Here is a 56,844-nt window from a genome sequence, read left to right as displayed (position 1 = left end):
CCTTTCAATCTTTCCGGTCACCCGGCATTAACCATCCCCTTCGAAGGGGAATCCGGTTTGCCGGTAGGCCTACAACTCATCGCCGCCAAGGGCGCTGACGAACTGCTTCTGGCGGTCGCTGGTGAACTGTTGCGTCGCCTCGATTCCAACCTTCTCTGATCGTGGAGCCTGTCATGACTTCGCTCAACCTGGCCGGCAATACGCTGCCTGCCGCCATCACCGACAATCAGGCCTTCGCGGCACTGCTGGTCGATATCAAAAAACGCGCCCGTACTGGCGAGTTCGACCGCCTTGGCTATATCGCTGAGGACGTGATTAACGCCTTTAAGGCTCTCGGTGTTTACCGTGCCCTGGTACCTCGCCGCTTCGGTGGTGACGAGCGCTCGCCAGGCGAGTTCTGCGCCATGGTCGAAGAAATTTCCAGGGCAGACGGTTCTGCCGGCTGGGTTGCCAGCTTCGGTATGAGCCCGGTTTACCTGGCCTCGCTGCCGCTGGAAACCATCAAAAAGGTCTACGCCAACGGCCCCGATGTGGTCTTCGCCGGAGGTATCTTCCCGCCGCAACCAGCCGAAGCTGTGCCGGGTGGCTTCAAGGTCAACGGCCGCTGGAAGTACTCCAGCGGCTGCATGGGGGCCTCACTGGTAGGTGTCGGTATCGCGCCGAAAACCGGTGACAAACTTGATCTGCCGCGCCTGGCTGTGATGCCGCAAAGCAAGGCGCGCATTGAACAGACCTGGGACACCGTTGGCCTGCTCGGTACTGGCAGCCACGACCTGGTGGTTGAGGATGTGGTGGTACCTGAGGAGTGGACGTTTGTGCGCGGTGGTGCGGCCAATCTTGATGAGCCGTTCTTCCGTTACCCCTCGTTGTCCTTTGCCACTCAGGTACTGTCCGTGGTCGGTCTTGGGGTTGCTCGTGCTGCCTTGGACGAGCTGCGTGATATGGCTGCTGGACGCATCTCGGTAACCGGTGCGCCGGCGCTGGCCGACCGGCCACTGGCCCAGGTAGAGATCGCCAAGGCCGAAGCTGCGTTGCGTGCGGCCAGAGCTTTCTTCTTCGACTCTATCGAGGACGCCTGGCAAGTAGTGCTGGCGGGTGATCCGCTGCCGGCTGAGACAACCAATTTGCTGCGCCTGTCGTCGACCCACGCCACCCGTGTCGCCGCTGAGGTAGCACGCACCGTGCAGATGCTCTCAGGCATGACCGGCGTCTACAACAGCAGCCCGCTGGCGCGGTGTGTGAACGACGCCCAGGTGGTCACCCAGCATGCCTTCATGGGTGACATCACCTACCAGAATGCCGGCGCAATTTTCTTCGGCAAACAGCCCTTGCCGGGCTATCTCTGACCCTTATCTGGAGCCAATCATGAGCGAGAAAAAACCACTGCGCGTGCTGTTTTGCATGGGCATCAACCAGAATTTTTTTGACGCCCCGCGTGAAGAGCAGCTGGAAGTTTGGGCGGCGTTCAGTGCCATGTGGAACGGTATTCACGATCTGCCAGGGGTGACGGTATTCGGTAACATGGACGACGACCAGAGCATGGTTGGACCAAGCAGCGGCTTCCCCTGGACCACCTACCTGCTGGCCGACGTGCCGGACATCGAGACGGTACACGCCGCCTGCAACCTGTTCCGCACCACGGCGGTGGGCACTGGCCCGTACAAGCTGTGGCGCTACGTCAAGGTCGAGGCCCGTACCGGCCGTGAACTGATCATCCAGCGCGCGTGATCGTCATGTCGAACGAAGCCCTAATCGCCAATCTCGAAGCGCGCCTCCAGCGCTTCGAGGCCGAGCATGCGATCCGCACCTGCATGAACCGCTACATGGTGCTGTGCGATGCCCTTGATGCCAGCACGCCGCTGGCCGAGCTGGCCGGTCTGTTCACCAGCGATGCGGTGTGGGAAGGCAAGGGCGCGAAGTACGCCAACAGCTTTGGTGGCTACCGCGGTCGCGAGGCGATCGGGGCGATGTTCGCCACTTACATGAAGACCCCCGCGCACTTCGCCATCAACGTGCACTTCCTGACCAGTGAGCTGATCGAGGTCGATACCGACGGCGCATTGGGTAGTTGGGTGATGTTGCAAACCTCGACCTTCGCCAGCGGAGCCTCGCACCTCAATGCCGCGCGGTTGACCGTGCGTTTCGCCGAGGAAGACGGGCAATGGCGCATGGCGCATTTCCAGACCGAGAACCTATTCAGTCGCCCGGTGGATGCCTGGAACAGCGAGGCGGCTTTGCCCGTACCAGGCAGACCCACCGCTGAATGACTCAAGAATTTTTGCAGTCGGCCAAATAAGCCGACGAGGAGCCAACCGTGAATAACATGATCGATGTCGTGAACCTCGAATGCGATCCCGCCGAACTGGTGCAGGCCGACCGCGTACACACCTCGCTGTACACCGACGCCAAGCTGTTCGACGCCGAGATGGAAAAAATCTTCTACAGCACCTGGGTTTGGGTCGCGCACGAGAGCGAGATTCCGGACGCCGGCAGCTACAAGAGCACCTTTATCGGCAAGCAGCCGGTGATCGCCGTGCGTGACCGCAAGAAGCAGGTTAACGTGCTGCTCAACCGCTGCCGTCACCGCGGCGCCACCGTGTGCGAACACAAGAAGGGCAAGACCAACAGCTTTGTCTGCCCCTATCACGGCTGGGGCTACGCCCTAGACGGTTCGCTGCGCGGCATCCCGCACCCGGACAGCTACGGCGATTGCCTGGACAAGAGCGAACTGCCATTGGTCAGCCTGCGTACAGAGAGCTACGCCGGGATGATCTTCGCCACCTTCAAGGACGACATCGAACCGCTGGTGGACTTCCTCGGCCCCGCCAAGAAGTGGATGGACCTGTTCATGAAACAGGGTGCCGGCTACGGCATCAAAGTGCCGGGCGAACACCGTTTCCGCTTCCCGGGCAACTGGAAGATCCAGCTGGAAAACACCACTGACGCCTACCACTTCCCACTGGTGCACAAATCGTTCCTGCACTCGGTGGATCAGCAGACCATGGATATGCTCGATTTCGTTGACGGCTCCGGCTACGTCGAAGACCTGGGCAACGGACACAGCGTGATGGTGATGATCCCGGACCTGATCGACCTGGAAGCCAACCTCGACCTGCCGATTCCGACCCGCTTCGAGAGCCTGGCGCAGGAGCTGCGTGACGACGGCATCGAGGAGCAGCAGGTGCGTCGCATCGTGCGTGCGGTGGGTGGCTCGGGCTTCAACCTCAATCTGTTCCCCAACATTGCCTGCTCCATGGCGTTCTTCCGGGTGCTACAGCCGATCTCGGTCAACGAAACGGAAATCCATCACGCGGTGATCACCATGGATGGTGGTCCGGCTGCCGCCAACCGTTATCGCCTGCGTCTGCATGAGCACTTCCAGGGCCCAATGGGCTTTGGTACGCCGGATGACTCCGAGGCTTGGGAGCGGGTGCAGAAGGGTGCCAGTGCCGGCGAGGACTTGTGGATCATGCTTAACCGCGGCCTGCCTGGCGAGAAGCCGAGCGAGGACGGGCTGGTCAGCGATGTCTCAGCCGAGACCGGTATGCGTGCGGCCTACCAGCAGTGGAAAAAAATGATGTCGGCCTGACCGACCAGACCGACGGAGAACACGAAAATGAATCTGCAATTACTTCAGGAAGTCACCGCCTTCATCTGGCAGGAAGGCGACATGCTTGATCACAGCGAATACGACGCCTGGTTAGCGCTGTGGGCGGAGAAGGGTACTTACATCATCCCGATTGACCCCACAGAAGAGGATTTCGAGAACACCCTCAACTATGCCTACGACGACGCCCACATGCGTCAGTTGCGGGTACAGCGGCTGATCGGTGGCGAGTCGATATCCACCAGCCCGCAGCCGCGTACGGTACGAACCGCCGCCAACTTCCGCATCCTCGCCGCAGAGGGCGACTGGATACAGGTGCGTTGTTCGCAGCACCTGCGCGACTTCCGCAAGGACGTGCTCAAGCACTACAGCGCCGACCTGACCTACGACCTGGTGCGCAGCGGCGACAGCTTCCAGATCCAGCGCAAGCTGATCCGCCTGATCAACTCCGACGATACCCTCGCGGGTATTGGTTACATCCTCTGAGGGCTTGGCCATGAAGCAGATCGCATTGGTCACGGGTGCTGCCCAAGGGCTGGGTTACGCCATTGCCGCCCGGCTGTTTGCCGCTGGCTACGCAGTGGTTATCAGCGACCTCTCTTTGGAGGGGGCCCAAGCTGCGGCCAAGGCGTTGGACGCCAGCGGTGAGCGGGTGCTGGCGCTCAAGTTGGACGTTACCAGCAAGGCCGATTTTGAGGCGGCACTGGCCGCTACCCTGGCGCGCTTCGGCGGCCTACAGGTGCTGGTCAACAACGCGGCGATGACCATGACCACGCCGGTGATGCAGATCAGCCCGGAAGAGTTCGACCGCGTCATGAGTCTCAACACCCGCAGCATCTTTGTCGGCTGCCAGGTCTTTGGCACGCACATGGCGGCGGCCGGCTACGGGCGCATCGTCAACATGGCCTCGCTGGCCGGGCAGAACGGTGGCACGGCTACCGGCGCACATTACGCCGCGTCGAAGGGGGCCATCGTCACCCTGACCAAAATCTTCGCCAAGGAACTGGCTGCAAACGGCGTGACGGTCAATGCCATCGCACCGGGGCCAATCGACTCACCCATGGTGCACGCTGCTGTGCCGCCTGAGCGTATGGCTGAAATGCTCGCCAACATTCCGGTGGGACGCCTGGGTAATGCAGATTTTCTGGGTGACCTGATTGTCCAGCTGGCGCGGCCGGAGGCCTATTTCACCACTGGGGCTACCTGGGACGTGAATGGCGGCTTGTTCATGCGCTGAGCTTCAACGAACACATGATGCGACGGCCGAACCAACGGCCGCGTTCTTACCTTGACGTGCAATGCGGGTGAGCCCGAGATGATTGAACAACTCTTGACGGTGCAGGTGCGCAAGCGCCAGCTGCAGGGCGACGGTGTCGTCGTCCTTGACCTTATTCCGGTGGGTGGCACCACGCTGCCGGCTTTTGAAGCTGGCGCCCATGTGGATATCCACATCGCCCCTGGCCTAGTGCGCCAGTACTCGCTGTGCAGCGACCCGGCGGACAACGCGGTATACCGCCTTGGTGTGCTCAGGGATCCTGCCTCACGTGGCGGTTCTATGGGCGTGCATGACACCCTGCTGGAAGGTGCCGAGGTGCAGATCAGTGCGCCGCGCAACCTGTTTCCTCTGGCCAGCGAGGCGCGGCGCTCAATCCTTATTGGTGGTGGCATCGGCATCACGCCGATGATCGCCATGGCCTATGCGCTGAATGCCAAAGGTGAGGATTTCGAGCTGCATTACTGTGGCCGCTCGCGCAGCCGCAGTGCGTTTCTTGATGAGTTGCAGAGTGCCGATTTCGCCCAGCGTGTGCATACCCATTTCGACGATGAAGCGCCTGAGCAGAAGCTCGATATGGACCGCGTACTCGGCCAGGCCGAGGCCGGCGTCCACGTCTATACCTGCGGGCCTTCCGGATTTATGGACTGGGTTATTGGTGAGTCGCTGAAGCATGGCTATGCCGATGACCATATCCACCGCGAGTATTTCCAGGTGGAAGTGGACAACAGCGGCGCGAGCTTCGAAGTGGTCGCCGCGCGCAGTGGCAAGACCGTACAGGTCGCCGAAGGGCAGAGCATCCTCGAAGCGCTGGCAGAGGTCGGCATCAAGATCGAGATCTCCTGCGAGCAGGGTATCTGCGGTACTTGTCTGTGCGATGTGCTTGAGGGCGAGCCGGATCACCGCGACGTGTACCTGACCGATGACGAGAAGCAGGCCAACGATCAGATCCTGGTCTGCTGCTCGCGTGCCAAATCGCAAAAACTTGTTCTGGATCTCTGAGGAGGCAAAACGATGGTCGATGTAAGCGGATTCCGCAACGCCATGTCCCGACTCGGTGGCGCCGTGTCGGTGATCACTACCGACGGCCCTGCAGGACGGTTTGGCTTCACTGCCTCGGCGGTGTGCAGTGTTACCGATTCGCCACCCACTTTGTTGGTATGTATGAATCGTTCATCATTCTCCAATACACACTTCAAAACCAATAGTGTGCTGTGTGTGAATGTATTAGCGGGCACCCATCAGGATGTTTCAGGTACGTTCGCGAATAGAGATTTAACTATGGAAGAACGCTTTTCCACTACACCGTGGAGCACCCTTGAAAGTGGCTCGCCGGTAATGGAAGAAGCCTTAGTTAACTTTGATTGTCGTATTGCACAAGTTCATGAGGTCGGCTCTCACAGTATCTTTTATTGTGAGGTGCTGACGATCAAGCAAGGCTCAAGTGATGAGGGCCTTGTTTACTTCAATCGCTCGTATCACAAGCTCTGCGAGGCTTCAAAGGCCGTTTTTTAAAGCAGTAAACGACTGTAAATAATAATTAAATGGTTGATCTTCCTAGTTGGAGGATATAGCCAAGTTTCGACTTTTGTTTATGAAAAGTGGTTGATAACAAAAACAACCCAGATTAACTGCCGATACTAAAGTTTTGCGCCATTAATCTGCTCCCACGGCACTTCGGTGCATTAAAACAAAGGAAACATCTCTATGTTCCGCGATAAGTTTATTGTGCGTGCGTTGCAAGTTCCCTGTGTGCTCGGATTGCTCTCACCGTTATTGGCGCAGGCCGATCTGGTGGAAGACAGTCACTTGAAACTGGACATGCGTAACTTCTACCTGAACCGCAACTTCACCCACAGCGATGCACCGGTTTCTGAGGTACACAGCTGGTCGCAGGGCTTCGACCTGCAGTTCACCTCGGGTTATACCGATACCCCGCTGGCCTTTGGTGTGGATGCCAACGCGCAATATGCCCTGCGCCTGGACGGTTCAGGCAATGACGGCTCGCTGCCCTACAGTGCGGCTGAGCGGAAACAGGCGGATGACTACAGCCGTGCTGGTGCGACTTTCAAGATGCGCTACTCGAAGACCGAGCTGAAAGTTGGCGACCATCGGCCGCAACTGCCAATCGCCTACAACGATGCCAGCCGCCAGCTGGATACCATCTATCAGGGCGCGGTGGTTGAATCCAAAGAGATCGATGGCTTGACGCTTACCGGCGGGCGCTTCTGGTCTGCAGTCACGCGTGAGTCGAGCAACCACGAGAAGCTCTACAAGTGGGGCTCGACCGACAACCTGGACAGCGATGGGCTGGATTTCGGGGGAGCTACCTACAACGTCACCAAGAACCTGCAGGCCAGCTACTTCTATGGCGTGCTGCACGATATCTATCAGCAGCACTACTTTGGCTTGATGCACATGGCTGATCTGGGTGGTGGCTACAAGCTGAAGACCGATCTGCGCTACTTCAACAATAACGAAGATGGCGACGCCTTGGCTGGTGAAGTGGACAACCGCTCTTACGGTGCGCTGTTCACCTTGCTCAAAGGCAATCACATGTTCGGCGCCAGCTACCAGCGCATGCTTGGTGACAGCGTGTTCCCGACCATGAACGGCTACATCCCCAACCCGTATTTGGTGAACTGGTCGTCCCTGGCTTTTGTGCGTCCGGGCGAGCGTTCCTGGTCGGTGCGTTATGGCTATGACTTTGCCGGCTGGGGCGTTCCTGGACTCAAGCTGTATACCCGTTATACCAAGGGCACCAACTGGGATCGTGGGGCGGGCCTTGCCAACAACGAGGAAAGCGAACGCAACATCTACCTCAATTACGTGCTGCAGGACGGCCCGCTTAAGGGGCTCGGTTTTGATCTGCGCAACATCAACACCAAGCAGAAGTACGGCAGCGACTACGACGAGTATCGCTTCGCCACCACTTACACCTGGAACTTCTGGTAAGTCCACTGGCGGGCGCCTAGGGCGCTCGCCATGGATGTTGGGCGGACGCTCAGGCACCGTCCTTGGATTATCCATCGCGCGAGTGGTCGAGTAGGCCTCCGCGCTGAGGAGTGCAGTATGACCCGTCACGCTACCGCTACTCCGGGTGGCACGCCCATGCGGCGTATTGTCTTCGCTTCGGTGCTCGGCAATGCTCTGGAATGGTACGACTTCTTTCTGTATGGCACGGCTGCCGCGCTGGTATTCGGGCCGCTGTTCTTTCCTGCTGGCACTGACCCGGTACTCGGCACTATGGCGGCATTCGCCGGCTTTGCCGTGGGTTTCGTGGCTAGGCCGCTAGGTGGGTTGATCTTCGGCCATCTGGGTGACCTCCATGGGCGCAAGAATGCTTTGGTGATCACGTTGTCGATGATGGGTGTGGCGACCTTCCTGATGGGCTTGCTGCCGACCTTCGAGCAGGTCGGCTATCTGGCACCGATCAGCCTGGTGATCCTGCGCGTCGTCCAGGGCATCGCCTCGGGCGGCGAGTGGGGTGGTGGTGTGCTGATGCTTAGCGAGAACGCCCCAGCCAAACGAGTAGGCTTTTACGCGGCCTGGAGCCAGCTGGGGGTTTCCGGCGGTTTCGTGCTCTCCGCAGCAGCGTTCTATCTGGTGCAGATGCTGCCCGAGGCGCAATTCATGAGCTGGGGCTGGCGCCTTCCGTTCCTGCTCAGCATCCTGATCTTTGGTGTCGGTATCTACATTCGCCGACGCTTGCCGGAAAGTCGCGAGTTCGCTGAAAACGTCGCGAAGAGCGACGTTAAGGCGCACCCGCCTGCGCTACAGGTTCTGCGTGAGCATCCCAAAGCGGTATTGCAGGCGATGGGCCTGCGGGTTGCGGAGAATGGCGGTGCCTACATTTTCCTGTCCTTCTCCATGGCCTATGCCAAGTTCACCGGATTGTCGACCCAGGTGGTGCTGATCGGGGTGATGTTGGCGATGACCGTTGAGGCCTTCAGCATTCTTTTTTGGGGCTGGCTGTCCGACCGTATCGGCCGGCGTGCGGTGTATGCCATCGGCTCGGTGAGCCTGGCGCTATTTGCGTTTCCGTTCTTCTGGCTGATGGACACTCACCAGCCGCTGTTGGTCTACCTGGCCCTCTTGCTCGGCCTGCCGTTCAGTCACGCGGCGATGATTGGTACCCAGCCAGCTCTGATGGGCGAACTGTTCCCCACTCATGTGCGCTACACCGGCCTGGCCATGGGGCATGAAATTGCCTCGATCTTTGCCGGCGGCCTAGCACCTCTAGCGGCTACGGCGTTGTTCGCCATGTACCGCGATGCCTGGCCGGTATCGCTGATGCTGGTTTTCTTCAGCCTAGTCACCACCCTGACGCTGTTCAGTATCAGCCGTAATCGCCCTTATGCCGCGCAGGAAGCGAGCACCTAGTCCTCTTTTATGGAGTTTCAGCTCCTTTGCCCGGGGCGCTCTCCCGGGCCTTTTTACAGTTGAGCGATACCGCAGGTATCGCTGAGGATCGAAATATGCGTCGTTATTACCATGGCAGTGACCTGCAACGAGTTCATAGCATTGCTGAGCTGGCAGCACTGGCTCGTCAACGGTTGCCCTATTTTGCCTGGGAGTATTTGGCCGGCGGTGCCGAGGATGAACTGACCCTGCAGCGCAATCGTCAGACCTATGCCGAGGTCGGCCTGCAGCAGCGTGCGTTGGTGCCTTGCCATGCAGCGAGCACCACCCGTGCCCTTTTCGGCAAGCAGGCCGCATTGCCGCTGCTGATCGGCCCTACCGGCTACAACGGCATGCTGCACCGCGATGCAGATATTCATCTGGCGCGCGCCGCGACCGCGCGTGGCGTACCGTTCTGCCTGAGCACCGTGGCCAATGCCTCACTCGAGGAGATCGTCCACCAAGTGCCAGGTGTTGACCTGTGGTTTCAGCTCTACGCCATGCGCGATGCCGCCATCCAGGCCGACCTGCTGGCCCGCGCCAAGGCGGCCGGTGTTAGTACTCTGTTGTTGACCAGCGATGCGATGGTGCTGGGCAACCGCGAGTGGGACAGGCGCAACTTCGTGCGGCCACGTCAGCTCAGCCTGCGCAACAAACTGCAGGTGCTGCGTCATCCGCGCTGGTTGCGCCAGGTGATGTGGCCCCACGGCTTGCCGTCGATGGGTAACCTCGATCCTTACCTGCCAGAGGGTGAGCGCACCGCCCTGGGCTCAATGCAGTTCATCGGTGAGCAGATGGACACGTTGCTCGACTGGGATGCCTTGGCCAGCTTGCGTGACCAGTGGGCCGGGCAGTTGCTGCTCAAGGGCGTGCTTCACCCGGCCGATGCCGAGCGCGCCATCGCTCTCGGCCTGGATGGCGTGGTGATCAGCAACCACGGCGGACGCCAGTTGGACGGCGCGGTGAGTGGGCTCGATGCCTTGCGCCTGATCGCGCCCTTGGTTCGTGGCCGACTGACGCTGCTGCTCGATGGCGGCATCCGCCGTGGCAGCGACATCGCCAAGGCCCTGGCTTTGGGCGCCGATGCCGTGCTGCTTGGGCGGGCCAGCCTGTATGGCGTGGCCGTGGCGGGGGAGGACGGCGCAGGACGTGCGCTCGACCTGCTTGGCGAAGAGCTGCGCCGCACACTCAACCTGATGGGCTGCCCCGATATAGATCATCTCTCGGCCGAGTGGCTGACCTTCAACATGCGGCCCGCCAGCGTGCGGCTCGACTGACCGACCGGAGTACCCATGCTTTTGTATGAACTGATCACCTTCACCCTGCGCGTGCGCACCCCGGCCGCCGCTCTGCCGCGCCTCCAGGCGGCCCTGGCGCAGAGCCTGGATGGTGTCGAACTGATGGGCTGTTGGCTCTCAGAAATCGGCCCGCAGAATCGCATCGCCCTGCTGCGAGGCTTCCCCAGCGAAGCGCTGCGTCAGGCCGAGCGAGAGCGCTATCTGCTGGCCGCCGATGCCTTCGGTATCAGCGAGTTTTTGCTCGACATGCAGGCCCACGACTACAGCCTGTTTCCCTTCCTCGAACCCCTTGCCCCCGGTGCTCACGGTCCCTTCTATGAGCTGCGCGAGTACGACCTGATTCCTTCCGGCCTGCAACCGACTCTCGACGGTTGGGAAAAAGCCGTGGGGCCGCGCACCGCCCCCTGCTATTCAGCGGTCTATGCGGCCTTTTACGCCACCTCGGGCGCGCTACCTCGCTACCTGCATATCTGGCCCTACGCCAGCTTGGAGCAACGTCTCGACGTGCGTACGCGGGCAGTGGCAGCCGGCGTCTGGCCACCGGAAAACTCAGGGCCGCAGCTGCGTACCATGAACTCCATCGCCTATCTGCCCGCGAGTTTTTCGCCGTTGCAGTGAGCCTTACAGAGCCTGTTCAGTTGTTCAGGCGTCTTACGACCTGAACAGGTGACGATGCTCGGCGTTGTACAGCGCCGAGTCGGCAAATTGTTCGGCGTGTAGCACGCGGCCGACGAGGATCAGTGCGGTACGGCGAAAGCCCTTGGCGCGTACTTGTTCTTCGATGGTGGCGAGGGTGCCGCTGACCCAATCTTGATCCGGCCAACTGGCGCGATGGACCACGGCAATCGGACAATCCGCGCCGTAATGCGGCAGCAACTCGGCGACGATCTTGCTCAGATGTACCACGCCCAGGTGGATGGCCATGGTCGCGCCGTGGCGGGCCAGGTCGTGCAGCTGCTCTCCCGCCGGCATTTCTGACTTGCTCGCATAGCGGGTGAGAATCAGGGTTTGCGATACCTCGGGCAGGGTCAGTTCGCTTTCCAGCAGGGCGGCGCAAGCCGCTGTGGCAGTGACGCCGGGAATGATCTGGAAGGGAATGTTCAGCCGGCGCAGGTGGCGGATCTGCTCACCAATCGCGCCGTACAGCGACGGGTCGCCGGAATGCACGCGGGCCACGTCCTGGCCTTTGCTATGCGCCTGGGCAATCAGCGCGATGATTTCATCCAGGTGCAGCTCGGCGGTGTTGATCACCTGCTCGGCGTTATGACCTTCCAGTACGGCCTCGGGCACCAGCGAGCCGGCGTAGAGAATCACCGGGCAGCAGCGTAGCAGGCGCTGGCCTTTGACGGTGATCAGCTCGGGGTCGCCGGGGCCGGCACCGATAAAATAAACAGTCATGGCAGGTCCTTGGGGGCAATCAGGGCCAGGGCGCAGGTAGCGCTGGCGTTGCGGGTTTTACCGCCGAGCAGACGGGCAGGGCTTTCGTCGCTCAAGCGTTCGGCCAGCGCGAGGGCGCAGGGCTCAGCCACTGCCGGGCTGCCGGTAATGGCCAGTGTACGTGGCGAGCCTTCAACGCGCGGCTGATAGGGCAGCAGTTCTGCTGGGCTGAAACAGGTCAGGCGCAGGCCGAGGTGTTCGGCCAATGCCTGCAGGCCCGGCTCGTCATTTTTGTGCGCGATGCTGGCCAACCCCGCCAAGTTATCCAGCGTCAGGCTATGTGCCTGCAGGCTGTCGATCAGCACTGTGGATAAGTCCTCGACGCTGCAACCGCTGCGACAGCCCAGCCCTGCGACCACCTGAATGGCGGCGGCGGGGCGGCTAGGGGTTGGGCTAGGCATCATCAAGCGGGCTCATGGTGTGCGGCGGCGTAGCTCAACATGGCGGCCGGCAACGGTCAACCGCGATAGACCTGTTGCCATGGTCTTACCGCGTTGGTCGAGTGGCAGCTGCTTGTGTATCGGCTGAATGGTTTGTCGTAAGCCTTTGCAGCTAGAGCATTTGCAGCACGCTAACGGTTGAAATAAGAACGATTCGCGATTAATGTTCGTGCGGTTGCCATGCTTGTCCGTGGCGTTTCACCCTGCTGGCTTGGGCCGCGTCATGTCGTTACCTGAAACCGATTCGATCATCCCCCTCGACGTGCTCTACGGCACGCATCGGAGCTGGCTGCATGGCTGGCTACGCCGTTCCGTCGGTTGTTCGCAGCAGGCGGCGGATCTGGTTCAGGACACCTTTCTGCGTCTGCTGGTGCGCGGTCAGCCGATTAATAACAGTGCGCCTCGTGCCTTGCTGACGCGTATTGCTCGCGCTCTGGTGATTGATCACTGGCGGCGTGATGCGCTGGAGCGCGCCTACCTGGAAGCGCTGGCGCAGATGCCCGAATCGAGTCATCCCTCGCCGGAAGTTCGCCACGAGGCGCTACAGTCTTTGGAGCGCATCGCGCAATTGCTCGATGACCTTAACCCGGCTGTACGCAAAGCCTTTCTGCTGTATCAGCTCGGCGATCTGAGCCATGCGCAGGTGGCGCAGCAGTTGGGGGTTTCCAGCCGTACCGTCGAGCGCTATGTGGCCAGTGCTTTGTTGCACTGCTATCGCCTGTGTTTCGAGACGGAGCAGTGAGCGCGGCCGAGCGTCTGCCGGAGTCCATCGTCTGCACGGCTATCGAGTGGCAGATGCGTTTGCGCGGCAATGCCGGCAGTGCCGAGCTACAACGACAGTTGCAGGCTTGGCTGGCGCAAGACGAGCTTCACCAAATGGCCTGGCAACGCTTGCAGCAGATGGCTGGCCTATTCCAGGTCAAGCAGTTGCCCGCTGCCGGGCATGCCATTCCGCTGTTGCAGCGGGCGGAAGCCGATCTGACTCGGCGACGCATGCTGAAGCTGCTCGGTATTGGTCTGACGGCGGGCAGCGCGACGCTGTTGGCCACCGCAGCGCCGCAGGCCTGGCGTGCCGATTTTGCTACGGCCACCGGGGAGAGCCGCCGGGTAAGTCTGGATGATGGCAGCCAGGTGCTGCTCAATACCGGCAGCGCCCTGGATATGCAGGGACAGGCTTTGCTGCTGCGTGCCGGTGAAGTGTTGGTCGAGGGCGCGCAGTGGCAGGTGCACTGCCGTTTCGCCGAGTGCAGGGGGCAGCAGGCGCGGGTCGTGCTGCGTGAACGCGACGGCTACAGCGAGATTCGCGTCGAGCGCGGTGATGTGCTGGTTTCCACCCCGGCTGGGCAGCGCTGGCTGCAGGCGGGCGATGGCTTGGGGGTGTCGGCAACGGCCATGACAGTGCTCGGCAAAGGCCCGCTCGATCCTTTTGCCTGGGCGCGTGGTTTGTTGCTGGTCAATGACATTCGCTTGGCTGACTTTCTCGCCGAGGCCGGACGCTACCGCCAGGGTTGGCTGGGTTGCGATAAGGCGGTGGCTGATTTGCGCCTTTCCGGGGTCTTTCGCCTGGATCAACCTGAGCTGATGCTGCGCAACATTAGCCATCTGCTGCCGGTGGCAGTCGTCGAGCACACCCGCTGGTGGGTACGCGTCGTGCCGGTTGCATAAATAACCTGTCGGACTTCTTCGACTCATCCGGTTAGGGGATATCACTTCTTCAATGGATCCCTGTATGCGTTCTGTCAGACCCCTGCCGTTTTATTTTCAGCCGCGTATTTTGTCTGTTGCTGTCTGCCTGTCCCTGGCGCTACTCGGCGGGACGCTGAGCGTGTCGGTCCAGGCTGCTCAACCGGCCGCCACAGATGTTGCGCCGAGCGTTCCGGGCGGACCGCTGGAGCAGGCACTTAGTCTGTTTGCTGAGCGTGCGGGGATCATCCTGTCGTATTCCCCGGACATGGTTCGCGGCTTGAGCAGCCGTGGTTTGGCAGGGGGCGGCTCGCTGGAAGACGGGCTGGCGATGCTGTTAGGGGGCACGGGCTTGGTCGCCGAAAAGACCGCGTCCGGTTACGTGATCCGCCTGATCAAGGCTGATGACAGCTATCAGCTACAACCCATGACCATCAACGCGGCGATGACGCCGAGTGCATTCGCACCGGTGCCGGGTTATTTCGCCAGCAACGCCAGCAGCGCGACGAAAAGTGACAAGCCGATCCTTGAGACCGCCCAGAGCATCAGCGTGGTCACCGCCGAGCAGCTCGCCGACCGCAAAGTAGACCGGGTGGAAGATGCCGTTGCCTACAGCGCTGGTGTACGTGTGGGCAGTTCGGGGCTGGACCCACGCTTCGACAACATCAGCGTTCGCGGCTTTGACACCACCATGACCGCCGACTTCCTCGACGGCCTGCGCCAGCCGTACAACAGCTGGCTGTCGATCTACGGGACCGAGGCCTACACCCTGGAGCGCATCGAAGTGCTCAAGGGGCCTGCTTCGGTGCTCTACGGGCAGATCAGCCCCGGCGGCATGGTCAACCGGGTGACCAAACGGCCGAGCCTGCTGGCGAAGAACCAAGTCGAGATAGAAGCAGGTAACTACAACCATCAGCAGGGCAAGTTCGACATTGGCGGCAAGCTGGATGAAGACGGTGACGTGCTGTTCCGTACCGTAGGCGTATACCGCGACGCGGAGAACTACATCGAGCAGTTGAATAACGATGTACGCCTGCTTGCGCCTTCGCTGAGCTGGCAGATCGATCCTGACACCCACCTGACTCTGCTGGCGCAGTACCAGGAACGCGAAACGGCGGCTTCGCCGATGCTCTATCAGGACGGCGACCACCTCACCGACTTCTGGCAGGGCGACGAGTACTTCGACAAACTCAAACAGCGTCAGTGGACCTTCGGCTACGAGTTTGAGCACGCCTTCAACGAGACCTTCAGCCTGCAGCAGAACCTGCGTTACGGCCAACTGAACACCACCAACCAGTACTTGCAGCCCAATGGCACGATTACCGGCGGCGTCATGGAGCGCTATGCGGTGGGCGTGTACGAGGACATGGATTCACTGACCAGCGATACCCGTCTGGTCAGCCGTTTCGCCACCGGCAGGCTGCAACACACCTTGCTCAGCGGGGTCGACTATTCCTGGTTCGACAGCTCAGTGCTGTACGCCTGGGGGCCGGCACCCTCGATCGACATGAGCGCGCCGGACTACCACCAGCCCGTAACCAAGCCAAGCGATCCCCTGGCCGATCAGAACAGCCTCACCCACCGCGCCGGTGCATACCTGCAGGATCAGATCGAAATCGACCGCTGGCGTTTATCCGCCGGCCTGCGCCGCGACTGGGTGCATGTGCGCAGCGACGACAACCTTAGTGGGGTTAACAGTAAAACCAGCGACGCCGCCACCAGCGTGCAGTTCGGTGCGCTGTACCTGTTCGACAACGGCGTAGCGCCATACGCCAGCTATGCCGAATCATTCCTGCCGCAAAGCGGTCTCGATGCCAGTGGCAGCCCCTTCAAGCCGACTGAGGGCAAGCAGTACGAAATCGGCCTCAAGTATCAGCCGCCCGGCACCAGCGCTCTGCTGACCGCCTCGCTGTATCACCTGACGCAACAGAACGTAGTGACCCGCGATCCGGTTGACCCGCTTGCCAGCGTACAGACCGGCGAGCAGGTCTCGCGAGGACTGGAATTGGAGGCGGTGGCCGACCTCAGCGAGCGCCTGCACCTAAACGCCAGCTATAGCTACAACGACTCTGAGGTGAGTAAAAGCAACGACGGCAACGAAGGCAAGGACCCGCGAGACGTACCGCGCCACCTGGCCTCGGTGTGGCTGGACTATAAGCTGCCGTTTGGCCTCGGTTTCGGCGCGGGTGCCCGCTACACCGGCAGCGTTTACGGCGACACGATGAATACCGTGAAGAATGAGGACTACACCTTGGTCGATGCCGCCGTGCACTACGACTTCGCTGCCAGCCTGGATGGCGTGCGCATTGCCCTGAATGCACGCAACCTGTTCGACAAGCAGTACATCAACTGCCAGGAAGGCTACTGCTACCGTGGCGAGGCGCGCAGCCTGATCACCAGCCTGAGCTACAACTGGTGAGCGGCCTGAGCTGGCTGCGCAGCGCAGCACTCACGGTGGGCACTTTGCTGCTGGGCGGCCTCAGCGCCGCCCAGGCCGAGCCAGTGAGCCTGGACGGCACCGAGCTATGGGCGATGAAGAGTGCCGAGGGCCGCGACTATCGCATCATGATCAGCCTGCCGGAGGGTGATGTGCCCTATACCGGTGGTTATCCGGTGATCTACCTGCTTGATGGCAACGCCTATTTCCCGGCCTTCCACGCCGCCAAACGGGCGCAGAAGCGTTGGCGTGGTGTGGTTTTGGTGGCCATCGGTTACCCGAGCGATACCCCGCTGGACTTCGCCCGCCGCGCGTTCGACCTGTCGCCACCGCAGCCCCCCGAGCGCAATGAGCCGGCGCAAGGCGGCCAGGACCTGTTCCTCGACTTTATCGAGCAACGCTTGATGCCTCGGGTCAATCAGCGCTTCAAGGTCGATCAGGACCAACGCAGCCTGGTCGGGCATTCCTTTGGCGGCATGTTCGGCGTCTATGCGCTGTTCACTCGCCCAGCGTTGTTCCAGCATGTTGTGGCGATCAGCCCGAGCCTGTGGTGGCGCGACCGCTATCTGCTGGAGCACGAGCGCGCGTTTACCCAGCAGGCCCACGCCGGGCAGCTGGACCTGACTCACCGCAGCTTGACGATGTGGGTTGGCGACCGGGAAATGCCCCAGGAAATCCAGGACATGCGCGCCCTGCAGCGCCGCCTGGAAAACCTCTCGCAGTACGGGCTACGCAGCGACGTGCAGATCGAAGCGGGCGAGGATCACATGTCGATCCCATTCCGCGTCACCACGCGGGTGCTGGAAGAGTTGCTCACCACCAGACGTTTCTGAGCAGCGCAGCGCGTGGTGCGCTGCTAATCGATACGACGCTGTAGCCGCTATTGCTCAGCGTCGATCCCGCTTAGCTGGCAGCGGTCAGCCGCGATTGACCGGCAGCCATGGCCTGCGTAGCCTTGTCGCGTTCGAGGTTCTTTGCGGTGTTGCCGCGAAGCTAAGAGGGAACACGGCAAGCCGTGGCTGCCCCCGCAACTGTAAGCAGCGAGCGCATCGCCAATCGCCACTGGGCAACCGGGAAGGCCGGCCACGCGCCATGACCTGTGAGCCAGGAGACCTGCCTCGTTAACGCTTTCGACAACCGGGCGGGGTGATCCGGTGGTGTTGGCTGACGCCTTTGGCTGTCTGTCTGTGCCGCCTGCCTGCTCGTCTTTCTCTTCGATGCTATGCAGGGCCATCCATGAAAACGCTCGCCAAACTTCCCGTCACCATCGTCACCGGCTTTCTCGGTGCCGGTAAAACCACCTTGCTGCGCCACATGCTGGAAAACGCGGGCGGTCGGCGCATTGCGGTGATCGTCAACGAATTCGGCGAGCTGGGTATTGATGGCGAAATCCTCAAGCAGTGCTCCATCGGTTGCAGCGAAGAAGAAGCCAACGGCCGCGTCTTTGAGCTGGCCAACGGTTGCCTGTGCTGCACCGTGCAGGAAGAGTTCTTCCCGGTGATGCGCGAGCTGGTGGCGCGCCGTGGCGACCTCGACCATATCCTGATTGAAACCTCCGGCCTGGCCCTGCCCAAGCCGCTGGTGCAGGCCTTCAACTGGCCGGAAATCCGCAACGCCTGCACCGTTGATGCGGTGATCACCGTGGTCGACAGCCCGGCTGTGGCCGCTGGTACTTTCGCCGCGTTCCCTGATCAGGTCGATCAGCAGCGCAAACTCGACCCCAATCTGGACCACGAATCACCGCTGCATGAGCTGTTCGCCGACCAATTGGCCAGCGCTGACCTAGTCATCCTCAATAAAGCCGACCTGCTCGACGCCGATGCCCTGGCGGCGGTGCGCGCCGAAGTGGCGGAAGAGTTGCCGCCCGCAGTCAAAGTGATCGAAGCGCACAGCGGTTCGCTACCACTCAATGTGCTGCTGGGCCTGAACTGCGAAACCGAGCTGCACATCGAAGGCCGCAAGACCCACCATGACCTGGAAGGGCATGAAGAGCACGATCACGACGAGTTCGACTCGTTCCACGTGGAACTACCGGAGGCCGAGGAAGCACGCTTGCTGGGCGCATTGAAGGACGCAGTGGCCAAGCATGGCGTCCTGCGCATCAAGGGTTTCGCAGCGATTCCCGGCAAGCCGATGCGCTTGTTGCTGCAAGGTGTTGGTCAGCGTTTTGACAAGCACTTCGACCGCGCCTGGCAGGCCGACGAAGCGCGGGTCAGCCGTTTGATCGTGATTGGTCAGCAGCTTGATCAGGCCGCTATCACTGCTGAATTGCAGGCGGCATTGGCCTGAGCCGATTGTGGGAGGGGCTGGGCGGCACCCCGCTTTAGCCGCGCAAGGTCCTATCAAGCTCGCGGCTTAAGCGGTTCGCCGCGGCCCCTCTCACAGGTAAATTCCCCATGCATCTAATCCGCACCCAGCCCGGCAGCCAAGTACCGGTCGACAGCATCGCCGACCTCGGCCAGACCCCGGCCGAGCTGGTGATTCTCTGCACCGGCGATTCGCAGTTGTCGTTGTTGGCTGAGGTGGCGCGGCAGTTACCCGAGGATTACCCGAGTCTGCGTCTGGCCAGCCCGGCGCAGTTGAGCAATAACGCCTCGGTGGACCTTTACGTCGAGCAGGTGCTGCAACACGCCAAGGTCATCCTGATTGCCGTGCACGGCGGCGTCAGTTACTGGCGTTACGGCATCGAGCGTTTGGTTGCGTTGGCCGAGCGCGGTGCGTGGGTGATCATGGTGCCCGGCTGCGACAACCCCGACCCTGAGCTGATGGGCTTGAGCAATGTGCCCCAGGCTGACGCCGAGCGGCTCTGGCAGTTCCTCCGTCAGGGCGGCGCGCAGAATGCGCAGCAGCTATTCAATTGCATCGCCAGCAACTGGTTGCAGCGTGACTATGCCTGGATTGAACCGCAGCCGTTGCCGCGTGTGGGCCTCTATCACCCGCAGCAGGCCAGCGCGGTTTTGGCCGACTGGCAGGCCGATTGGCAAGCGGCTGCGCCAGTGGTGGCGCTGCTGTTTTATCGCACCCAAGTGCAGGCGGCGAACACCGGCTTTATCGATGTGTTCTGTAAGCGCTTGCAGGCTCAGGGCCTCAATCCGCTGCCGATTGCCGTGGCCAGCCTCAAGGAGGCCGCCTGCCTGGCCCAGGTCGAAACCTGGCTGGATGAGACAGGCGCTGCGCTGATCATCAACACCACCGCGTTCGCCTTGTCCAACCCGGAAGCACCGAGTGCGCGGCCTTTCCGCCGCGATATCCCGGTGCTGCAAGCCATTTGCTCGCTGGATAACCATGAGCAGTGGTACGCCAGCGCCCAGGGCCTTGGCTCGCGCGACCTGGCCATGCATGTCGTGCTGCCCGAGCTGGACGGCCGCCTGATCACCCAGCCGATCAGCTTCAAAGGCCTGGCCTGGCGCAGTGAGCGCAGCCAGAGCGATGTGGTGTGTTATCAGCCGCATTTAGCGGGGATGGATTTTGTCGCTGAGCTGGCGCGCAACTGGATCGCCCTGGCCGACAAGGCCAACGCCGACAAGCGCATCGCCCTGGTGCTGGCCAACTACCCGACACGCGACGGGCGCATCGGCAATGGCGTCGGCCTGGATACCCCGGCGGCGGCGCTGAATATCCTCCAGGCCATGCAGCAGCAGGGTTATCCGGTCGACGCGCTGCCAGCCACTGGCACCGCACTGATCCACCAGTTGCTTGGCGGCGTGACCAACGATCTCGACACCCTCGACCTGCGGCCCTGCGCGCAAAGCCTGGCGCTGGATGATTACCTAGCGTTCTTCCACAGCCTGCCGCAAGCCAACCAGCAGGCGGTGCGCGAGCGCTGGGGCGAGCCGCAAAGCGACCCGATGTTCCGCAGTGGCCGGTTGATGATTGCCGGCCTGCGCTTCGGCCTGAGCTTTGTCGGCATCCAGCCGGCGCGCGGTTATCAGCTGGATGCGGCGGCTGTGTATCACGACCCGGATCTGGTGCCAACCCACGGTTATCTGGCGTTTTATTGCTGGATTCGTAGGGTATTTGCGGCGAACGCCGTCATCCACGTCGGTAAACACGGCAATCTGGAATGGCTGCCGGGCAAGAGCGTGGGCCTGTCCGAGCAGTGCTGGCCGAGCGCGATTCTCGGCCCGCTGCCGAATATCTACCCGTTTATCGTCAACGATCCGGGCGAGGGCGCGCAGGCCAAGCGGCGTACTCAGGCGGTGATCATCGACCACCTGATGCCGCCGCTGACCCGCGCCGAAAGCTACGGCCCGTTGCGCGATTTGGAGCGTCTGGCCGACGAATATTACGAGGCCAGCCAGCTCGATCTGCGCCGCGCCGCCGAACTGCGTGGCGAGATTCTGTTCAAGGTCCGCGAGGCCAGCCTGGACCGCGAACTGGGCCTGCAACTTAACGAAGATCCCAATAGCTGGCTGCCGCAGCTTGATGCCTATTTATGCGATTTGAAGGAATCGCAGATCCGCGACGGCCTGCATGTATTCGGCGAGTCACCGGCTGGCACCCTGCGCCGCGACACCTTGCTGGCGCTGCTGCGCATTCCCCGTGGCGATGGCAAGGGCGGCAATGCCAGCCTGCTGCGCGCCTTGGCCAGCGATCTGCAATTGGCCTTCGACCCCCTTGACTGCGACATGGCTGCGCCCTGGCAAGGCCCGCGCCCGCCTGTGCTGGCAGAGCTGAGCGATGAGGCCTGGCGCAGTGCTGGAGATACCCGCGAGCGGTTGGAGCTGTTGGCCCTGCGCCTGATTGATACCGCCGATGGCGAAGCCGTGGGGGTGCAAAGTAGTCAGGTGCTGCAGCGTTTGCGTGAGCAGATTGCGCCACTGCTGGATGCCTGCGGCGCGGCCGAAATGCACGGCCTGTTATCGGCGCTGGATGGGCGCTTTGTCCCGGCCGGGCCGAGTGGCGCGCCGAGTCGCGGCCGGCTGGATGTACTGCCCACTGGGCGCAATTTCTACAGCGTGGATGTACGCAACTTGCCGACGCCGACCGCCTGGCGCATCGGCGTACAAGCGGCGGATCGGCTGCTTGAACGGCATTTGCAGGATCACGGCGACCACCTGCGCCAGCTCGGCCTGTCGATGTGGGGCACGGCGACCATGCGCACCGGCGGCGATGACATGGCCCAGGCTTTGGCGCTGATGGGCGTGCGCCCGGTGTGGCAGGCCGGCAGCCAACGGGTTGAACGCTTCGAGGTGCTGCCGTTGACGCAACTCGGTCGCCCGCGCGTGGACGTGACCTTGCGCGTGTCCGGCTTCTTCCGCGATGCCTTTAGTAACCTGATCCGCCTGTTCGATGATGCCGTGCAGGCGGTGGTTGATCTCGATGAGCCGGAGGACATGAACCCGCTGTCGGCGCGGGTCTGGCGTGAATCCCTGACCCTGCAGGACAGCGGCCTGGACGAAGCCGAGGCGCGCAAGCAAGCCGGCTGGCGAGTGTTCGGCTCCAAGCCGGGGGCCTATGGCGCGGGCGTGCAGAACGCCATCGAAGAACGTCTGTGGCAAACCCGCGAGGACCTCGCCGAGGTCTATCTGAACTGGGGCGGCTACGCCTACGGCAAACACAGCGAAGGCACCCCGGCGCGGGTGCAGTTCGCCGAGCGCCTGGAGCAGATGGAGGCGGTGCTGCACAACCAGGACAACCGCGAACACGACATCCTCGACTCCAACGACTACTACCAGTTTCAGGGCGGCATGCTCGCGGCGGTGGAAACCCTGCGCGGAGCCAAGGTGGCCAGCTATCACGGTGACAACAGCCAGCCCGATAACCCGCGCATCCGCACCCTCAAGGAAGAGCTCAACCGCGTGGTGCGCGCCCGCGCGGCCAACCCCAAGTGGATCGAAGGCATGAAGCGCCACGGCTACAAAGGCGCGTTCGAGCTGGCCGCAACCATCGACTACCTGTTCGCCTTCGACGCCACCAGCGAGCTGGTCGACGACCACCAATACGCGCTGCTCACCGATGCCTACTTACTCGACAAAAACACCCGCGACTTTATCCAGCAGCACAACCCCGGCGCCCTGCAAGACATCATCGAACGCCTGCTTGAAGCCCAGCAACGCGGCCTCTGGCAAGAGCCGGGCGAGTACCGCGAGACGCTGGAAAACCTGCTGATTGATAGCGAAGAGTCTTAAAAACCTCGCGGCTAAAGCCCCTCCCACAGGTAACACTTGTCGTCGTGGGAGGGGCTTTAGCCGCGAACCGGTTGGTTGGAAACAGTTGGTAGCCTGGGTTGAGCATCGCGATACCCGGGACATTTCCTTTCCCTCGGGTGTCGCTGCGCTCGACCCGGGCTACGGTGTCGGTTGATCGTGAGGCGAGGCTTACACCAAATGCCGCATGCGCACGGCGGCATCAATCAACATACGTTCGGTGCCGTCCCAGCCCAGGCAAGCATCGGTAATCGACACGCCGTAGCGCAGCTCGTCGCCGAGGCTTTGCGCGCCATCGAACAGGTGGCTTTCGATCATCACCGCGCGCAGGGCACCGTCACCGGCCAGGCGCTGATCGAGCACGCTGCGCAGCACCTCGGGCTGGCGCAATGGGTCTTTGCCGCTGTTGGCGTGGCTGCAGTCGACCATGATCCGTGGCGTGATGCCTTGGCGCTGCAGCTCGGCACGCGCCGTGGCGATGCTGGCGGCGTCGTAGTTCGGCGCACCATGGCCACCGCGTAGCACCAGGTGGGTGTCCGGGTTGCCCTGAGTCTGCACCAGCGCCGGATGGCCGTGACCATCGACGCCGAAGTGCTGGTGGGCATGCGCCGCCGAGCGCATGGCGTCGCAGGCGATACCAAGGCTGCCATCGGTGCCGTTCTTGAAGCCCACTGGCATCTCCAGGCCGCTGACCAGCTCGCGGTGCACCTGGGATTCGCTGGTGCGTGCGCCAATTGCTGCCCAGCCGAGCAGGTCGTCGAAGTAGCCAGCCACCAGCGGTTGCAGAATCTCACTGGCCAGCGGCAGACCCAGCTCCAGCAGGCGCAGCATCAGCTGCCGCGAGCGGCGCAGGCCTGCGGCCATATCGCCGCTGCCATCCAGCGCCGGGTCGTAGACCAAGCCCTTCCAGCCCACCGTGGTGCGCGGTTTTTCGACGTAGGCGCGCATCACCAGCAGCAGGCGATCGCCCACCCGTTGGTTAAGGGCGGCCAGGCGCTCGGCGTATTCGAGTACGGCGGCATCGTCGTGCAGGGAGCAGGGGCCGACCACCACCAGCAGGCGCGGGTCGTGACCATCGAGAATCGCGCGGATCGACTGGCGCTGTTGCTGCACCTGGCGCGCGAGGGCGGCAGAGAGGGGCAGCTCTTCGCGCAACTGGCTGGCGCTGGGCAGAGGCGAGGTGTGGCGACGGGCCGCTGTGGTGACCAGATGTAGGTCGACGGCTTTAGGGCTTGGGTTGGTGTTAATGGCTACGGACATGCTGATTTCCTCGGCCGGCGCGGACGTTACCGCGCGCGGCGTTCTAACTGGGGCGATGGGGTGTTCGTTTGAGTGGGTGGGCGGCACTGCCGCCGGTAAATCGCCAGTCGTAGCGGTAATAGGTTTGGTAGGTGATGCAGTTGATGTAGGCGGTCATGCTGAAATCCTCTGTGCAAATGTGTGTGTCGGAAAAAACAAAACCCCCGGTCGGGAGGCCGACCGGGGGTTTCGAGAAACTGTCTGGTGGCGACCCTGAGTTACTAGGCCGCCTGTGGGGTATCAGGCGCGCCTATGGCTAAACCAATACCCAAAATAATAAGAAGTCGCCGCCATCACGGATGCCTGGGCACGCGCGATGACGATGCAGGCTGCATCGAGGCGTGTGCTGTTCAGGATCAGGGATGTGGACATGGAAAACTCCGTTGAATGCGCTCGACGTTAATCCAGGGCGTGGGGCGATTGCAAGTCTTGCAGGCGCTTTATGATCTGCTAGGTGTCGCTGTAGACATTCACCTGACGATTCGCGTTGAACGACAAATTAGGCCTGCGGCCCCGGATTACGCCTATGGCTAATCCAGGCTACGTTCGGGCAGGCCCCGGGGACGCAGAGCATCCCTGGAGGCATTCCCACGCGGAGCGTGAGGAACGATGTACCTCTATCGCTTTGTTGCGTCTTATCGAGCATCGCTTGGCTCGTGCTCACTAGGTTTCAGGTTCCCTCTTTACCGATCCACTTACCCACCGTCGGCGCTTCATAGCTGTCGATAGCTGTCAGCAGGGCGTCGATGTCCTGTTCAACGATTAGCATCTGGCGATGCGGCGCCTTGACGAAGGCTTCGTCGACCATGTGATCGAGGAAGGCGCTGAGGCGGTCGTAGTAGCCGTTGATATTCAGTAGTGCGCAGGGTTTGCGGTGGTGGCCCAGTTGCGCCCAGGTCCACACCTCGAAGAGTTCTTCCAGCGTGCCGACGCCGCCGGGCAGGGCGATGAAGCCATCGGACAACTCGGCCATCAGCGCCTTGCGCTGGTGCATGGAATCGACGATGCGCAGGTCTTCAAGGCCAGTGTGGGCCACTTCCTTTTCCCACAGCGCGCGCGGGATCACGCCGATCACTTCGCCACCGGCCGCGAGCGCCGCATTGGCCACCGCGCCCATCAGGCCAACGGATGCGCCGCCATAGACCAGGCCGATGCCGGCGTTGGCGAGCGCTTGGCCGAGGCGGGTAGCGGCCTCGATATAGACAGGATTACTGCCCGCATTGGATCCGCAAAAAATACATAGCCGCACTAGAACTCTCCCTGGATGGCACGAAGCCGCCGACCATAGCAGAACAGCGCAGTGGGTTTCGACGGCCCGCTGTTACAATGCCGGCTTTGCCCAGCCGGATTGCGCCATGACCGATACCGTCCATTTCCCTCTCGCCGCCGTGGTCGGCGCGGACGACCTGAAACTGGCGCTGTGCCTGGCGGCGATTGATCCGGCGATTGGCGGCGTGCTGATCGAAGGGCCGCGCGGCATGGCCAAGTCGACCCTGGCCCGTGGCCTGGCCGACCTGCTGGCCAGCGGCACCTTTGTCACCCTGCCATTGGGCGCGAGTGAGGAGCGTATCGTCGGCACCTTGGATCTGGACGCCGCGCTGGGCGAGGGCCGCGCGCAGTTCAGCCCTGGTCTGTTGGCCAAGGCCAATGGCGGCGTGTTGTACGTCGATGAGGTCAACCTGCTGCCCGATCATCTGGTCGACTTGCTGCTGGATGCCGCCGCCAGCGGGGTCAACCATATTGAGCGCGACGGCATCTCCCATCGGCACGCCGCGCGCTTTGTGTTGATCGGCACCATGAACGCCGAGGAAGGCGAGCTGCGCCCGCAACTGCTCGACCGCTTCGGCCTGAATCTGGCTCTGGACGCCCAGCCGCAACCGGCGCAGCGTGCCGAAATCGTCCGCCGCCGACTGGCCTTTGATGCCGACTCGCAGGCTTTTCTGCAGCGCTGGCAGGTGCAACAAAACGAGCTGCGCGAGCGTTGTCAGAGCGCTCGCCAGCGCCTATCGGTTATTCCGCTAGATGACGCCGCGTTGGAGCAAATCAGCCAACGCTGCTTTGCTGCTGCGGTCGATGGTTTGCGTGCTGATCTGGTCTGGCTGCGCGCTGCTCGGGCGCATGCCGCCTGGCGTGGCGTCGAGCAGATTGCCGCCGAGGATATCGATGCAGTGGCAGACTTCGTTCTGCGCCACCGTCGTCGGCAGAATCCGCCGCCTGCCGCACAACCTCCGCAGCCTCAGCCCGAATCTCAGCCAAACAAAAGCGCCCCCAGCGAACAGCCACAAGCGCCGCAAGGCGAAGGCCAGTGGGGCGAATTACCCGCCCAAGTGCAAAACCTCGGCGTCCGGCGTGAACCGCCACGCTGGACAAAAAAGCCCTAGGCATCCGCCCGCGCACAGCCCCAGGCGCGGATGCCCGGGCCGCTCCCGGCAGACTCGGCGATGGTCGCAACGGTGCCAGTCGCAGTGGCACTGCGGGGCGTATCGACTGGCCATCAACGCTGCTCAAGGGGCGTCCACGAGCCCGGCAAGATTTGCTCCTGCGTCCACGCAGCAGCAAACCCGCTGAACTCTGGCTGGTGATCGTCGATGCCTCGGCTTCGACCCGCCGCCATGGCGCGCTGAGCAAGGCCAAGGGCTTGCTCAGTGAAGTGTTCGAGCAGGCCCGCCGCCAACGTGCGCGATTGGCGTTGCTGCATGCCACCGGCCGCCAGGCGCAGTGGCTGTGGCCGGGCCAGAAAGCCTCCCAGGCCTTGCAACAATGGCTTGCCGAGTTGGGTGCCGGCGGTGGCACGCCGTTGCTCACCGCCGTGCAGCAGGCCGCCGACTGGCAGGCGCGGCGTCAGCGGTTACACCCGGGCGAAACGCAGCGTTTGTTGATCATCACCGATGGCCGTTTGCGTGACTGGCCGGCGTTAGCGCCAAGTGCCTGCCCGGCGCTGCTGGTGGATATCGAAAGCGCACCGATCCGCCTCGGCCGTGCCCGCCAACTGGCCGCCGAACTGGGCGCAGACTACCGACATATCGATTCGCTGCCGACACTGGCCGGCAGCCTGGAGACAACCCCATGAAAACCCTTCTGATCATCGGCATCGGTGCCGGCGACCCGGACTACCTGACCGTGCAGGCGATCAACGCCCTCAACCGCACGGACGTGTTCTTCCTGATGGATAAAGGCAGCGCCAAGGACAGCCTGATCGGCCTGCGCAAAACCATCTGCGAACGCTTTATCCAGGGCCGCGACTACCGCTTTGCCAGCGCCGAGTGCCCGGAGCGGGTGCGTGATGTGCCGGACTATCGCGGCAGCGTGGTCGATCTCAATCAGGACAAGCAGCAGGTGTTCGAAGGCATGATCCGCGAGCAGATGGTCGACGGCGAAACCGGGGCTTTTCTGGTCTGGGGCGACCCGGCGCTGTACGACAGCACCCTGCGCATCATCGAGCGGATCGTGGCCAACAGCAGCGAGCAGATTGCCTACGAAGTCGTTCCCGGCATCACCAGCCTGCAAGCCCTGGCGGCCAAGCATAAGGTCTGCTTCAACAGCATCGGCCAAGCCTTCCAAATCACCCCGGCGCGCCGCCTGGCCGAAGGCGGCTTTCCCGAAGGCGTGGACAGCGTGCTGGTCATGCTCGACGCCCAGGACACCTACCAACGCTTTGTCGACCAGCCCATGCACATCTACTGGGGTGCCTATATCGGCACCCCGGACGAAGTGTTGATCGCCGGCCCGCTAAGCGAGGTTGCCGAGACTATCCGCACCCGTCGTGCGCAGCTGCGCGAGCAGCATGGGTGGATTATGGATAGCTACTTGCTGCGCAGAAACGACAAGGGGCTTACATCATAAAATCGTTCGAATCGGCCTGTGGCTTGAGGCTGTTTTCGGCACGGCGCATCAACAGTGGAATCTCGGCGATCAAGTAATCCCAGAACTTATCGTTACTCACCGTTTGCGCCACGAGTTGCGCCGGCAAAAAGCGCTGCATTTCATTGCGAAAATCCAGTTTCACCTGCGGGTCGTCAGTTAACGCGGCTGCGCGTTGCGCGGCCTTTTGCAGAAAGTCCTGCAGCGCTACCTTGTGATCCCTGAGCTTGTTGGGGATCAACTGCAACGCCGGCTCGATCTTCTGCTGTTTCAACCACAGTAAATCCCAGAGGTCGCGGCTTTTGATCCGCCCGCGTCTCAAGGCAAATGCCAAAATCTTGTCCACATAGATCTCCTCAAGCGCTTCTGCATTGAGGATCAGGCCCTGGGTGCCCATGTCCACGCCATAGGGGTTGAGTAGCGTTTTGGGCACGCTGATATAGCTCGGAATGGCGCAGACATCGATATGGATGCGCTGAGCAGGCAGGTGCTGCGCATCAGGTCGGGTCTGCACACGCAGCTTCCAGGTGTCGACGTTGCCCGACTCTTTGCTCGGCTCGCTAACGTCTACATGCAGGCCGTACTTCGCCTGTAACTTGCCAATCAGGGTCGATTTCAGCTGGGCCAAGTCATTTCGGTTAAAGTCAGCGCCGCCGGTGAAGTCGAGGTCTTCGCTCAGGCGGTTAGAGCCGTAGCACGCCCGCAGGCAGGTGCCGCCGATAAAGCACAGTTTTTCCAGCAGGCCGGCCTCGCTCAGCGCCAGCATGATGTCGTGGTGCAGCAGCTCCTTTTCCACCACCACGCGCAGGTTCGCCAACTCGGCGTTTTGACTGATGGCCTGGTCTACCAACTGGTCAAACAAGCTCATTGGCGATGCTCCAATCAATCAGGTCGAGGTTCCTTTTAGCGGTCTTCATATCGCGAATGGCCAGCGCCGGCTTGGCTCGCCACATCCGGCATTTGCTGTCGTAGCTGAGCTGATCGGCCAACACCTCGGCTTTTTGTGTGGTGTGAACAAACTCCAGGGTGCCCCACTGGCCGCAGCTGATCTGGCTGCTGCGCCCCGACGACATCAGGGTGATCCAGTTCATCGGCACCTGCGAGATGATGCCGGCGTCGCTCAACGCGGTTTCCAGACTGATGTAATTGAACTCATGCGCCCGCAGCCGCGCCGCCGCATGAAACAGCAGCAGACCGGAGCTGGGTTTTGCGGGTTTGTAGAAGTAGAGCCCACGGCAAATGCGTTCCAGCTTGCCTTCCTTGGCGGCGCGGCTAAGCAGCGTTCGGTAGGCCTGCGCAGAAATATCCGGCACCAGGGCGCGCATATCTGAGGGCGTAAACAGATAACGCGCAGGGCCCGCCAACGCGTCCAGGCCTTGATAAAGGCGGCGTATGGGTTGCGCGGCTTCGCGGGGCTGGCTCATCAGGGTCACTCAACAGAAAGTGACGGTAAGTGTAACTTAGTGTTGAGTAAATGCCAGGTTTAGCTGAGCGTTTTTCTACTTGAATGGATTATTGCTAGCAAGGTCTGCTCATCATTAGCTGTTCAAGCTACTGGCTTTCTAGTGTAGTGTTTTTGGAATTAAAAATAATTGAGGGTATGTATGCATTTTTACGTAGATGAAAGTGGGCAAACAGGATTGAATTTGTTTGATGAAAACCAGCCTACTCTATTTTATGGAGTGCTTTCATCAAGGTTTGATCTAGATGTTGTCGCGAAGCCTTATGTTGAGAAGCTTAGAGAAATTTTAAAGGTTGACCGACTTCATGCTGCAGAGCTTGGCAACGGTCAGCTTGTGAAGATTGCAGATAAACTTGATGTCGTAGCAAAGAGGAATGAATTGACTTTTGATATTTATAAAATACAAAAAGCGGATCATGCAGCGATATCATTTTTTGACCAGGTTTTTGATAGCGGTATGAATAAAGCAATTCCTTTTACGTCCTACTGGAGTCCTTTAAGGTACTTGCTTCTTATTCAAATGGTTAGATTGTTTGATGAGGGAACTTTAAGGCGCGCATGGAATGCAAGAATTTCTATTAATAAAGATTTTGCGAATAAAGAATTAGCTGAAATTTGCAGCATTTTGCTGGAACGCTCCGATGAGATTGTAGACCCAAGAGCGCGTGAATTAATTTCTGACGGGTTGCGATGGGCTGCGGCGTATCCAGCTGAAATCGACTACAACGTATCCGATAAAAAAGAGAAGCTACAAATATCGCCAAACCTCATTGGGTTTCAGTCAGTGCTTCATGGGATTTCTGCCCGTCTTAAAGAGAGACGTAGCGAAGCTGTTCGAATAGTAGTGGATAGGCAGTCAGAATTTAATTCCGCTCAAGAATATATAAATAATTTCTATCGCGAAGCAAAAGGAGTGCCTTGGGTTACTGGGCCGGGAATGCCTGTAATGGATACAGATAATATTCCTGATATCCCAATAACCTGCACACCTGGGGATAAAAGTGTTGGTCTTGAACTTGTGGATGTATATCTTTGGATGTTTAAAAGAAAATTGGAGGGGAAGTCGGTTGCTGAGAAACTTTATCCAGTAATTAATCGCATGTTGGAGCGTGGGAGGACTGACGAAGTTTCAATCATTGGCTTGGAGGCGCGCTGGTTTCCTTATTTCAATAACTTACCGCCAATTACAAAAAAAGAAGAGGACGCTGGTAGGGTGTTGCGGGACGAACAAGAGGTGGTTAGAAAGAAATATTTAGATGGTCTTTCATAATTAAAAATAGGTTGAGGGCTTACAAGCTCGTAGCTACCAGTCCATCATCTGTGAACCGTCAAACCCTTGATGGCGATTACAGGTTCAGCCAGCTTGCCCCGCCGTTAAACATACCCAAAGCGGTTACCCATAAGATTGGTTGTTTGCACCAGCCTTACAGGTAACGCGGCGTTGGGCTGTAGCGCTTACTTCGCCAGCTCGCACTTTTGCAGGTGTGCTTGAGCGGTGGCTTCGGGGATGATTTCCAGTTTGGCCCCACCCACGAATACGCCCATCTTGATGGACTGACGCACGTAGTGGTTCTGCCCAGCGACGGCCATCAGGTTGATGCTGTTGTCGCTGAACTCTGACTCGGTGGCGAGCACGTGGTTACCCGGGCTGATAAGGCGGTAAAAGTACGTGCGGTTGGCCGTCTCGCCAATCACTTCGCCATCGATCTTGAGGGTCTTTTTCAGCCCCTGGCCGGCGAAGCTGTCGCGGTAGATATACAGGCCAGCTTGGTCCGCCGGTGGTGCGGCGAAGGTCTTCAGTGTGGCGTCGGCTGCTGGGGTGTCCATCGGTACGGACGCGCAACCAGAGAGCACAGCAATGCCGAGTGCGGCGATAAACAGCTTGAAGCGGTTTTGCATGGGAAATCCTTTTCAGGGTCAGTGTGTATAGGGTTCTAGAGCACGGCCTAGAGGCCGGCGCGGCGCGATTATGTCAGATAGCCATCATTGTTTGCGATGGCCCTGTGTTGCCTGCGAATGGCCCGTTGCTCTGATGGGGATCACAGGCTCCACCTGCGCGGTCTGCCCCCATCCTACGTTCCGTACACGTGCGGATAACGTCGCGGTATATCTGAAGAGGTTTTAGGCGAGGAGATGCGCGCCTGCCGCAAAGCGTGCAGTAACGTGCAGCGTTTTAGTCATCTGCTGCAGGCTGCTCGGGGCTGAAGTGGCCCATAAAGACCAAGCTGTCGATGGCATCTATATAGGCGGCAAAGCGTGGATCGCCTTCGGCGAAGGCCCGAGCCACTGCCTCGGCGTTGGCTAGGCAGTCCCACTTGGCCAGGTCGGCAAAGTGTTTGTCTGCGTTCAGAGGGCTATAGCCGCAGAACTCCAGCAAGCCTGGAAAGCTTTTCAGCGTTTCGCGCAGTCCGGCGCGCAGTGCCGGTATATCACCCTGGAAACCGTCTTTGACGGTGAAAATGGCTACTTCCAGAACGTGGTCATTTAGCATGGTGGCACTCCAATTGATTGCTGTGTGAGTGCGCAGCATGCCAGTGACTACTGACAACGTACTGTCAGTGGCTATTCAGGTTATTTGTCGCCAGGCCTCGATTTGCTGGCGCATATAGGCGTCTAAATTGACCTCGACTGGCGCAGCGCCCGGCTCGTTCGGTTCGGTCAATGCGCTGATGCGGTCCAGGCGAAAGTCTCGATAGGCCTTACGTACGGTGCACCAGCTACCGACCGTCCATTTACCGCCCCAGTAGAACAAACCGATGGGATAAATCAGGCGTTGTGAGGGGCTGTTGTCGAGGCTGAGGTAGCTGAGAAGGAGAGGGCTTTTCTGGCGAATCGCCAGGTGCAGACGGTCCCAGTGGCGTAGGTCATGGCCGCTGGGCGCTTCACTCAGGGCGCGTAATGCGGCACTGCTTGGGCTCAGGCTATGCGACGGCAACACCGCACCTATCTTGCTAAGCAGTGAGCGGGCTGCAGCCGCCAGTGCGACCCCGGTGGACTTTGAGAGCATTTCCACGCCAAGCATCAAGGCGGCAATTTCATCCTGGTTGAGGGTTAGCGGCGCTAGCTCGAAGTCCGTCTGCAGGGAGTAACCACGGCCGGGTTCGCCATACAGCGGTATGCCACTCAACGACAGGTCATCGATATAGCGGTAGATGCTGCGCACTGACACGCCGATGCGTTGTGCAAGCTGTTCGGCAGTGATCGGCTGGTGGGCGCGTATGAGGTTTACTAATTGAAACAGGCGCTCGGCTTTGCGCATCGCACGGTTTCGCTTCGAGGAGGGAGACGGACGGCCGCATCATAAATCCTGCGGCGATGGATAACTATGCCGCGTATATACCCTCAGCCTCTGCGCGCCTGTGATGGCGGAAAGCCGTATTGGCGTTTGAAGGCGCTGCTGAAGCTGCTGATGTGTTGGTAGCCGGCCAGGTTGGCGGCGTCGTCGATTGATAAGCCTTGTTGGCGGATGGCTTGGTAGGCCTGCTCCAGGCGTTGCCGGCGCAGGTAGGCGGCGATGGTGATGCCGTTGCGGGCGCGGAAGCCGTTTTGCAGGTCGACGGGGTTGGTGCCGAGTTGTTTGGCCATCTGGGCGATGCTGAGGTGGTTGGCTTCGCCGCTGTCGAGCCAGTCTTTCAGGCGTAAGAGGCGGCGTTGAAGATGGCTATCGAGGCGTTTTTCGGCGGGTTGGTCGATGCTGCGCAGGATGTCACTGGCCAGGTCGAGCGCGAAGCTCTCGCGTTGCAGGCGCTGCAGCAGTGGTGGCTGGTCGGCGTCTTGGGCGAGCAACTGCTGCGCACGCTGGAAGGTTTCTGCTGAGGGTTGCCAGGCCAGGTGTTGCCAGTGGCTGCGGCTTAAGCGCTGCAGGTTGTCACTGCGTAATTGGCTGCTGAAGGCGAAGCGCTGCAGCCAGTCCGGCGTCAGGCTCAGGCAGATTTTGGTTTCTTGGCGGCCGCTCAGCCAGTGGCGCTGGAACTGGTCGGCGTCTGTCAGGTTGAGCAGCATGGCGCGCTGGCCACTGTGCCGCGCGTCGAAGTGCAGGCGCTGGCGCGGCAAGCTGACCTCGGCCTCGCCGTGCAGCAGAAAGGCGGCGGTAATGCCCGGTGCCAGGCGGTTGTGGCTGCTGGCGTCGACTAAATCGCGGCTGTGGCTGAGGTACAACACCAGGCCATCGTGCAGCGTCTGCACGTGCTGCTCGCCGTCGAGTACGGGCAGTTCTCCGGGTAACTCGTGCGCAAAGTGCAGGTTGCCACCCAAACCGTGGGCTACATCGCTTAACTGACCGCAAGTGAAGACTGTCATGGGGGTGTACCCGGTGGAGAAGTTTCGTCGCGGCTAATTTTTCCTTTTTTTTGCCTAAGCGAGCAACTCTATTCGGAATTATTCTCATGTGAGATGTTTTTGCAGCCGTTAGCGCTGTGTCATGACTGCTCACGGGGATCGCCGAACAATGGGTTTGCTTATCACGGAAACGGCGGTTGTTGAGGCCGTTTTCCATGACGCTGTGGATGCCGCAGAGATTCGTCATTGGTTGGCGCGCATCGAGTGTTTGATCGAACAACGCCAGCCGTTCTTTTTTATTTCCAGCACGCGTGTCGGCGCTGGGTTCGCTGAGGATTATCGGGCCATCCAAGGCGCTTGGTACAAGCAGCACAAGGCTATTTTTCGCGAGACATGCCGGGGGCTGGTGCGCATTGCCAGCGATAGCGAGGAGCAGGCGCGACTGGATACGCCAGCGTTGCATGCGGCTTGGGGCGTGCCTTATTTCGTCACGTTGGATCGGGCACACGGCTATCAATGGATCGCCGAACGGATGGTGAGTTATGCAACGGCCGTTTGAGCAGGTGCCGGTGACCCGGCTGGGGCTGGCGGTGATTGTGGCGCTTTACCTGGCCCATGCCTTGCCGCTGTATTTCTACAACGTGGCCATGCCGGCCATTCTGCGTAGCCAGGGTGTGGACTTGCGTTGGATTGGCATGCTGTCGCTGCTCTATGTGCCGTGGGCTTTCAAGTTTCTCTGGGCACCGTTGGTTGACCGCCATTATGTGAATCGCCTCGGCCGCCGTCGTACCTGGCTGTGGCTAACGCAGGCGGCGTTGGTGCTGGGCATTGTGGTGCTGGCGCTGACGGGTTTGGAGCATGGCCTGCTGCTGTTTGTGTTGGTCGGGCTGTGGATTTCCACCTTCGCTGCTACCCAGGACATTGCCATCGACGGTTATACCGTGGAGTCGCTGGCACCCGCTGAACATCGCCTCGGCAGCATGGCGCAAAGCATTGGCGTAGGGCTGGGCAGCATGCTTGGCGGCGCTGGGGTGCTGTGGCTGTACCAAGTGGTGGGCTGGCAGAGCGCGCTGCTGACGTTGGCCGGGTTAACCGCGCTGACCATGTTGGCGGTGGCGCGGGTTGATGATCGTCACTCCGCCGCTGCCACGGCGGCGACACCTGGCTTTATCGCCACCTTCAAACGCCGTGAGGTGCGCTGGACGCTGCTGCTGATTTTGGTTTATCGGCTGGTGGAGGCACCGGCCATGGCCATGCTCACGCCGCTGCTGGTGGATCGGCAGTGGTCGCTGACACAGATTGGCCTGCTGATGTCAGTGGCTGGGGCCAGTGTCGGTTTACTTGCGGCGGTGTTGGCTGCGCGCCTGCTGCAGCGGCAGACGCCTGCCAGCTTGCTGCTGCGCGCGGGTTGGCTGCGCAGCCTGGCTTACCTGCTGATCGCCGGGTTGCTATTGAGCGGCCTGGCAGACGGCTCGCCGCTGTGGCTGGGGGCGATGGTGCTGGTGCTCCTGGCTATCCGCTACCTGGCGATGACCAGTCTCTACGCGCTGTTTATGCAGTTGTGCTCGCGGCAACAGGCCGGTACGGACTTCACCGTGCTGGTGTGCATCGAGCTGCTGGTGTTCTTCGTCGGCGGGTCGCTATCGGGCTTTCTCGCCAAGAGTCTGGGCTACGACGCCTATTACCTGCTGCTGGGCGGCTTGTCGGTGCTCAGCGTTGTGCTTTGTAAACCCATTGTTCGGCTTATCCAGGCTGAGTCCGGTCACCGTTAACCTAGATTTTCCAGGGGGAAACCATGCGGCATCTTTCGGCATCCATCCAACTCGCGCTGCTCAGCTTGGCGGTGAGTGGTTCGCTCTATGCGCAGAGTGAAGACGACAGCGCTACTCAGGTTAAAGACCTGGGACAGATGGTGGTCACGGCCACCCGCTCACCCAAGAGCATCGCGGAGATCGCCGGTACGGTGTACAGCATTGAGCGCGAGCAAGTGGCTCAGCAAGCGTCGGCGGGGCGCTCAACGGCCGACATCCTCGGCCAACTGGTGCCGTCGCTGGCACCGAGCAGCGGCACTACCAGCAACTACGGCATGACCATGCGTGGCCGCGCTGTGCAGGTGATGATCGACGGCGTCCCGCTGACCGGCTCGCGGGACGGGTCGCGCCAGCTCAATAGCATCAGCCCGGCGATGATCGAGCGCATCGAGGTGGTCTCCGGTGCTACCAGCATCTACGGCGGGGGTGCCACAGGCGGCCTGATCAATATCATCACGCGTAACGCAGACGACGAGAAAACCGACTTCAGCAGTCGCATTGGCCTGCGTACGCCAGGCAAAGCTGCGCGTGACGCCATGGCCTACGAGGCCGCGCAGACTGCCGCCTTCCATCAGGGCGACTTCAGCGGCTTTGCCGGGTTGAGCTACACCAAGCAGGGCGAGATCCGCGACAGCCAAGGCGCGCGTATCGGCCCGGAAATCTCCCAGACCGACCGTCAGGACACCACCAGCTTCGACTTCAACGGCCGCCTGACCTGGCATCTGGACGACGTTCAACAAGTGAGCGCTGGGGTGCGTTATTACGATGATGAACAGGACAGCGACTACGGCCCGGATTACGGCCCTAATCTAAACGTCCTGCTCAACGGTGCCGATTCCAGCCACAAGGCCGTGGATGGCCTGCAGCTCGACGACCAGCCGCGCACCCGCCACTACGGCGCCAATGTGCAGTACCTCAATCGCGATCTGCTGGGTGGCCAGCAATTGACCGCCGAAGCCTACTACCGCAAGGAAAAGTCGCGCTGGTTCCCCTTTGCCAGCGCCGTGACCAACTCGGCGTTGCCGGGCGGTGCTGCTTACGTGGCGATGCAGTCGAGCACCGACATCGACGTCTGGGGTGTACGCACCGCCTTGCAGAAAGGCTTCGAGCTGGCCGGGCGCGACCTGCAACTGAGCTATGGCCTCGACTACGAGCGCGAGCAGGATCGTCAGGACGGCCAGTTCTACGACTTCACCACGTTCTTCACCAGCAACGGCCTGGACTACCGCGAAACCTACAGCTCCTCGATGGGCCCGGACGTGGAAGTGAGCAAGACCGGCGCGTTCCTGCAGGGCGACTACCAGCTTACCGAGCGCCTGAGCCTGCAGGCCGGCGTACGGCGCGAGACCATCCGTAACCAGGTCGACGACTCGATTCCCTATAGCGAGGCCGTCACCGCCGCCAGCGTGGCCGGCTACCAGGCACAGACCCTAGCCGGTGGCAGCGTGCGCCACAGCGAAACCCTGTTCAACCTGGGCGCGGTGTACAAGCTGACGGATGCCCAGCAATTGTTCGCCAACTTCTCCCAAGGCTTCAGCCTGCCGGATACCCAGCGCATGCTGCGCGATGTGCCTGCCACGTTCCAGGTCGATAGCAGCAGCATCGATTCGATCAAGGTCGACAACTACGAACTGGGCTGGCGCACCAGCGCTGCTAGCGGTCTGAGCGCCGGTCTTACGGCCTTCTACAACACTTCCGACAAGGTGGTGCAGTTCAACCGTGATTACAGCGTTTCGGTAGCCGACACCGACGAGCGGGTGTGGGGCGCCGAAGGCAACCTGCAGTTCCCCGTTGCCGACGGCTGGACGCTGGGTGGCACCCTGGCCTACACCCGTGGCCAATACAAGGATGCTGCTGGTGATTGGCGCGAGCTAAACGCCTACCGGGTGTCGCCGTTGAAGGCCACTGTGTTCAGCGACTGGGACTTCCATCAGGGCTATGGCGTGCGTTTGCAGGCCTTGACCGTGGGCGGTAGCGACCGCGCCTACGACGATGCTCAGTCCGCTGCGGTAAGTTCGACCATCCGTGCTACGGCGGCGGCAAAAATCCAGGGCTATACCGTGGTGGACCTGATTGCCCGCGCGCCTTGGTTCGGCGGCGAGGTCGGTTTTGGCATCTATAACTTGGCTAATCGTGACTACAAAACGGTTTACAGCCAGCAGGCCGAAGCCACCTACGGCAAACCCTCCAGCCTGTCAGCCGCTGGCCGCACCTTCGCCCTTAATTACTCGGTGGAATATTGATCGGCGGTGCAACTGAGCAGCGCTGCTGCGGCCGCTAAGTGGCCGGTCTGATTAAGCGCGAAAGCCGAAGCCGTGCAGGCTTCGGCTTTCGCGCTTATCAGCAGTCAAAACCGTGTTGGCTGCGGTAGTACTCCACCTGCTCCGGCGGCATTTCTTTAAACAGTGCGCAGATGGTGAAGCTGCCGACCTGGCGGCCGTTTTTCAGGTAGCCCCAGTCGGTGATCTGTTCACGGGTAAAGCGCAGTTGCTGGCCCCAGACGACGCTTTTGACGATGCGCGGCTCGTTGGCCACTTCGCCGATAAAGCCTTGCTCAAGCGGGCGGAAGTGGGTGATCCAGAAGGTTTCTATGCCGTTGCTGTCTTCGGCCATGACCTGCACTTTGAAGTCGCGGGTATTGGCCGGCGGCTTGGCGGCCAGGGCGAGAAAGTCGGTCAGGCCAGCTTGTGCCTGGCGCACGGCCGCTGAGACTGCCGGGCTTTGCCGGTCGGAGGTGACCACTTCATTGCTGTCGCGCGCGGTGGCGTGAAACGCGGTTAGGCCTAAGGCTAGCAGTGGGGCGATAAGGATGGGGCGCATGCGGAGTCCTTTCGTAGTGGCCGGTTGATCTTAGCTGCTTAGCAAGCAGGGTGCCTGAGGTGCTTCGCAGCCAGCCTTACGTCCCTTACAGCCTGTCTAACGAGGGGAGCCATCCCGGCGCACTCTCTGCAACGTGCTTAACTTGCCGGCCTCCTACGCCTAGAGCACTTGTGCCGTGCAGCCATGCGTACTAACCGGCTACAACTGTTTAGGCGTTTTGCGCGGTCTGTTTGGCGATACGTGTTTGATTTCGACCGGCGCCTTTGGCTGTGTAAAGCTGTTCGTCGGCGAGTTTGAATACGTTTTTCAGGGCGTCCGCGTGTTCGGGCCAGAGCGCGATGCCGATCGATACGGTGATATGGCCGATGCCTTCAATTGGCGTATTGGCGACCTGTAGGCGCAAGCGCTCTGCTACTTGAACGGCTGTATCGGCATTTGCGTTGGGCAATAGCAGGGCGAATTCTTCGCCGCCCATTCGACAAAGAAGGTCGCCTGTTCTTGAGCAGGTGCGCATCAAATCGGACAGCCAGAGCAGTACCTTATCGCCGGCATCGTGGCCATGTGTGTCATTAACACGCTTGAAATGGTCGATATCCAGCAGCACGAGGGCAAATGGACGGCGCTCGGTCTCCCACAATTCCAGCATTTGCTCCAGACCACGACGGTTATACAGCGCCGTCATGGGGTCGGTCTGCACATCGCGGTGCAGCTTGCCGATACGCTCATGCAGCAGGTTGACGCCAATCAATAGGGCGCGCTTCAGCTCGGTAGACTCTTGGTACCAGGTGTGCACGGTATCAATCCGCGAGTCAGATTGATGGTCACCCATTTTCCTCGCGCCCAGTGCCAGCTCGCGTAGAGGCCGGCTGATTATCTTTGAGTACCACCAAATCAACAGCAGGCTAACGATTGCCAGGGGCGCGGTGTTGATGATCAGGTTGCGCATCTGTTCATTAAGGCTCTGCAGCACGAGGTCGGTTTGCTTCTGGGTCACGATTACCCAACTGGCCGAGGCAACTGTCGAAAAGCCGCTCAACATGTCGATGCCATCACTGTCGACGAAGCGCCTCGGGCTGTTGTGTTGAGTGGACACATCATCGCTAATCACACTGCCGATACGCTCCGGATTCGGGTGGTAGAGCAGGCGCTTGTTGCTATCGACGACATAGAGCTGTGAGCCGTCCTGGTAGTAGTGGTCACCAAGAAGCTTGTCGAGGATGCTGCGTTCTTTGAGGTAGATGCTGCCGCCCAGGTAGCCGAGGTACGTGCCATCAGGATCAAAGATCGGCTGTGAGATGAACACCAGCAACCTGTTGGTGGTGGACAGGAAAGGTTTGGAGATTAACGGACGTTTCTCGGACAGGGCTTGTTGTGCGCTTTCTGAGGTTAATTGTCTGTTACGAATGTTCAGTGCTTCTGGCGAGGTGGCCAGCACCTTGCCTTCGGCATTAACCACCACCACGGAGTTGAAGCTATTGGCCTGTAAGCGCAGGCGGTTGCTTTCGTTGAGGAGGTAATCGTAGTTGGTAAAGTGCTGGCCAAGTTGCTTGGCGCTGTAGGCGAGTTGCTGCTGGGCATCGTCTAGATAAAGCCCGACGCTGGAAGCAAGCTTTGCCGAGTAGGCCTGGTTAGCCGCTAAGGTGGTGTCGATCAGCGTTTGCCGTTGAACCCGATAACTGGCGTAGAAGCTGTTGGCCAGGGTGATCAGATAAACCAGCAGGGCCAAGGTGACGATGAGGCCACGCAGGTTCCATTGCAGGTTGGGAACAAATCGGCTTAACAAGAGGGTCCGTCCTATGGTGTCTATTTTTCGTCGGGCGCTACTTTGCCACTAGCGCCAATATGGTGGCGACATTTTTATGCCTCTTGGTTGAATCAATTTTTAGCACTTGTGCGTAAGGCTCTCTCAGGGCGCTTGTGGCAATGGGCCAGCGTTTGGTTCATTTAGCACCTCGGTGCTGGGCGGCCCACTGCCGTTTGATGATCAAAAAACCTGATGGCGATCGCAGGCTCAGCCAGCGTGCCCCGCCCTGGCCTACGACTGTGGATAGCTCCTCGGCGTATAGACCCACTCGCCACCCTCGGCACGCGGGAAGCGGCAGGTTTGGCTGGAGCCGATGATCACCAGGGTGCGCATGTCGACCATCTCTGGCGTGAGTTCGCCGAGGGTAAGGCTGCGCAGGGTTTCGCCGGGGCGGCCGATATCGCGGCCGAGCACCACCAGGGTTTCTGGCGTGCGTTGCTGGCGGATGATCTCTAGCGCGCTGCCAAGCTGCCAGGGGCGGGCTTTGGAGATGGGGTTGTAGAAGGCCATGACCAGGTCGGCAGCGGCGGCGTGGGCCAGGCGTTTTTCGATAATGGCCCAGGGCTTGAGGTTGTCCGACAGGGAGATCAGGCAGAAGTCGTGGCCCAGGGGCGCGCCGGCTTTGGCGGCGGTGGCCAGCGCAGCGGAAACGCCGGGGAAGATTTGCAGATCGACGCGCTGCCATTCGGCGTCGGTCGACTCGTGCAGGGCTTCCAGCACGGCGGCGGCCATGGCGAATACGCCGGGGTCGCCGGACGACACTACTACTACCCGGCGACCGCTGGCGGCCAGCTCGAAGGCATGCCGGGCGCGCTGCATTTCCTCGCGGTTATCGGTGCAATGGCGCACCTGTTCCGGGCGCAGTGGGCCGGCCATGTTGATGTAGGTTTCGTAGCCGAGCAGGTCTTGCGCTTCATCCAGCGCCTGGCGCGCGGCGGGCACCATAAATTCCGCCGCACCGGGGCCGAGGCCGATCACTGTCAGGCGGCCACGCGGGCGGCCGAGCTGATTAACGTCGATAGGCGCAGCGGCCAGCAGCAGGTGCAGATTGGCGTGCTGGCTGTGCATTGGCGGCAGTTGCGCGGTGTCGTCGATAAAGCGCAACGGCAGGTTGAGCTGCGCAGCGGCGGCCTGCAGTTCGGCGTTGGCCATCAACTCCGGCGCGGCCAGCAGGCAGGCCAGGCTCTGCGGTGCCAGGTTGCTAGTTTGCAGCGCTTGTTGCAGCTCGCTAAGCAACTCGGCGCCGGCGCGTTCGACCCACACGGCGACTTGTTGTGGGTGAATCAATAGCTCATCAACGTTGGCTGTGCGGCTATGCGGGCTGATATGAATGACCCGCGCGGCGCTGTTATCCACCGGGAGTTTGGCTTGGGCCAGCCAGGGCGCGTCGCCTTCGATACGCACGGCCTGACCGCCAAGCAAATCGCTGACAAAGCCTTTGCCTTGTTCGAGGTCGGCCAATTTATAGCCAGCCGGCGGCTCCAGCAGGCAGGTGCCAAAGCGCAGCTCGCCGCTGGTGGTGATCGCCGCGCTGACCTCTAGGTGCGCGGCAACTTCGCGCGCCATACGGTTGACCCCGCCCAGGCCGCCGAGCAGCGGCACCACGGCGCTGCCATCCTCGGCCACGGCCAGCACCGGCGGTTCGCGGTCCTTCTCGCCGAGCACGGCGGCCAGGCTGCGGATGACGATGCCGGCGGCGCACAGGGCGATGATCGGCGTACCGGCGCGATAGAGCGTGCGCAGGGTGTCGCCGAAGTCTTCATACAGCCGCTCGACATCCGCCACTCGACCACTCATGCCGTGGATCTGCGCCTGTGGATAAAGCGCCTGGATGCGCCGCGCGCAAGGCAGGGCGGAAGGGCCGAGAATAATGATGGCGGGAGCGGCGGTCATAAGGTGTTCCATCTGTTCTGTGGGAGGGGCTTTAGCCGCGAGCTACATAAGGCATGTCGCGGCTAAAGCCCCTCCCACGGGTTGTTTGCAGTTTGCTATCCGCGCCATTTCTCGCCGGGGATGACGATCATCGAGAAGTAGGGTGAGGACATTGGCTCCACTTCATCCAGCGGCACGATGCGTTGGTTGCCCATGGTGGCGCGCTCGACGTAGTGGGCGCGGTCGGCGATGCCCAGCTCTTGCAGCACGCGGCGGACTTTCTCGAAATTGCGCCCCAGCTTCATGATCACGGCGGCTTCGGCGCTGTGCAGGCGCTGCTTGAGTTCGTCCTCGGGTAGCACGCCGGAGAGCACGCTCAACGATTGGTTGCGGTACACCAGCGGGGTGCCGAGCACCGAGGCGCAACCGAGCATGGAGCACACGCCGGGTACCACTTCGACGTCGTACTGGCCTGCCAAACGGTCGTGCAGGTACATATAGGAGCCGTAGAAGAACGGATCGCCTTCGCAGATCACCGCCACGTCATGGCCGGCGTCGAGCCGAGCGGCGATCTGCACCGCGCAGGTGTCGTAGAAATCGCTGATCACATCTTCATAGCTGAGCGGCGCAGCGAGCTTTTCCGTGGTCACCGGGTAGACCAGCGGCAGGCGCTGCTGGGAGTCGCTCAGGTGCGCTTCGATGATGCCGAAGGCGTTGCCGCCCTGGCCTTTGTTGGCTTTGGCCTTGGCCACAAAGTAGCCGACCACGGCTGCCGATTGCAGCAAGCGCAGGGCTTTGAGGGTGATCAGCTCGGGGTCGCCGGGGCCGACGCCGATGCCGAGCAGGCGACCTTTTTGCATACTCATCATTCCACCTCCGTGGCCAAGGCGTTGACCGCCGCCACCGCCATGGCGCTGCCGCCCCGCCGCCCGCGCACGATCACATAGGGCACGCCACGGCTGTCGGCAGCCAGGGCGTCCTTGGATTCCGCTGCGCCGATAAAGCCCACCGGCATGCCGATGATCAGCGCCGGTTTTGGCGCGCCGGCGTCGAGCATTTCCAGCAGGTAAAACAGTGCGGTGGGCGCGTTGCCGATCACCACCACGCTGCCTTCCAGGTGCTCGCGCCAATGCTCCAGCGCCGCCGCGGAGCGGGTGTTGCCCAGCGCGCGGGCCTGCTCAATCACGCCATCGTTATGCAGGGTGCAGATCACCGGGTTATTCGCGGCCAGGCGCGGGCGGGTGATGCCTTCGGCGACCATCCGCGCATCGCAGAGAATCGCCGCGCCCTTGGCCAGCGCCGCGCGACCGGCAGCGCCGGCACCAGGGGAGAAGCGCAGGTCCTGCACCACATCGACCATGCCGCAGGCGTGGATGATGCGCACGGCGAGCTTTTCCAGATCAGCCGGGATGTTGCTGAGGTCAGCCTCGGCGCGGATGGTGGCGAAGGATTGGCGGTAGATTTCCTGGCCGTCGCGGATGTACTCAAGCATCGTTGTTTCCTGTTGCGCAGTGGGCGGCGAACCAGTCGCCGGCCTCGTCGATCGTCATTGTGCTGGCCAGCAGTTGGCCGAAACCGGCCACCTCGGGCATGCGTTGGTAGAGCTGGTAATGCCCGGCGCTGCTGGCCAGCAGGGTAAAGGGCGCGGTGTGTGCGGCGGCGCAGGAGCGCGGGCAGGCGCTCAGGTGCACCTGCGGCCGCGCCGTGCTGGTGCACAGGCGCTCGGCCAGGCGCAGGGCATCGGCCTTGCTATCGCTCAGGCCTTTACCGCAAGCGGCGGAGCCGGTGCAGGCGATCAGCTTGCTGAGTGGTTCTTGCGTATCGGTGAGCAGACCGAGTTCGCCCAGCGCGTGCAGCAGTTTGTCTGTCGAGTGCTCGAGAATATTTGGCAGCAGCACGCCCTGCCAGGGCGTCAGGCACAGGCTGGCATCGCAATATTGCTCAGCTAAATTGGCTAGGGCGTGTAGCTGTAAGGCGTCGATTCGGCCCAGGCGCGCGCTGGCGGCGACCATGCACAGGCCCGCTTGCTGCTGTGGATAAATGCCGATTGCCGCGTGCTGGCTGGTCGATTGGCGCTGCCAAGCCGTCGGGACCGGCTGGATGGCGAAGGGCAAACGCGCCTGTAGCTGTTGCAGCAGTTGGTTGGGGGCAATCTCGCTGAGCAGTTGACGCATACGACTGTGCGCGCTGCCGGCCAGCTTGAGAAACAGCAACAGCAACTGTTCGATCAGTTCAGCGGCCTGCTCGACGCGAATCGCCCCGAGCGGCCTATCCGTTGGGCAACCGGCCAGGCCGAAGGCCAGTTGAGCCGGTGTGCCGGGCAGGGCGCTAAGCCAGATATCGTGCGGGTGTTCGAGCATCGCCAAGGCTTCGCCGCCATCCAACTGAATGGCGAATTTGGCCGACAGCCCGTGCAGTGCCGGGGTGTTTTGCAGCAGCTCGAGCAGCGCGGCGGCCAGCGGCCGGGTGTCGAGCAGGGCATGCGGATCAAGGCCGGCGGCGGGACTTAACAGCAGGTTGCGCACGTCATCAGCGGCCGGATTGCTCGGGCCAAGGTTGGCAGCCAGCAGGCGCTCGATCAGCTCGGCCTGCTGACCCGCCAATACGCCACGAATTTGCAGATTGCTGCGGTTGGTCAGCTCCAGCACACCGCTGGCGCAGTGTTCGGCGGCCTCGGCGATGGCGCGGGCCTGTTTGCTGCTGAGTAGCCCGCCGGCCAGCTTGACCCGACAGATACCGCCGTCCAGCGCCTGAACAATGCGCAGCAGGCCGGGACACGCGCTGGGGCGTGGTACGAACGGATCGGCGGTGGAGGGACGGTCGCGCAAACAAATCACCCGCTGTTACGACGCGGCGACCGAACCAGTTGAATTGCTCAAGGCAGCTCAATGGCATCGGTACACCCCGCCCGATGTTGGCACTCGCGACTCGCGTCGTCGGCAGGTCTCCTGGCTGACAGGTCTTCATCTGTCGCGGCCTTCCCGGTAACCCAGTGGCGCTGATGCGGCAGACTCGCTGTATACAGTTGCGGGGGCAGCTCGGTCACGATCAGCAGATCGCTCCGGATTCCCTCTTAGGCCCTTTTTAGAGGCTGTTCAGGGGCTAGCGAGCTAGGGCCAGGCAAGGCGCAAAGGGCTGAGAACGCGGGGTTTACCAGGAGTAAATCAGCCGTTCGAAGTCGTTTCCAACGCAGCATGGCCGACGCGCAGCAGATCCTGAACAGGCTCTCGGGCACCGACGAAGGCGCTATTATGCCCGCTTTGCGCGCGGGCACGACAGCCAACTGGTCGGGCGGCGCGACGATGATGGTTTGAGGAACGCGCATGACGGCTTGGTTAACCCTGGTAGGAATTGGTGAAGACGGCTACGCCGGCCTGGGCGACGCGGCGCGCCAGGCGCTGAGCGAGGCGCAATGCATCGTTGGCGGTGCCCGTCAGTTGGCGCTATTGCCGGCGGATTTGCCGGGGCAACACGAGCTGTGGCCCAGCCCATTCAGCCTGGAGCCAGTGCTGGCGCGACGCGGTACGCCGGTGTGTGTGCTGGCCAGCGGCGATCCGCTGTTTTACGGGGTTGGCGCGAGCCTGGCGCGGCAGCTACCGGCTGATGAGTTGCGGGTGTTTTCCGCGCCTTCGTCGGTCTCCCTGGCGGCGGCGCGGCTGGGTTGGCCGTTGCAGGAGGTGACGGTGCTGTCGCTGGTGGCACGGCCGTTGGCGGCGCTGCAGGCGCAGCTATTCCCGGGTGCACGCTTGCTGCTGCTGAGCAACGATGGCAACAGCCCAGCAGCGGTGGCCGAACTGCTGCGGGCACGCGGTTTCGGCCCCAGTCGGTTGACGGTGCTGGAGCATCTCGGTGGCGCTCAGGAGCGGCGTATCGACGGCTTGGCCAGCGCTTGGGCGCTGCCACGGGTGGCCGACCTCAATCTGCTGGCGGTCGATTGTCTGGCCGACGCCGATGCGCGCCTGCTGCCCGTTACGCCGGGTTTAGCGGATGCGCTGTATCAACACGACGGCCAACTGACCAAGCGCGATGTACGCGCGATCACCCTGGCGCGTTTGGCCCCGCAGCCGGGTGAACTGCTGTGGGATGTTGGCGCGGGCTGCGGCTCCATCGGCATCGAATGGATGCGTGCCCACCCGCGTTGCCGGGCGATTGCCATCGAGGCCGACGCGGGGCGTCAGGCGCATATCCAACACAACCGCGATGCGCTCGGCGTGCCGGCGTTGCAATTGGTCGCCGGGCGCGCGCCCGAGGCATTGGCTGGCTTGAGCGCGCCGGATGCGATCTTTATCGGCGGCGGGGTGACCATTCCCGGTGTGCTGGAGCAGTGCTGGGCCAGCCTTAAACCGGGCGGTCGCTTGGTGGCCAATGCCGTCACCCTGCAGAGCGAAGCCGCGCTGGTGGCCTGGCGTGAGCAAGTGGGCGGCGAGCTGACCCGCATCAGTGTGGCCCAGGCGCAGCCGCTGGGCGGTTTCGACACCTGGCGCAGCGCCTTGCCAATCACTTTGCTGGAGGTGCGCAAGCCGTGAGTCCGCGTATTCTGCTGCTCGGCGGCACCACCGAGGCGTTACGTTTTGCGCGCCGCCTTGGCCCTGAAAGCATCTACAGTCTGGCGGGTTTGGGCCGGGTGCCGGATGACCTGCCATGCCAGGTGCGCGTTGGTGGCTTCGGCGGGGCCGCAGGCTTGGCAGCGTTTATCCGCGAGCAGGGCATCGAGCTGCTGCTTGATTTGACCCATCCCTATGCCGCGCAAATCAGCGCCAATGCCGCCCGCGCCGCTGAGCTGAGCGGGGTGGCCTGCTGGGCGTTGCGTCGTCCCGGCTGGCAAGCAGGCGAGGGGGATGACTGGCGCGAAGTGGACGACTGGGCCGAGCTGGTTGTCGCGTTAGAAAACTTCCAGCGCCCGCTGTTTACCCTCGGCCGCGAGCCGCTGGAGCACCTGCACGAGATTCCCCTGCACCAGCACTGGGTCGTGCGCTGCCTGACGGCGCAGCAAGCGGTGCCGCGCGCCACAGTTATCGGCGCACGCGGGCCGTTTGATCTACACGGCGAGCGCGCGCTGTTCGCTCTGCTGGGCATCGATGTGTTGATCAGCAAGAACAGCGGCAGCGCCTCCACCGAGCCGAAATTGCAGGTGGCGCGGGAGTTGGGTTTGCCGGTCGTGCTGCTGCGCCGGCCCGAGCTGCCAACGGTAGAGCGCGAGTTTCTGCAGCCAGACGCCCTCTGGGAGGCGCTTCAGCGGCGAATGGTCTGAACCGTCGTCGCGGCTAAAGCCCCTCCCACGCCGGGCACACGGCGCTGGCGCTTCGATCGTTCCCACGCTCCGCGTGGGAATTCAGCCCAGGGCGCTCTGCGTCTACCACGGTAGCGCGACGTTCAACTACGTCAGGTACGACGCGGAGCGTCGCAAGCGGAGGTGCCCACGCTGGAGCGTGGGCACCATCGGTAAAAATCCCCTGTTAGACTGCCGCCCCGCTTTGGAGGCCGCCATGACCACGCCCGTTTCAGCTTACGCTCGCATTCTGTTTATCGGCCCAGGCCTCAGCCGTGGCGCGTCGGCTGAGCGTTTGCGCCAGCGCGTCGAGGCGCTGCTCGGCGAGGGGCATCTGCATGACAGCGAGCAGGATCTGCAGCCGTTCTGGCTGGCGCTGGATCAGTCGCCGCGCCCCTTGCTGGTGGTGGATTTGGAGCCGCGTGCCGATGCTGCCCACCGTGACTGGCTACGTGAGCAAATTGCCGAGCGCACTGATGGCGCGTCGGTGTTTGTGGTCTGCACGGCGATGGAAGACGCCTGGCTCGACGGCCTTGCCGCGCTGCTTGAGCGCACAGAGCTGCACACGGCCTGCAGCGATGTGCCCGCCGTGCCGGCGCAGCACGCCTGGTCGCAAATTCCGCCGCACGCCCAGCGCCTGCTGCTGTGTAACGGCCCACGCTGTACGCGCAAGGGCGCGCTGGGCCTGTGGAAAAGCCTGCGTCAACGCCTCAAGACTGCCGGCAAGCTGGAGTGCGAAGGCGGTGTGCATATCACCCGCAGCCAATGCCAGTTCCCCTGCGATATGGGGCCGACCGCGAGTCTTTATCCGCAGGGCGAGTGGTTTGGCATTCGCGATGAGGCGGCGGTGATTCGTCTGGTCGACGAGCGCCTGGTAGCCGGTCGCGCGGTGCCCGAGCTGCGTATTGATCAGGGCGTTGAATAAAAACCCGGATTACGCCTGGGGCTAATCCAGGCTACGGAGTTGTGGGATGCTTCCGCCGCGACGCAACCTCCATCAATCGCCGCTAAAGCGCCTCCCACCATCATCCGCAGCCTTCGCGCCTTGACGCGGCGGGTCATGAATGGTCATATCCGCGCCGATTCAGGTGTCTCACGCCGCCGTGCGTGAGGTGAAACGGGAAGTCGGTGCGCCCCTTATGGGTTAGTCCGACGCTGCCCCCGCAACGGTAAGCGAGCGACGTTATCCAGAGGGTCTGTTGTCGTTTCGTGCGCGGCTCGCGACGAAACGGCAACAAACCCTATGCCACTGTGCAGTTTCTGCATGGGAAGGCGATAACGCCATGACCCTCGCCAGCCCGGAGACCGGCCTGAATCTGGGTTTGTTGCCATTGCGCGTTCGCCTCGCAATGGCCGTAGCCCATTAGTCTGGCAACCCGCGGTGGGCGGGCGTTGACGCCGATCGTGGGTGTTTGTCGCCTGCGTCTGCTGTTGCGCGTATCCATCGGATTGCCGTGCCTTTTCTCTTTGCGATGGAAGCAATATGGCGCGCTATTCCGTTTTTCAAACCTCTGCATCGTTCGCGCTGCTGTTGGCCTCTACGGCCATGGCTGGCGAACCTCCAGTCGACCTCCCTGACGTCACCGTGCAGGCGCAAGCCGTGGAGGAGGGCGAGAGCAATTTGCATACGCCCACCACCGCCGGTTCACGTCTTGACCTATCGGCCCTGCAAACTCCGGCCAGCACCAGCAGTTTGAGTGGCGCGCAGGTGCGTGGGCGCAACAATCTCAGCGTGCAGGACGCCGTCACCCGCAGCCCCGGCATCAGCAACATTGGCAGCCCTGGCAATGGCGGCACCGCGCTGTCGGCGCGCGGCTTTACCGGGCACAGCGCGACCATGCAGCTGTACGATGGTACCCGTCAGTACGTCGGGGCCGGCACCGTGACCTTCCCGGCCGACACCTGGTCGGTGGCGCGCGTTGACGTGCTGCGCGGCCCTGCCTCGGTGCTCTACGGCGAAGGTGCGACCGGCGCGGTAATCAACGTGGTGCCGAAGAAGCCCTTCGTGGGCGAGATCCGCAATCACCTGCGCCTCGGTTACGGCAGCGACGACCGCCGCCAGGCCGCACTGGACAGCGGCGGCTCGCTGAGTGATGCGCTGAGCTACCGGGTTACTCTCAACCAGCAGGCCAGCAATGGTTGGGTCGACCACGGCGATTCCGAGAGCCTGGCGCTCAGCGCCGCGCTGCGCTGGGATGTGCATGAAGACCTCAGTTTCACCCTGTCCCACGATCAGGCGGACCAGCAGCCCGCACGCTATTTCGGCACTCCGCTGGTCGCTGGCAAGTACCGCGAGAGCCTGCGGGAGAAGAACTACAACGTCGACGACGCCGACGTGCAGTACCACGACCAGATCACCCGTCTGGTGAGCGACTGGCAGATTAGCGATGTGCTCAGCGCCAGCAACCAGTTGTATTTCATCAAAACCCAGCGTTACTGGCGTAACAGCGAAGCCTATCGTTGGCAGCCGGGGGATCAGGTTGAGCGTGGCGATTTCTGGCGCATCAAGCACACCCAGGAGCAGCTGGGTGATCGGCAAAGTTTTAGCCTCGATCACCGACTGTTTGGCCTGGACAGTCGCACCGTGGTGGGCGTGGATTTCAACCGTATTCGCTTCGTTCGCCACCACGACTTTGATAACAACTTTGCCGATGTTGTGCCGCTCGGCCAATCGTCTGCTGGCACCTACCAGAGCACGGATGATTACCGGCCGCGTGAGCGCAATCAGCTTCGCCAGTTCTCGTTGTTTGCCGAGAACCGCACGCAACTGACCGAGCGCTTGTCGCTGGTCAGCGGTGTGCGTCGTGATCAGATGCATTTGCAGCGCGATGACCTGCAGGCCGACAGCAGCGCCGACCGTAGCCTAAGCGGCGACAACTGGCGGGCTGGCTTGGTCTTCGAACTGACGCCGGCGTTGTCGTTGTACGGCCAATACGCCACCAGCACCGAGGGCGTGAGCAACCTGCTAACGCTAAGCCCGAGTCAGCAACAGTTCGAGCTGAGCGAGGCCAAGCAGAGCGAGATCGGCCTCAAGCAGGCGTTTCTCGATGGCCGTGGCGAGTGGACCTTAGCGGCTTACCACATCGTTAAACGCAAACTGCTCAGCCGAGAAACCCCGGCTGCGCCCACCGAGCAGATCGGTCAGCAATCTTCCGATGGTCTGGAGGCGACGCTGGAGCTAACGCTGGGCCACGGTTGGCAGGTGTCGGCCAATGCCGCGTGGCTGCGCGCTGAGTACGACGACTTCCGCGAGGCCGCTGGCGACCGCAGCGGCAACCGGCCCATCAATGTGCCACGGCGCAGCGCCAACCTGTGGCTGAGCAAGGCGCTGAGTCAGCAAGTGGAGGCCGGCATTGGCGCGCGTTATGTCGATGCGCGATACGCCGACACGGCGAATAACGTGCAAGTGCCCAGCTACACCGTGGTCGACGCCAACATCGGCTGGCAGGTGCAGCCGGACGTGCGCCTCGGCCTGGAGCTGAACAACCTGTTCGACCGCCAGTACGCTACCACCGCCAGCAGTGATGGCGGACAGTGGTATCTGGGCGCGCCGCGTTCGTTCTTCGTCAGCGCGGATTACCGTTTCTGATGCAGCGTTTACAGATCCGCGACTTGGCGTGGTCGCCCCAGGGCGAGCGGCCGCTGCTGCAAGATATCGAGCTGGCGGTCGGCGACGGCGAGATGGTCGGCCTGATTGGCCCCAACGGCAGTGGCAAGACCAGCCTGCTGCGTTGTGCCTACCGTTACCAGCGGCCCGATCAAGGCAGCATTGAAGTGGACGGTGATGCGCTGTGGGGCCGTTCGCCGCGCTGGTGTGCGCAGCGGGTGGCGGTGGTGCTGCAGGAGTTTCCCGAGGACTTTGGCCTCACCGTGGCCGAGATCGCCGCCATGGGCCGCACGCCGCATAAAGGTTTGTTTGATGGCCATGATCAGGCCGATCACGCCTTGGTCGAGCAGGCGTTGGCCCAGGTCGGCCTGACGGATCTCAAACGGCAGGCGTTCGCCAGTTTGTCCGGTGGTGAAAAGCAGCGCGTGCTGCTAGCCCGGGCGCTGGTGCAGCAACCGACGCTGCTGCTTCTCGATGAACCAACCAATCACCTCGACCCGCGCTATCAGCTGCAATTGTTGCGGCTGATCAAGGCACTCGGTCTGGCGACCCTAGCGAGCTTCCACGACCTCAACCTGGCGGCGGCTTTTTGCGACCGCCTGTATGTGCTCGACCACGGCCGTGTGGTGGCCGCTGGCACGCCGGCAGCCGTGTTGACCGAGGCCTTGCTGGCCGAGGTGTATGGCCTACAGGCGCTGGTCGACAGCCATCCACTCGCGGGGCACCCGCGTATTACCTGGATTGTTTGATGAATACTGGCGAATACATTGGCTCCACTCGAAACCAGCCTGAGTGGTTTAGCGTTTATCAGTCGCGGCTAAAGCGGAACGCCGCCCGGCTCCTCCCACAGATTTGCGTTGCCGTTGTGGGAGGGGCTTTAGCCGCGACAGCTCAACACTGCTCGCCGCTGAAACGGAACGCCGCCCGGCCCCTCCCAAGCCTGTTTGCGCTCTTCGCGCTGTTACTGACCAGCCCCGTCTGGGCGGTCACCGTCACCAGTTGCGACCGCCAACTGACCATCGACCAGCCACCGCAGCGCGCGGTCAGCCATGACGTCAACATGACCGCGATGCTGCTTGCTCTGGGCCTGAAAGACCGCATGGTCGGCTATAGCGGCATCAGCGCCTGGAAGACTCTAGACCCAGCAATGCAGGCGCAATTGGCCGATCTGCCGGAACTCGCCGCCCGTTATCCGTCGCTGGAAAACCTGCTGAATGCCGAGGCGGACTTGTTTTTTGCCGGCTGGAATTACGGCATGCACGTCGGCGGCGAGGTCACTCCAGCCAGCCTGGCGCGCTTTGGCATTCCGGTTTACGAGCTGAGCGAGTCCTGCGCCCATGTGGTGCCGCGCGAGGTGGCCAGTTTGGAGGATGTTTATCGCGATCTGCTCAACCTCGGGCGCATTTTTGCCGTGGAGCCACGCGCCGAGGCGCTGGTGCAGGGCATGCGTCAGCGTGTGGCAGCGGTGCAGCAGCGTTTGGCCGACAACGGCCCTGTGCCACGGGTGTTTGTTTATGACAGCGGCGAGGACAGCCCCTTTACCGCTGGCCGCCTGGCCATTCCGCAGGCGCTGATCAGCGCGGCTGGCGGGCGCAATGTGATGGACGGTTTGCCCGCAAGCTGGGCGCGGGTCGGTTGGGAAGCGGTGATCAGCAGCGACCCCGAGGTGATCCTGATCGTCGATTACGGCGAGCGCAGCGCCACGCAGAAACGCGACTTCCTCCTGCAACACCCGGCGCTGCAAGGGCTGACGGCGATCCGTGAGCAACGCTTCGTAGTGCTGCCGTACCTGGCGGTAACCCCGAGCTTGGACAACGCAGCGGCCATCGAAACCCTGGCTGGCGCATTGCACCCGCAGGCCTTTGCCCAATGATTCGCAGCGCGCCGGCCTACCGTCTGTTGTTGTTACTGCTAGCCGTGGCCCTGGCACTGTCTGGCGCGGCCTCGCTGGGCTTTGGTTCCGCTCCAGTGCCGTTGGCGCGGGTGCTGGATATTTTGGGGCAACGGCTGTTCGGTATAGCGCCCGATGCGGCCGTGAGCAGCGCGCAGGACAGCATCGTCTGGCTGATTCGTGCGCCACGGGTGGTGCTCGGTGCGTTGGTCGGTGCCGGGTTGGCGTTGGTCGGTACGGCGCTGCAGGCGGTCACGCGCAACCCGCTGGCCGACCCGCACCTGCTTGGCGTCAGTTCCGGCGCGGCGCTCGGCGCGGTGATCGTGGTGCTCTACCTCGGCGAATTTATCGGCCTGCTCAGCCTGCCACTGGCAGCTTTTGTCGGCGCACTGGTGAGCATGCTGCTGGTCCTGGCGATTGCCAGCCGCAGCGGTCGTCTGGCGAGCGACCGTTTGCTGCTGGCCGGGGTGGCGGTGTCGTTCGTGATGATGGCCGCGAGCAACTTGCTGCTGTTTCTCGGCGATCACCATGCCGCCAGTTCGGTGATTTTCTGGATGCTGGGTGGCCTCGGCTTGGCGCGCTGGGAGCTGCTGTGGCTACCGGCGTTTTGCCTGGCGCTGGCGTTGCTGCTGTTGCTGGGTTTGGCGCGAGCACTGAATGCCCTGATGGCCGGTGAGCACAGCGCCGTTAGCCTGGGCCTGGACCCTCAGCGGGTGCGTTTGTTGGTGTTTGTCTGCGCCTCGTTGCTGACTGGCGTATTGGTGTCGCTGAGTGGCGCGATCGGTTTTGTTGGGCTGATCCTGCCGCATGTCGCGCGCTTTCTGGTTGGTGCCGAGCACCGCCGCCTGCTGCCGGTCAGTGCGTTGCTCGGCGCGTTGTTTCTGCTCTGGGTGGATGTCGCCGCGCGTACCTTGCTGGCACCGCAGGACTTGCCCATCGGCATTGCCACGGCGGCCATCGGCGGGGTGTTCTTTGTCATGTTGTTACGCCGCCGCTGAGTGCTGAAGTTTTTTTCAGCGTGGCTGTAACGCCAGTGTGTTTCGTTGCTCTAGTTAAGTGCCGGCACACAACACTCATTCGCCCGGCTAACCAAGATCTCCTGAGGATATGCACATGACTATGAAAACTACTGCTGCAACGGGTGCCGCCATCGCTTTCGCTGCTGCTGCGATGTTTGCCGGTATGACCGGGACCGTTGTGGCGGCTGAAGAGGCTGCTGTGCACTGCTACGGCGTGACCTCGTGCAAAGGCCAGAACGACTGCAAAACCGCTGAGAACAGCTGCAAAGGCCAGGCCTCTTGCCAGGGCCACGGCTTCAAGGCCATGACTCAAGCCGAGTGCGATGCGGCTGGCGGTAAAGTCGGCGAGTAAGTGAGCCGGGGCGACCGCCGCGCGGTTGCCCCGCATCACCGCGCAAGGAGTCAGTGATGAATGCTCAACGCGACAATCTGGGCTTTGGCCTGGGTCTGCGCAGTACCTATTACCAAGCGATTCTTGAACAACGCCCGGCGATCGACTGGTTCGAAATCGTCTCGGAAAATTACTTGGTGGATGGCGGCAAAGCCCTCTACTTTTTGGATGCCATCGGCGAACACTACCCGCTGGTGATGCATGGCGTGTCGTTGTCGATTGGCGGCCCACACGAGCTGGATCGCGATTACCTGCGCCGGCTCAAACACCTGGCCGAGCGCGTGCAGCCGGCCTGGATCTCCGATCATCTGTGCTGGAGCCGGGGCAATGCCCACCAGCTGCACGACCTGCTGCCGCTGCCCTACACCGAAGAAAGTCTGCAGCATGTGGCCGCGCGAGTGCGCCAGGTGCAGGACGTGATCGAACGGCCGCTGGTGCTGGAAAACGTCTCCAGTTACCTGCGCTGCGCCGATGATCAATTCAGCGAATGGCAGTTTCTCTCGGCCCTCAGTGAACTGAGCGGCTGCGAGCTGTTGCTGGACGTCAACAATGTCTATGTCAGCGCGCGCAACCATGGCTTCGATGCCTGGGAATTTATCAGCAGCTTGCCCAAGCAGCGTATTCGTCAGCTGCACTTGGCGGGCCACAGCGATTACGGCAGCTACTTGATCGACACCCATGATCAGCCGGTCAGCGATCCGGTCTGGCAGCTTTACCAACGTACCTTGCAGCACCTCGGCCCGGTGTCCACCTTGCTTGAGCGCGATGACCATTTCCCGGATCTGGACGAGTTGCTCGGCGAGCTGAACAAGGCGCGTCAGGTGGCTGCCGAAGCACTGCAAGGGACTGCGCGATGCGCCTGAGTGATTGGCAGCGCGAAGTGCAGGCCTACCTGCTTGATCCCGCCGGACAACCGAACCCGGCGCTGCAGGCGAGCCTGTTGGGCAGTGCAGCGTTGAGTGCCGAGCAGGGTTTGGCGATTTACCACAATGCCTACCGTGTGCGGCTGCTGGAGGCGTTGCGCGGTGATTATCCGGCGGTGCATGGCTGGCTCGGGGATGAGGAGTTCGACGCCCTGGCGTTGGCCTATCTCAACGTCCATCCGTCGCAGCACTTCAGCTTGCGTTGGCTCGGTGCGCAACTGGCCGAGTTTATCGACGGCTATCTGGTGCCGGCCCAGGCTGCGCCGTTGAGTGAGTTGGCGCGGCTGGAGTGGGCGTTCACCTTGGCTTTTGATGCCGTCGACGGCGCGCCCTTGAGCCTGACGCAGATGGCCGCACTGCCCGCCGAAGACTGGCCGAGCCTGCAGGTGCGGCTGCTACCCAGCGTGCAATGGCTGGTGTGCCGGCATAACAGCCTGGCGATCTGGCGCGCGCACAAGGAGCAGGGCGAGTTCCCCGGTAGTCAGCCACTGGCTGAAGTGGAAAGCTGTGTGATCTGGCGCGATCAATTGATTACCCGTTATCGCAGCCAGGGGGCGGATGAAGTCACGGCATTGCAGGGCATGGCCGTGCATGGCTGGAGTTTCGCCGAGTTATGCGGCGCGCTAAGCGAGCTGGGTGAACAAGCGCCTATGCAGGCGGTAACCTGGCTGCGCCAGTGGCTCAGCGATGGTTTGCTGCAACGCTATTCGACGGGCGAAGCGCGTTAGCTGAGTTTGCCTTACCATGCCGGCTCTGCCTCGTTGCGAGCCGTGCATGCCTGCCTTTTTGCTGCGTTATCGCGTTGTCCTGATCGTCCTGCTGATCCTGCTCGGCCTGTTGCTGAGCATCTGGCTGGCCGGGCGTTATGCCGAGCAGCGCGCCTGGCAGGATCGCAGTATTGAGGCCCGTGGCCAGTTGCAGCTGTATGCGCAGTCCATCCATACCCTGGTCGAGCGCTTTCGCTCTGTGCCCGAAGTGCTGGCGCTGGACAGCGATATCAAATCGCTGCTGCGTGCGCCCGATGACCGTCTGCTGCGCAGCAAGCTCAATGAGCGGCTGGAACAGCTCAACAGCGCCGCCGGTTCCAACGTGCTCTATCTGCTCGATGCCAAGGGCGAAACGCTGGTGGCGAGCAACTGGCGTGACTGGAGCAGCTTTGTCGGCAACAACTACGCCTTCCGCCCGTATTTTCAGGATGCCGTGCGCCAGTCCTCCGGGCGTTATTTCGCGGTGGGCGTAACCACCGGCATCCCCGGTTATTTCCTTTCCCATGCGGTGCGTGATGACAACGGCACGGTCATCGGTGTGCTGGTGGTCAAGCTGGAGCTGGAAGAATTGCAGCGTGAGTGGGCCAGCCAGCCAGGGATATTGCTGGTGGCCGACAGCTATTCGGTGGTGATTCTCAGCAATCGTCCGGTCTGGCGTTTTCGCGCATTGGCTGAGTTGGGCGAACAGGCCCGAACCGAATTGGTGGAGGTGCGCAAGTACGCCGAGCAGACACTGAAACCGCTACCCAGCACCCTGCGTCGGCAGATTGATAGCGACAGCCAGTGGCGTCGGGTAGACGGCCCCGATGGCTTGCGCGATTACCTCTGGCAGCGCCAGCAGCTCGACGACGAAGGTTGGACCCTGCACCTGCTACACGAGCCGAAAACCCTGGTCGATAGCGTGCGCAGCTACCGCCTGGCCGCCGCCGGGGTGTGGATGACCCTGGCGTTCTTGCTGCTTTACCTGGCCCAACGGCGCAAGAATCAGCGCCTGCAAGTGGGCATTCGCGAGCGCCTGGAGCGGGAAGTGGCGCTGCGTACCGGC

Annotated in this window: 53 protein-coding genes, 2 pseudogenes and 3 riboswitches (2 of these 58 running past the window's edge); of the genes and pseudogenes, 38 read left to right on the top strand and 17 right to left on the bottom strand. The window is 61.8% G+C overall.

Features of this window, described 5'->3' with window-relative positions; all coding sequences use genetic code 11:
* The 14 genes and pseudogenes from VCA57_RS03580 to VCA57_RS03515 all read left to right on the top strand — a co-directional run.
* On the top strand, positions 1-159 hold the 3' portion of the coding sequence (locus tag VCA57_RS03580) for an amidase (protein WP_411183583.1). The gene continues 963 nt to the left of window position 1, outside the view; only the last 159 of its 1,122 coding nucleotides appear in the window; its start codon lies off the left edge, out of view; the stop codon is at positions 157-159.
* Between the two features lie 14 nt (positions 160-173).
* A pseudogene (gene iacA, locus VCA57_RS03575) lies at positions 174-1,265 on the top strand (indole-3-acetate monooxygenase); the annotation flags it as partial.
* A 59-nt stretch (positions 1,266-1,324) separates the two neighbouring features.
* Positions 1,325-1,369, top strand: a pseudogene (locus tag VCA57_RS03570) (hypothetical protein); the annotation flags it as partial.
* A complete protein-coding gene (locus tag VCA57_RS03565) occupies positions 1,366-1,728 on the top strand; it encodes an IacB protein (protein WP_411183582.1) in 363 nt (120 codons plus the stop codon). The pseudogene VCA57_RS03570 and the gene VCA57_RS03565, both read left to right, overlap by 4 nt.
* A gap of 5 nt (positions 1,729-1,733) precedes the next feature.
* Positions 1,734-2,267: a nuclear transport factor 2 family protein gene (locus tag VCA57_RS03560; RefSeq protein ID WP_411183581.1), complete on the top strand. Its 534-nt coding sequence runs from the start codon at positions 1,734-1,736 to the stop codon at positions 2,265-2,267.
* A gap of 56 nt (positions 2,268-2,323) precedes the next feature.
* Complete coding sequence (locus VCA57_RS03555) at positions 2,324-3,589, top strand: aromatic ring-hydroxylating oxygenase subunit alpha (protein WP_411183666.1); 1,266 nt, start codon at positions 2,324-2,326, stop codon at positions 3,587-3,589.
* A 27-nt stretch (positions 3,590-3,616) separates the two neighbouring features.
* On the top strand, positions 3,617-4,093 hold the full coding sequence (locus VCA57_RS03550) for an aromatic-ring-hydroxylating dioxygenase subunit beta (protein ID WP_411183580.1): 477 nt from the start codon (positions 3,617-3,619) through the stop codon (positions 4,091-4,093).
* 10 nt (positions 4,094-4,103) lie between these two features.
* Positions 4,104-4,844 (top strand): SDR family NAD(P)-dependent oxidoreductase, encoded by a 741-nt coding sequence (locus VCA57_RS03545; protein WP_411183579.1) that lies wholly within the window; start codon positions 4,104-4,106, stop codon positions 4,842-4,844.
* A 78-nt stretch (positions 4,845-4,922) separates the two neighbouring features.
* Entirely contained in the window at positions 4,923-5,882 is a 960-nt protein-coding gene (locus VCA57_RS03540; RefSeq protein WP_411183578.1) for a PDR/VanB family oxidoreductase, read from the top strand.
* A gap of 12 nt (positions 5,883-5,894) precedes the next feature.
* The gene (locus VCA57_RS03535) at positions 5,895-6,395 is read left to right on the top strand and encodes a flavin reductase (RefSeq protein ID WP_411183577.1); all 501 of its coding nucleotides are present in this window, start codon (positions 5,895-5,897) and stop codon (positions 6,393-6,395) included.
* 192 nt (positions 6,396-6,587) lie between these two features.
* Complete coding sequence (locus VCA57_RS03530; RefSeq protein ID WP_411183576.1) at positions 6,588-7,835, top strand: OprD family porin; 1,248 nt, start codon at positions 6,588-6,590, stop codon at positions 7,833-7,835.
* Positions 7,836-7,952: 117 nt separating this feature from the next.
* Positions 7,953-9,263, top strand: coding sequence for an MFS transporter (locus VCA57_RS03525; RefSeq protein WP_411183575.1), 1,311 nt, complete (start codon positions 7,953-7,955; stop codon positions 9,261-9,263).
* A 95-nt stretch (positions 9,264-9,358) separates the two neighbouring features.
* Positions 9,359-10,558 (top strand): alpha-hydroxy acid oxidase, encoded by a 1,200-nt coding sequence (locus VCA57_RS03520; protein ID WP_411183574.1) that lies wholly within the window; start codon positions 9,359-9,361, stop codon positions 10,556-10,558.
* 15 nt (positions 10,559-10,573) lie between these two features.
* Positions 10,574-11,197, top strand: a complete 624-nt coding sequence (locus VCA57_RS03515) for an NIPSNAP family protein (RefSeq protein WP_411183573.1) — start codon at positions 10,574-10,576, stop codon at positions 11,195-11,197.
* 33 nt (positions 11,198-11,230) lie between these two features.
* Here VCA57_RS03515 and cobM read toward each other — a convergent pair whose 3' ends face one another.
* Entirely contained in the window at positions 11,231-11,977 is a 747-nt protein-coding gene (gene cobM, locus VCA57_RS03510; protein WP_411183572.1) for a precorrin-4 C(11)-methyltransferase, read from the bottom strand.
* Positions 11,974-12,420, bottom strand: a complete 447-nt coding sequence (locus VCA57_RS03505) for a cobalamin biosynthesis protein (protein ID WP_411183571.1) — start codon at positions 12,418-12,420, stop codon at positions 11,974-11,976. Before VCA57_RS03505 ends, cobM begins: the two co-directional genes overlap by 4 nt.
* Before the next feature lie 259 nt (positions 12,421-12,679).
* On the opposite strand from VCA57_RS03505, the gene VCA57_RS03500 reads away from it, so the two are divergent.
* The 6 genes from VCA57_RS03500 (at position 12,680) to cobN (ending at position 22,707) form a co-directional block, all read left to right on the top strand.
* The gene (locus VCA57_RS03500) at positions 12,680-13,198 is read left to right on the top strand and encodes a sigma-70 family RNA polymerase sigma factor (protein ID WP_411183570.1); all 519 of its coding nucleotides are present in this window, start codon (positions 12,680-12,682) and stop codon (positions 13,196-13,198) included.
* A complete protein-coding gene (locus VCA57_RS03495) occupies positions 13,195-14,121 on the top strand; it encodes a DUF4880 domain-containing protein (protein ID WP_411183569.1) in 927 nt (308 codons plus the stop codon). The genes VCA57_RS03500 and VCA57_RS03495 overlap by 4 nt, the downstream gene beginning before the upstream one ends.
* Positions 14,122-14,185: 64 nt before the next feature.
* Positions 14,186-16,558 carry a TonB-dependent siderophore receptor gene (locus VCA57_RS03490; protein WP_411183568.1) on the top strand — a complete coding sequence of 791 codons (2,373 nt, stop codon included), beginning with the start codon at positions 14,186-14,188 and terminating at the stop codon, positions 16,556-16,558.
* The gene (locus VCA57_RS03485) at positions 16,555-17,409 is read left to right on the top strand and encodes an alpha/beta hydrolase (RefSeq protein ID WP_411183567.1); all 855 of its coding nucleotides are present in this window, start codon (positions 16,555-16,557) and stop codon (positions 17,407-17,409) included. Before VCA57_RS03490 ends, VCA57_RS03485 begins: the two co-directional genes overlap by 4 nt.
* 117 nt (positions 17,410-17,526) lie before the next feature.
* Positions 17,527-17,712: riboswitch (cobalamin riboswitch) on the top strand.
* Between the two features lie 100 nt (positions 17,713-17,812).
* On the top strand, positions 17,813-18,865 hold the full coding sequence (cobW, locus tag VCA57_RS03480) for a cobalamin biosynthesis protein CobW (RefSeq protein WP_411183566.1): 1,053 nt from the start codon (positions 17,813-17,815) through the stop codon (positions 18,863-18,865).
* A gap of 107 nt (positions 18,866-18,972) precedes the next feature.
* On the top strand, positions 18,973-22,707 hold the full coding sequence (gene cobN / locus VCA57_RS03475) for a cobaltochelatase subunit CobN (protein WP_411183565.1): 3,735 nt from the start codon (positions 18,973-18,975) through the stop codon (positions 22,705-22,707).
* Positions 22,708-22,896: 189 nt separating this feature from the next.
* On the opposite strand, the gene VCA57_RS03470 is transcribed toward cobN, so the two are convergent.
* The 3 genes from VCA57_RS03470 to VCA57_RS03460 all read right to left on the bottom strand — a co-directional run bounded on the left by VCA57_RS03470 (position 22,897) and on the right by VCA57_RS03460 (position 25,273).
* On the bottom strand, positions 22,897-23,985 hold the full coding sequence (locus tag VCA57_RS03470; RefSeq protein WP_411183564.1) for a 3-deoxy-7-phosphoheptulonate synthase: 1,089 nt from the start codon (positions 23,983-23,985) through the stop codon (positions 22,897-22,899).
* Between the two features lie 279 nt (positions 23,986-24,264).
* Positions 24,265-24,396: a hypothetical protein gene (locus tag VCA57_RS03465; RefSeq protein WP_411183563.1), complete on the bottom strand. Its 132-nt coding sequence runs from the start codon at positions 24,394-24,396 to the stop codon at positions 24,265-24,267.
* A gap of 298 nt (positions 24,397-24,694) precedes the next feature.
* Positions 24,695-25,273, bottom strand: coding sequence for a TIGR00730 family Rossman fold protein (locus VCA57_RS03460; protein WP_411183562.1), 579 nt, complete (start codon positions 25,271-25,273; stop codon positions 24,695-24,697).
* 106 nt (positions 25,274-25,379) lie between these two features.
* Between VCA57_RS03460 and VCA57_RS03455 the strand changes: the two genes are divergently transcribed.
* The 3 genes from VCA57_RS03455 to cobF are packed head-to-tail and all read left to right on the top strand — an operon-like array spanning position 25,380 to position 27,867.
* Complete coding sequence (locus tag VCA57_RS03455) at positions 25,380-26,405, top strand: ATP-binding protein (protein WP_411183561.1); 1,026 nt, start codon at positions 25,380-25,382, stop codon at positions 26,403-26,405.
* 2 nt (positions 26,406-26,407) lie between these two features.
* Complete coding sequence (locus VCA57_RS03450) at positions 26,408-27,094, top strand: vWA domain-containing protein (protein WP_411183665.1); 687 nt, start codon at positions 26,408-26,410, stop codon at positions 27,092-27,094.
* A complete protein-coding gene (gene cobF, locus VCA57_RS03445; protein ID WP_411183560.1) occupies positions 27,091-27,867 on the top strand; it encodes a precorrin-6A synthase (deacetylating) in 777 nt (258 codons plus the stop codon). Before VCA57_RS03450 ends, cobF begins: the two co-directional genes overlap by 4 nt.
* Here cobF and VCA57_RS03440 read toward each other — a convergent pair.
* Positions 27,857-28,753 carry a nucleotidyl transferase AbiEii/AbiGii toxin family protein gene (locus tag VCA57_RS03440; protein WP_411183559.1) on the bottom strand — a complete coding sequence of 299 codons (897 nt, stop codon included), beginning with the start codon at positions 28,751-28,753 and terminating at the stop codon, positions 27,857-27,859. The two genes, cobF and VCA57_RS03440, sit on opposite strands and share 11 nt — an antisense overlap.
* Positions 28,740-29,309: a type IV toxin-antitoxin system AbiEi family antitoxin gene (gene abiEi, locus VCA57_RS03435; protein WP_411183558.1), complete on the bottom strand. Its 570-nt coding sequence runs from the start codon at positions 29,307-29,309 to the stop codon at positions 28,740-28,742. Before abiEi ends, VCA57_RS03440 begins: the two co-directional genes overlap by 14 nt.
* A 180-nt stretch (positions 29,310-29,489) precedes the next feature.
* Here abiEi and VCA57_RS03430 point away from each other — a divergent pair, with 180 nt between their 5' ends.
* Positions 29,490-30,617, top strand: coding sequence for a DUF3800 domain-containing protein (locus VCA57_RS03430; RefSeq protein ID WP_411183557.1), 1,128 nt, complete (start codon positions 29,490-29,492; stop codon positions 30,615-30,617).
* 185 nt (positions 30,618-30,802) lie between these two features.
* On the opposite strand, the gene VCA57_RS03425 is transcribed toward VCA57_RS03430, so the two are convergent.
* From VCA57_RS03425 to VCA57_RS03410, 4 genes are all read right to left on the bottom strand, one after another.
* Positions 30,803-31,246: a DUF2846 domain-containing protein gene (locus tag VCA57_RS03425; RefSeq protein WP_411183556.1), complete on the bottom strand. Its 444-nt coding sequence runs from the start codon at positions 31,244-31,246 to the stop codon at positions 30,803-30,805.
* 274 nt (positions 31,247-31,520) lie between these two features.
* Complete coding sequence (locus VCA57_RS03420) at positions 31,521-31,838, bottom strand: hypothetical protein (RefSeq protein WP_411183555.1); 318 nt, start codon at positions 31,836-31,838, stop codon at positions 31,521-31,523.
* Positions 31,839-31,913: 75 nt separating this feature from the next.
* On the bottom strand, positions 31,914-32,606 hold the full coding sequence (locus VCA57_RS03415) for a helix-turn-helix transcriptional regulator (protein WP_411183554.1): 693 nt from the start codon (positions 32,604-32,606) through the stop codon (positions 31,914-31,916).
* An 83-nt stretch (positions 32,607-32,689) separates the two neighbouring features.
* Positions 32,690-33,646 carry a helix-turn-helix transcriptional regulator gene (locus tag VCA57_RS03410; RefSeq protein WP_411183553.1) on the bottom strand — a complete coding sequence of 319 codons (957 nt, stop codon included), beginning with the start codon at positions 33,644-33,646 and terminating at the stop codon, positions 32,690-32,692.
* Between the two features lie 148 nt (positions 33,647-33,794).
* On the opposite strand from VCA57_RS03410, the gene VCA57_RS03405 reads away from it, so the two are divergent.
* Genes VCA57_RS03405 through VCA57_RS03395 form a run of 3 tightly spaced genes read left to right on the top strand, consistent with a single transcriptional unit; the run spans position 33,795 to position 37,679 of the window.
* Positions 33,795-34,184 carry a hypothetical protein gene (locus tag VCA57_RS03405; protein WP_411183552.1) on the top strand — a complete coding sequence of 130 codons (390 nt, stop codon included), beginning with the start codon at positions 33,795-33,797 and terminating at the stop codon, positions 34,182-34,184.
* On the top strand, positions 34,168-35,397 hold the full coding sequence (locus VCA57_RS03400; protein ID WP_411183551.1) for an MFS transporter: 1,230 nt from the start codon (positions 34,168-34,170) through the stop codon (positions 35,395-35,397). Before VCA57_RS03405 ends, VCA57_RS03400 begins: the two co-directional genes overlap by 17 nt.
* Before the next feature lie 23 nt (positions 35,398-35,420).
* On the top strand, positions 35,421-37,679 hold the full coding sequence (locus VCA57_RS03395; RefSeq protein ID WP_411183550.1) for a TonB-dependent receptor: 2,259 nt from the start codon (positions 35,421-35,423) through the stop codon (positions 37,677-37,679).
* Positions 37,680-37,776: 97 nt separating this feature from the next.
* Here the strand turns inward: VCA57_RS03395 and VCA57_RS03390 are convergent, their stop codons facing one another.
* The 6 genes from VCA57_RS03390 to cobG form a co-directional block, all read right to left on the bottom strand.
* Positions 37,777-38,256 (bottom strand): YegJ family protein, encoded by a 480-nt coding sequence (locus tag VCA57_RS03390; protein WP_411183549.1) that lies wholly within the window; start codon positions 38,254-38,256, stop codon positions 37,777-37,779.
* Positions 38,257-38,464: 208 nt separating this feature from the next.
* Positions 38,465-40,039 carry a diguanylate cyclase gene (locus VCA57_RS03385; RefSeq protein ID WP_411183548.1) on the bottom strand — a complete coding sequence of 525 codons (1,575 nt, stop codon included), beginning with the start codon at positions 40,037-40,039 and terminating at the stop codon, positions 38,465-38,467.
* A 252-nt stretch (positions 40,040-40,291) separates the two neighbouring features.
* Positions 40,292-41,953, bottom strand: a complete 1,662-nt coding sequence (gene cobJ / locus VCA57_RS03380) for a precorrin-3B C(17)-methyltransferase (protein ID WP_411183547.1) — start codon at positions 41,951-41,953, stop codon at positions 40,292-40,294.
* 95 nt (positions 41,954-42,048) lie between these two features.
* Positions 42,049-42,801 carry a precorrin-2 C(20)-methyltransferase gene (locus tag VCA57_RS03375; protein ID WP_411183546.1) on the bottom strand — a complete coding sequence of 251 codons (753 nt, stop codon included), beginning with the start codon at positions 42,799-42,801 and terminating at the stop codon, positions 42,049-42,051.
* Positions 42,798-43,424 carry a precorrin-8X methylmutase gene (locus tag VCA57_RS03370; protein ID WP_411183545.1) on the bottom strand — a complete coding sequence of 209 codons (627 nt, stop codon included), beginning with the start codon at positions 43,422-43,424 and terminating at the stop codon, positions 42,798-42,800. The genes VCA57_RS03375 and VCA57_RS03370 overlap by 4 nt, the downstream gene beginning before the upstream one ends.
* Entirely contained in the window at positions 43,417-44,760 is a 1,344-nt protein-coding gene (cobG, locus tag VCA57_RS03365) for a precorrin-3B synthase (protein ID WP_411183544.1), read from the bottom strand. The genes VCA57_RS03370 and cobG overlap by 8 nt, the downstream gene beginning before the upstream one ends.
* Before the next feature lie 92 nt (positions 44,761-44,852).
* Positions 44,853-45,057, bottom strand: a riboswitch (cobalamin riboswitch).
* 198 nt (positions 45,058-45,255) lie between these two features.
* Between cobG and cbiE the strand changes: the two genes are divergently transcribed.
* The 11 genes from cbiE to VCA57_RS03310 all read left to right on the top strand — a co-directional run.
* Positions 45,256-46,458: a precorrin-6y C5,15-methyltransferase (decarboxylating) subunit CbiE gene (gene cbiE / locus VCA57_RS03360; protein WP_411183543.1), complete on the top strand. Its 1,203-nt coding sequence runs from the start codon at positions 45,256-45,258 to the stop codon at positions 46,456-46,458.
* Complete coding sequence (locus tag VCA57_RS03355) at positions 46,455-47,183, top strand: cobalt-precorrin-6A reductase (protein WP_411183542.1); 729 nt, start codon at positions 46,455-46,457, stop codon at positions 47,181-47,183. The genes cbiE and VCA57_RS03355 overlap by 4 nt, the downstream gene beginning before the upstream one ends.
* 235 nt (positions 47,184-47,418) lie before the next feature.
* Entirely contained in the window at positions 47,419-48,126 is a 708-nt protein-coding gene (locus VCA57_RS03350; protein WP_411183541.1) for a (2Fe-2S) ferredoxin domain-containing protein, read from the top strand.
* 144 nt (positions 48,127-48,270) lie between these two features.
* Positions 48,271-48,530: riboswitch (cobalamin riboswitch) on the top strand.
* A 154-nt stretch (positions 48,531-48,684) separates the two neighbouring features.
* Positions 48,685-50,790: a TonB-dependent receptor gene (locus VCA57_RS03345; RefSeq protein WP_411183540.1), complete on the top strand. Its 2,106-nt coding sequence runs from the start codon at positions 48,685-48,687 to the stop codon at positions 50,788-50,790.
* Entirely contained in the window at positions 50,790-51,557 is a 768-nt protein-coding gene (locus VCA57_RS03340) for an ABC transporter ATP-binding protein (RefSeq protein WP_411183539.1), read from the top strand. The genes VCA57_RS03345 and VCA57_RS03340 overlap by 1 nt, the downstream gene beginning before the upstream one ends.
* A gap of 191 nt (positions 51,558-51,748) precedes the next feature.
* Positions 51,749-52,681 carry an ABC transporter substrate-binding protein gene (locus VCA57_RS03335; RefSeq protein WP_411183664.1) on the top strand — a complete coding sequence of 311 codons (933 nt, stop codon included), beginning with the start codon at positions 51,749-51,751 and terminating at the stop codon, positions 52,679-52,681.
* The gene (locus tag VCA57_RS03330) at positions 52,678-53,697 is read left to right on the top strand and encodes a FecCD family ABC transporter permease (RefSeq protein WP_411183538.1); all 1,020 of its coding nucleotides are present in this window, start codon (positions 52,678-52,680) and stop codon (positions 53,695-53,697) included. The genes VCA57_RS03335 and VCA57_RS03330 overlap by 4 nt, the downstream gene beginning before the upstream one ends.
* 115 nt (positions 53,698-53,812) lie before the next feature.
* Positions 53,813-54,070, top strand: coding sequence for a hypothetical protein (locus VCA57_RS03325; RefSeq protein WP_411183537.1), 258 nt, complete (start codon positions 53,813-53,815; stop codon positions 54,068-54,070).
* A 56-nt stretch (positions 54,071-54,126) separates the two neighbouring features.
* A complete protein-coding gene (locus VCA57_RS03320) occupies positions 54,127-54,972 on the top strand; it encodes a DUF692 domain-containing protein (protein ID WP_411183536.1) in 846 nt (281 codons plus the stop codon).
* Positions 54,963-55,760: a DUF2063 domain-containing protein gene (locus tag VCA57_RS03315; RefSeq protein ID WP_411183535.1), complete on the top strand. Its 798-nt coding sequence runs from the start codon at positions 54,963-54,965 to the stop codon at positions 55,758-55,760. Before VCA57_RS03320 ends, VCA57_RS03315 begins: the two co-directional genes overlap by 10 nt.
* 46 nt (positions 55,761-55,806) lie before the next feature.
* Positions 55,807-56,844 carry the 5' portion of an ATP-binding protein gene (locus tag VCA57_RS03310; RefSeq protein WP_411183534.1) on the top strand. The gene runs 717 nt beyond the window's last position, so the window shows 1,038 of its 1,755 coding nt (coding positions 1-1,038); its start codon is at positions 55,807-55,809; its stop codon lies beyond the right edge, outside the window.

Source organism: Pseudomonas sp., assembly GCF_046581935.1.
Classification (GTDB): domain Bacteria; phylum Pseudomonadota; class Gammaproteobacteria; order Pseudomonadales; family Pseudomonadaceae; genus Aquipseudomonas.
This window is presented reverse-complemented; position numbering and strand designations above follow the sequence as displayed.

Coding starts and splice junctions, on each gene's coding strand:
- VCA57_RS03565 (WP_411183582.1), top strand. CDS start 1,366: ATGAGCGAGAAAAAACCACTGCGCGTGCTGTTTTGCATGGGCATCAAC.
- VCA57_RS03560 (WP_411183581.1), top strand. CDS start 1,734: ATGTCGAACGAAGCCCTAATCGCCAATCTCGAAGCGCGCCTCCAGCGC.
- VCA57_RS03555 (WP_411183666.1), top strand. CDS start 2,324: ATGATCGATGTCGTGAACCTCGAATGCGATCCCGCCGAACTGGTGCAG.
- VCA57_RS03550 (WP_411183580.1), top strand. CDS start 3,617: ATGAATCTGCAATTACTTCAGGAAGTCACCGCCTTCATCTGGCAGGAA.
- VCA57_RS03545 (WP_411183579.1), top strand. CDS start 4,104: ATGAAGCAGATCGCATTGGTCACGGGTGCTGCCCAAGGGCTGGGTTAC.
- VCA57_RS03540 (WP_411183578.1), top strand. CDS start 4,923: ATGATTGAACAACTCTTGACGGTGCAGGTGCGCAAGCGCCAGCTGCAG.
- VCA57_RS03535 (WP_411183577.1), top strand. CDS start 5,895: ATGGTCGATGTAAGCGGATTCCGCAACGCCATGTCCCGACTCGGTGGC.
- VCA57_RS03530 (WP_411183576.1), top strand. CDS start 6,588: ATGTTCCGCGATAAGTTTATTGTGCGTGCGTTGCAAGTTCCCTGTGTG.
- VCA57_RS03525 (WP_411183575.1), top strand. CDS start 7,953: ATGACCCGTCACGCTACCGCTACTCCGGGTGGCACGCCCATGCGGCGT.
- VCA57_RS03520 (WP_411183574.1), top strand. CDS start 9,359: ATGCGTCGTTATTACCATGGCAGTGACCTGCAACGAGTTCATAGCATT.
- VCA57_RS03515 (WP_411183573.1), top strand. CDS start 10,574: ATGCTTTTGTATGAACTGATCACCTTCACCCTGCGCGTGCGCACCCCG.
- cobM (WP_411183572.1), bottom strand. CDS start 11,977: ATGACTGTTTATTTTATCGGTGCCGGCCCCGGCGACCCCGAGCTGATC.
- VCA57_RS03505 (WP_411183571.1), bottom strand. CDS start 12,420: ATGATGCCTAGCCCAACCCCTAGCCGCCCCGCCGCCGCCATTCAGGTG.
- VCA57_RS03500 (WP_411183570.1), top strand. CDS start 12,680: ATGTCGTTACCTGAAACCGATTCGATCATCCCCCTCGACGTGCTCTAC.
- VCA57_RS03490 (WP_411183568.1), top strand. CDS start 14,186: ATGCGTTCTGTCAGACCCCTGCCGTTTTATTTTCAGCCGCGTATTTTG.
- cobW (WP_411183566.1), top strand. CDS start 17,813: ATGAAAACGCTCGCCAAACTTCCCGTCACCATCGTCACCGGCTTTCTC.
- cobN (WP_411183565.1), top strand. CDS start 18,973: ATGCATCTAATCCGCACCCAGCCCGGCAGCCAAGTACCGGTCGACAGC.
- VCA57_RS03470 (WP_411183564.1), bottom strand. CDS start 23,985: ATGTCCGTAGCCATTAACACCAACCCAAGCCCTAAAGCCGTCGACCTA.
- VCA57_RS03465 (WP_411183563.1), bottom strand. CDS start 24,396: ATGTCCACATCCCTGATCCTGAACAGCACACGCCTCGATGCAGCCTGC.
- VCA57_RS03455 (WP_411183561.1), top strand. CDS start 25,380: ATGACCGATACCGTCCATTTCCCTCTCGCCGCCGTGGTCGGCGCGGAC.
- cobF (WP_411183560.1), top strand. CDS start 27,091: ATGAAAACCCTTCTGATCATCGGCATCGGTGCCGGCGACCCGGACTAC.
- VCA57_RS03440 (WP_411183559.1), bottom strand. CDS start 28,753: ATGAGCTTGTTTGACCAGTTGGTAGACCAGGCCATCAGTCAAAACGCC.
- abiEi (WP_411183558.1), bottom strand. CDS start 29,309: ATGAGCCAGCCCCGCGAAGCCGCGCAACCCATACGCCGCCTTTATCAA.
- VCA57_RS03430 (WP_411183557.1), top strand. CDS start 29,490: ATGCATTTTTACGTAGATGAAAGTGGGCAAACAGGATTGAATTTGTTT.
- VCA57_RS03425 (WP_411183556.1), bottom strand. CDS start 31,246: ATGCAAAACCGCTTCAAGCTGTTTATCGCCGCACTCGGCATTGCTGTG.
- VCA57_RS03420 (WP_411183555.1), bottom strand. CDS start 31,838: ATGCTAAATGACCACGTTCTGGAAGTAGCCATTTTCACCGTCAAAGAC.
- VCA57_RS03415 (WP_411183554.1), bottom strand. CDS start 32,606: ATGCGCAAAGCCGAGCGCCTGTTTCAATTAGTAAACCTCATACGCGCC.
- VCA57_RS03410 (WP_411183553.1), bottom strand. CDS start 33,646: ATGACAGTCTTCACTTGCGGTCAGTTAAGCGATGTAGCCCACGGTTTG.
- VCA57_RS03405 (WP_411183552.1), top strand. CDS start 33,795: ATGGGTTTGCTTATCACGGAAACGGCGGTTGTTGAGGCCGTTTTCCAT.
- VCA57_RS03400 (WP_411183551.1), top strand. CDS start 34,168: ATGCAACGGCCGTTTGAGCAGGTGCCGGTGACCCGGCTGGGGCTGGCG.
- VCA57_RS03395 (WP_411183550.1), top strand. CDS start 35,421: ATGCGGCATCTTTCGGCATCCATCCAACTCGCGCTGCTCAGCTTGGCG.
- VCA57_RS03390 (WP_411183549.1), bottom strand. CDS start 38,256: ATGCGCCCCATCCTTATCGCCCCACTGCTAGCCTTAGGCCTAACCGCG.
- cobJ (WP_411183547.1), bottom strand. CDS start 41,953: ATGACCGCCGCTCCCGCCATCATTATTCTCGGCCCTTCCGCCCTGCCT.
- VCA57_RS03375 (WP_411183546.1), bottom strand. CDS start 42,801: ATGATGAGTATGCAAAAAGGTCGCCTGCTCGGCATCGGCGTCGGCCCC.
- VCA57_RS03370 (WP_411183545.1), bottom strand. CDS start 43,424: ATGCTTGAGTACATCCGCGACGGCCAGGAAATCTACCGCCAATCCTTC.
- cbiE (WP_411183543.1), top strand. CDS start 45,256: ATGACGGCTTGGTTAACCCTGGTAGGAATTGGTGAAGACGGCTACGCC.
- VCA57_RS03350 (WP_411183541.1), top strand. CDS start 47,419: ATGACCACGCCCGTTTCAGCTTACGCTCGCATTCTGTTTATCGGCCCA.
- VCA57_RS03345 (WP_411183540.1), top strand. CDS start 48,685: ATGGCGCGCTATTCCGTTTTTCAAACCTCTGCATCGTTCGCGCTGCTG.
- VCA57_RS03340 (WP_411183539.1), top strand. CDS start 50,790: ATGCAGCGTTTACAGATCCGCGACTTGGCGTGGTCGCCCCAGGGCGAG.
- VCA57_RS03330 (WP_411183538.1), top strand. CDS start 52,678: ATGATTCGCAGCGCGCCGGCCTACCGTCTGTTGTTGTTACTGCTAGCC.
- VCA57_RS03325 (WP_411183537.1), top strand. CDS start 53,813: ATGACTATGAAAACTACTGCTGCAACGGGTGCCGCCATCGCTTTCGCT.
- VCA57_RS03320 (WP_411183536.1), top strand. CDS start 54,127: ATGAATGCTCAACGCGACAATCTGGGCTTTGGCCTGGGTCTGCGCAGT.
- VCA57_RS03315 (WP_411183535.1), top strand. CDS start 54,963: ATGCGCCTGAGTGATTGGCAGCGCGAAGTGCAGGCCTACCTGCTTGAT.